General features: G+C 47.0%; 51 protein-coding genes and 3 riboswitches (1 of these 54 only partly in view). Of the genes, 28 read left to right on the forward strand and 23 right to left on the reverse strand.

Annotated features, from left to right (window positions below):
- The first annotated feature begins 167 nt into the window (after positions 1-167).
- Positions 168-1,661, forward strand: coding sequence for a malate:quinone oxidoreductase (locus ABIC15_RS10635; protein ID WP_354020663.1), 1,494 nt, complete (start codon positions 168-170; stop codon positions 1,659-1,661).
- A gap of 62 nt (positions 1,662-1,723) precedes the next feature.
- Here the strand turns inward: ABIC15_RS10635 and ABIC15_RS10640 are convergent, their stop codons facing one another.
- From ABIC15_RS10640 to ABIC15_RS10670, 7 genes are all read right to left on the reverse strand, one after another.
- Positions 1,724-2,266: an ECF transporter S component gene (locus ABIC15_RS10640; RefSeq protein WP_012371862.1), complete on the reverse strand. Its 543-nt coding sequence runs from the start codon at positions 2,264-2,266 to the stop codon at positions 1,724-1,726.
- A 352-nt stretch (positions 2,267-2,618) separates the two neighbouring features.
- A complete protein-coding gene (gene ahpF / locus ABIC15_RS10645; protein ID WP_012371861.1) occupies positions 2,619-4,148 on the reverse strand; it encodes an alkyl hydroperoxide reductase subunit F in 1,530 nt (509 codons plus the stop codon).
- A 14-nt stretch (positions 4,149-4,162) separates the two neighbouring features.
- Positions 4,163-4,726 (reverse strand): alkyl hydroperoxide reductase subunit C, encoded by a 564-nt coding sequence (ahpC, locus tag ABIC15_RS10650; protein ID WP_012371860.1) that lies wholly within the window; start codon positions 4,724-4,726, stop codon positions 4,163-4,165.
- A gap of 220 nt (positions 4,727-4,946) precedes the next feature.
- Complete coding sequence (gene gnd / locus ABIC15_RS10655) at positions 4,947-6,347, reverse strand: decarboxylating NADP(+)-dependent phosphogluconate dehydrogenase (RefSeq protein WP_354020664.1); 1,401 nt, start codon at positions 6,345-6,347, stop codon at positions 4,947-4,949.
- Positions 6,348-6,365: 18 nt separating this feature from the next.
- On the reverse strand, positions 6,366-7,712 hold the full coding sequence (locus tag ABIC15_RS10660; protein ID WP_354020665.1) for a GntP family permease: 1,347 nt from the start codon (positions 7,710-7,712) through the stop codon (positions 6,366-6,368).
- Between the two features lie 23 nt (positions 7,713-7,735).
- Complete coding sequence (gntK, locus tag ABIC15_RS10665) at positions 7,736-9,277, reverse strand: gluconokinase (protein WP_114596741.1); 1,542 nt, start codon at positions 9,275-9,277, stop codon at positions 7,736-7,738.
- Positions 9,270-9,986, reverse strand: a complete 717-nt coding sequence (locus tag ABIC15_RS10670) for a GntR family transcriptional regulator (RefSeq protein ID WP_354020666.1) — start codon at positions 9,984-9,986, stop codon at positions 9,270-9,272. Before ABIC15_RS10670 ends, gntK begins: the two co-directional genes overlap by 8 nt.
- A gap of 182 nt (positions 9,987-10,168) precedes the next feature.
- On the opposite strand from ABIC15_RS10670, the gene ABIC15_RS10675 reads away from it, so the two are divergent.
- The 5 genes from ABIC15_RS10675 to ABIC15_RS10695 all read left to right on the forward strand — a co-directional run bounded on the left by ABIC15_RS10675 (position 10,169) and on the right by ABIC15_RS10695 (position 16,085).
- The gene (locus ABIC15_RS10675) at positions 10,169-11,077 is read left to right on the forward strand and encodes a ketopantoate reductase family protein (RefSeq protein WP_012371855.1); all 909 of its coding nucleotides are present in this window, start codon (positions 10,169-10,171) and stop codon (positions 11,075-11,077) included.
- A 199-nt stretch (positions 11,078-11,276) separates the two neighbouring features.
- Positions 11,277-12,695: a polysaccharide pyruvyl transferase family protein gene (locus tag ABIC15_RS10680; RefSeq protein ID WP_012371854.1), complete on the forward strand. Its 1,419-nt coding sequence runs from the start codon at positions 11,277-11,279 to the stop codon at positions 12,693-12,695.
- Positions 12,696-12,803: 108 nt separating this feature from the next.
- Positions 12,804-12,905, forward strand: a riboswitch (SAM riboswitch).
- Positions 12,906-12,990: 85 nt separating this feature from the next.
- The gene (locus tag ABIC15_RS10685) at positions 12,991-14,391 is read left to right on the forward strand and encodes an amino acid permease (RefSeq protein WP_354020667.1); all 1,401 of its coding nucleotides are present in this window, start codon (positions 12,991-12,993) and stop codon (positions 14,389-14,391) included.
- A complete protein-coding gene (mmuM, locus tag ABIC15_RS10690; RefSeq protein WP_354020668.1) occupies positions 14,366-15,298 on the forward strand; it encodes a homocysteine S-methyltransferase in 933 nt (310 codons plus the stop codon). Before ABIC15_RS10685 ends, mmuM begins: the two co-directional genes overlap by 26 nt.
- Positions 15,299-15,365: 67 nt before the next feature.
- Entirely contained in the window at positions 15,366-16,085 is a 720-nt protein-coding gene (locus ABIC15_RS10695) for a hypothetical protein (protein ID WP_012371851.1), read from the forward strand.
- Between the two features lie 144 nt (positions 16,086-16,229).
- On the opposite strand, the gene ABIC15_RS10700 is transcribed toward ABIC15_RS10695, so the two are convergent.
- Complete coding sequence (locus tag ABIC15_RS10700; RefSeq protein ID WP_354020669.1) at positions 16,230-16,652, reverse strand: MarR family winged helix-turn-helix transcriptional regulator; 423 nt, start codon at positions 16,650-16,652, stop codon at positions 16,230-16,232.
- A gap of 199 nt (positions 16,653-16,851) precedes the next feature.
- Here ABIC15_RS10700 and ABIC15_RS10705 point away from each other — a divergent pair, with 199 nt between their 5' ends.
- Both ABIC15_RS10705 and ABIC15_RS10710 read left to right on the forward strand, forming a co-directional pair.
- A complete protein-coding gene (locus ABIC15_RS10705) occupies positions 16,852-17,307 on the forward strand; it encodes a CBS domain-containing protein (RefSeq protein ID WP_012371849.1) in 456 nt (151 codons plus the stop codon).
- A 15-nt stretch (positions 17,308-17,322) separates the two neighbouring features.
- The gene (locus tag ABIC15_RS10710; RefSeq protein WP_354020670.1) at positions 17,323-18,561 is read left to right on the forward strand and encodes an MFS transporter; all 1,239 of its coding nucleotides are present in this window, start codon (positions 17,323-17,325) and stop codon (positions 18,559-18,561) included.
- A gap of 70 nt (positions 18,562-18,631) precedes the next feature.
- On the opposite strand, the gene ABIC15_RS10715 is transcribed toward ABIC15_RS10710, so the two are convergent.
- Positions 18,632-19,054 (reverse strand): DUF1801 domain-containing protein, encoded by a 423-nt coding sequence (locus ABIC15_RS10715; protein WP_012371847.1) that lies wholly within the window; start codon positions 19,052-19,054, stop codon positions 18,632-18,634.
- Between the two features lie 86 nt (positions 19,055-19,140).
- Here ABIC15_RS10715 and ABIC15_RS10720 point away from each other — a divergent pair, with 86 nt between their 5' ends.
- From ABIC15_RS10720 to ABIC15_RS10740, 5 genes are all read left to right on the forward strand, one after another.
- Positions 19,141-19,506, forward strand: a complete 366-nt coding sequence (locus ABIC15_RS10720) for a WapI family immunity protein (RefSeq protein WP_354020671.1) — start codon at positions 19,141-19,143, stop codon at positions 19,504-19,506.
- Positions 19,507-19,588: 82 nt separating this feature from the next.
- Complete coding sequence (locus ABIC15_RS10725) at positions 19,589-21,061, forward strand: TIGR02677 family protein (RefSeq protein WP_354020672.1); 1,473 nt, start codon at positions 19,589-19,591, stop codon at positions 21,059-21,061.
- Complete coding sequence (locus ABIC15_RS10730) at positions 21,054-22,202, forward strand: TIGR02678 family protein (RefSeq protein ID WP_354020673.1); 1,149 nt, start codon at positions 21,054-21,056, stop codon at positions 22,200-22,202. The genes ABIC15_RS10725 and ABIC15_RS10730 overlap by 8 nt, the downstream gene beginning before the upstream one ends.
- The gene (locus tag ABIC15_RS10735) at positions 22,195-26,259 is read left to right on the forward strand and encodes a TIGR02680 family protein (RefSeq protein ID WP_354020674.1); all 4,065 of its coding nucleotides are present in this window, start codon (positions 22,195-22,197) and stop codon (positions 26,257-26,259) included. Before ABIC15_RS10730 ends, ABIC15_RS10735 begins: the two co-directional genes overlap by 8 nt.
- Entirely contained in the window at positions 26,256-27,533 is a 1,278-nt protein-coding gene (locus ABIC15_RS10740) for a TIGR02679 family protein (RefSeq protein ID WP_354020675.1), read from the forward strand. The genes ABIC15_RS10735 and ABIC15_RS10740 overlap by 4 nt, the downstream gene beginning before the upstream one ends.
- 68 nt (positions 27,534-27,601) lie before the next feature.
- Here the strand turns inward: ABIC15_RS10740 and ABIC15_RS10745 are convergent, their stop codons facing one another.
- Positions 27,602-28,759 (reverse strand): ArgE/DapE family deacylase, encoded by a 1,158-nt coding sequence (locus ABIC15_RS10745; protein ID WP_354020676.1) that lies wholly within the window; start codon positions 28,757-28,759, stop codon positions 27,602-27,604.
- A 168-nt stretch (positions 28,760-28,927) separates the two neighbouring features.
- The gene (locus tag ABIC15_RS10750) at positions 28,928-29,749 is read right to left on the reverse strand and encodes an SDR family oxidoreductase (protein WP_354020677.1); all 822 of its coding nucleotides are present in this window, start codon (positions 29,747-29,749) and stop codon (positions 28,928-28,930) included.
- A 147-nt stretch (positions 29,750-29,896) separates the two neighbouring features.
- Here ABIC15_RS10750 and ABIC15_RS10755 point away from each other — a divergent pair, with 147 nt between their 5' ends.
- The gene (locus ABIC15_RS10755) at positions 29,897-30,769 is read left to right on the forward strand and encodes a hypothetical protein (RefSeq protein WP_354020678.1); all 873 of its coding nucleotides are present in this window, start codon (positions 29,897-29,899) and stop codon (positions 30,767-30,769) included.
- A gap of 83 nt (positions 30,770-30,852) precedes the next feature.
- Positions 30,853-32,718 carry a molecular chaperone HtpG gene (gene htpG, locus ABIC15_RS10760; protein WP_354020679.1) on the forward strand — a complete coding sequence of 622 codons (1,866 nt, stop codon included), beginning with the start codon at positions 30,853-30,855 and terminating at the stop codon, positions 32,716-32,718.
- A gap of 77 nt (positions 32,719-32,795) precedes the next feature.
- On the opposite strand, the gene ABIC15_RS10765 is transcribed toward htpG, so the two are convergent.
- The 3 genes from ABIC15_RS10765 to ABIC15_RS10775 all read right to left on the reverse strand — a co-directional run bounded on the left by ABIC15_RS10765 (position 32,796) and on the right by ABIC15_RS10775 (position 35,950).
- Entirely contained in the window at positions 32,796-34,379 is a 1,584-nt protein-coding gene (locus ABIC15_RS10765) for a Na+/H+ antiporter NhaC family protein (protein ID WP_354020680.1), read from the reverse strand.
- 105 nt (positions 34,380-34,484) lie between these two features.
- Positions 34,485-34,660, reverse strand: a riboswitch (Lysine riboswitch).
- 68 nt (positions 34,661-34,728) lie between these two features.
- Entirely contained in the window at positions 34,729-35,469 is a 741-nt protein-coding gene (locus tag ABIC15_RS10770) for a uracil-DNA glycosylase family protein (RefSeq protein ID WP_354020681.1), read from the reverse strand.
- Between the two features lie 148 nt (positions 35,470-35,617).
- Positions 35,618-35,950 carry a heme oxygenase gene (locus ABIC15_RS10775; RefSeq protein ID WP_012371839.1) on the reverse strand — a complete coding sequence of 111 codons (333 nt, stop codon included), beginning with the start codon at positions 35,948-35,950 and terminating at the stop codon, positions 35,618-35,620.
- Positions 35,951-36,034: 84 nt separating this feature from the next.
- Here ABIC15_RS10775 and ABIC15_RS10780 point away from each other — a divergent pair, with 84 nt between their 5' ends.
- The 5 genes from ABIC15_RS10780 to ABIC15_RS10800 all read left to right on the forward strand — a co-directional run bounded on the left by ABIC15_RS10780 (position 36,035) and on the right by ABIC15_RS10800 (position 41,203).
- Positions 36,035-36,667: a methyltransferase gene (locus ABIC15_RS10780; RefSeq protein WP_012371838.1), complete on the forward strand. Its 633-nt coding sequence runs from the start codon at positions 36,035-36,037 to the stop codon at positions 36,665-36,667.
- Between the two features lie 40 nt (positions 36,668-36,707).
- Positions 36,708-37,589, forward strand: coding sequence for an ABC transporter ATP-binding protein (locus ABIC15_RS10785; RefSeq protein ID WP_012371837.1), 882 nt, complete (start codon positions 36,708-36,710; stop codon positions 37,587-37,589).
- Positions 37,586-38,392 (forward strand): ABC transporter permease subunit, encoded by an 807-nt coding sequence (locus ABIC15_RS10790; RefSeq protein ID WP_354020682.1) that lies wholly within the window; start codon positions 37,586-37,588, stop codon positions 38,390-38,392. The genes ABIC15_RS10785 and ABIC15_RS10790 overlap by 4 nt, the downstream gene beginning before the upstream one ends.
- Positions 38,393-38,536: 144 nt before the next feature.
- Positions 38,537-39,610: a dual-specificity RNA methyltransferase RlmN gene (gene rlmN / locus ABIC15_RS10795; protein ID WP_012371835.1), complete on the forward strand. Its 1,074-nt coding sequence runs from the start codon at positions 38,537-38,539 to the stop codon at positions 39,608-39,610.
- Between the two features lie 147 nt (positions 39,611-39,757).
- Positions 39,758-41,203, forward strand: a complete 1,446-nt coding sequence (locus tag ABIC15_RS10800) for a DEAD/DEAH box helicase (protein ID WP_354020683.1) — start codon at positions 39,758-39,760, stop codon at positions 41,201-41,203.
- 25 nt (positions 41,204-41,228) lie between these two features.
- On the opposite strand, the gene ABIC15_RS10805 is transcribed toward ABIC15_RS10800, so the two are convergent.
- The 5 genes from ABIC15_RS10805 to ABIC15_RS10825 all read right to left on the reverse strand — a co-directional run bounded on the left by ABIC15_RS10805 (position 41,229) and on the right by ABIC15_RS10825 (position 45,239).
- Positions 41,229-42,548 (reverse strand): NAD(P)/FAD-dependent oxidoreductase, encoded by a 1,320-nt coding sequence (locus tag ABIC15_RS10805; RefSeq protein WP_354020684.1) that lies wholly within the window; start codon positions 42,546-42,548, stop codon positions 41,229-41,231.
- Positions 42,549-42,623: 75 nt separating this feature from the next.
- A complete protein-coding gene (locus tag ABIC15_RS10810; RefSeq protein ID WP_026827093.1) occupies positions 42,624-43,259 on the reverse strand; it encodes a nitroreductase family protein in 636 nt (211 codons plus the stop codon).
- A 55-nt stretch (positions 43,260-43,314) separates the two neighbouring features.
- Positions 43,315-43,950: a nitroreductase family protein gene (locus ABIC15_RS10815; protein ID WP_012371831.1), complete on the reverse strand. Its 636-nt coding sequence runs from the start codon at positions 43,948-43,950 to the stop codon at positions 43,315-43,317.
- A 15-nt stretch (positions 43,951-43,965) separates the two neighbouring features.
- On the reverse strand, positions 43,966-44,421 hold the full coding sequence (locus ABIC15_RS10820; RefSeq protein WP_012371830.1) for a MarR family winged helix-turn-helix transcriptional regulator: 456 nt from the start codon (positions 44,419-44,421) through the stop codon (positions 43,966-43,968).
- Positions 44,422-44,570: 149 nt separating this feature from the next.
- Positions 44,571-45,239, reverse strand: a complete 669-nt coding sequence (locus ABIC15_RS10825) for a YczE/YyaS/YitT family protein (protein ID WP_214767266.1) — start codon at positions 45,237-45,239, stop codon at positions 44,571-44,573.
- A gap of 150 nt (positions 45,240-45,389) precedes the next feature.
- Between ABIC15_RS10825 and ABIC15_RS10830 the strand changes: the two genes are divergently transcribed.
- The 6 genes from ABIC15_RS10830 (at position 45,390) to ABIC15_RS10855 (ending at position 51,087) form a co-directional block, all read left to right on the forward strand.
- A complete protein-coding gene (locus tag ABIC15_RS10830) occupies positions 45,390-46,169 on the forward strand; it encodes a DUF817 domain-containing protein (RefSeq protein ID WP_354020685.1) in 780 nt (259 codons plus the stop codon).
- Positions 46,170-46,259: 90 nt separating this feature from the next.
- Entirely contained in the window at positions 46,260-47,477 is a 1,218-nt protein-coding gene (locus ABIC15_RS10835) for a DUF2325 domain-containing protein (protein WP_354020686.1), read from the forward strand.
- 121 nt (positions 47,478-47,598) lie between these two features.
- The gene (locus ABIC15_RS10840; protein ID WP_012371826.1) at positions 47,599-48,237 is read left to right on the forward strand and encodes a DUF975 family protein; all 639 of its coding nucleotides are present in this window, start codon (positions 47,599-47,601) and stop codon (positions 48,235-48,237) included.
- 108 nt (positions 48,238-48,345) lie between these two features.
- A riboswitch (SAM riboswitch) is annotated at positions 48,346-48,451 on the forward strand.
- Between the two features lie 72 nt (positions 48,452-48,523).
- Entirely contained in the window at positions 48,524-49,582 is a 1,059-nt protein-coding gene (locus tag ABIC15_RS10845) for an LLM class flavin-dependent oxidoreductase (protein WP_012371825.1), read from the forward strand.
- The gene (locus tag ABIC15_RS10850; protein ID WP_214850072.1) at positions 49,579-50,526 is read left to right on the forward strand and encodes an ATP-grasp domain-containing protein; all 948 of its coding nucleotides are present in this window, start codon (positions 49,579-49,581) and stop codon (positions 50,524-50,526) included. Before ABIC15_RS10845 ends, ABIC15_RS10850 begins: the two co-directional genes overlap by 4 nt.
- A 102-nt stretch (positions 50,527-50,628) precedes the next feature.
- Positions 50,629-51,087: an SRPBCC family protein gene (locus ABIC15_RS10855; protein WP_354020687.1), complete on the forward strand. Its 459-nt coding sequence runs from the start codon at positions 50,629-50,631 to the stop codon at positions 51,085-51,087.
- 47 nt (positions 51,088-51,134) lie between these two features.
- Here the strand turns inward: ABIC15_RS10855 and ABIC15_RS10860 are convergent, their stop codons facing one another.
- Positions 51,135-51,476 carry an NUDIX hydrolase gene (locus ABIC15_RS10860; protein WP_354020688.1) on the reverse strand — a complete coding sequence of 114 codons (342 nt, stop codon included), beginning with the start codon at positions 51,474-51,476 and terminating at the stop codon, positions 51,135-51,137.
- Between the two features lie 143 nt (positions 51,477-51,619).
- On the reverse strand, positions 51,620-53,245 hold the full coding sequence (locus ABIC15_RS10865; RefSeq protein ID WP_012371821.1) for an ABC-F family ATP-binding cassette domain-containing protein: 1,626 nt from the start codon (positions 53,243-53,245) through the stop codon (positions 51,620-51,622).
- A 301-nt stretch (positions 53,246-53,546) separates the two neighbouring features.
- Between ABIC15_RS10865 and ABIC15_RS10870 the strand changes: the two genes are divergently transcribed.
- Positions 53,547-54,419 carry a prohibitin family protein gene (locus ABIC15_RS10870; RefSeq protein WP_012371819.1) on the forward strand — a complete coding sequence of 291 codons (873 nt, stop codon included), beginning with the start codon at positions 53,547-53,549 and terminating at the stop codon, positions 54,417-54,419.
- Positions 54,420-54,522: 103 nt separating this feature from the next.
- On the opposite strand, the gene pepT is transcribed toward ABIC15_RS10870, so the two are convergent.
- Positions 54,523-55,758 (reverse strand): peptidase T, encoded by a 1,236-nt coding sequence (gene pepT, locus ABIC15_RS10875; RefSeq protein ID WP_354020689.1) that lies wholly within the window; start codon positions 55,756-55,758, stop codon positions 54,523-54,525.
- 107 nt (positions 55,759-55,865) lie between these two features.
- Here pepT and ABIC15_RS10880 point away from each other — a divergent pair, with 107 nt between their 5' ends.
- Positions 55,866-56,861, forward strand: coding sequence for a zinc-binding dehydrogenase (locus ABIC15_RS10880; protein WP_012371817.1), 996 nt, complete (start codon positions 55,866-55,868; stop codon positions 56,859-56,861).
- Between the two features lie 93 nt (positions 56,862-56,954).
- On the opposite strand, the gene ABIC15_RS10885 is transcribed toward ABIC15_RS10880, so the two are convergent.
- Positions 56,955-57,671, reverse strand: the 3' portion of a protein-coding gene (locus ABIC15_RS10885) for a class I SAM-dependent rRNA methyltransferase (protein ID WP_354020690.1). The gene runs 471 nt beyond the window's last position; only the last 717 of its 1,188 coding nucleotides appear in the window; its start codon lies off the right edge, out of view; its stop codon occupies positions 56,955-56,957.

A 57,671-nucleotide genomic window follows, 5' to 3' on the forward strand; every position in this document is an offset into this window, starting at 1 on the left:
GCATTCAATTCAGGGAAAGCAGATTTATTTTTAGTGGGAAACACCCGATATTTTAATTTATGAACGACCTGTGATAGGGTTATACTGGAAAGGTAAGTTGTCGTCATACGAGCGCTTTCAACTGGTATGACAGGTCCATAATATCAAACGGGGATAGGAAGGATATCATGAGCAGTATGCCTAAACAAACAGATGTTATTTTAATTGGTGCCGGAGTCATGAGCGCAACACTAGGGGTCTTATTAAAAGAGCTTGCGCCAGACATGAACATTAAAGTATTCGAGAAGTTAGCGAGTGCTGGGGAAGAAAGTTCAAATGAATGGAACAACGCGGGGACAGGTCACGCAGCACTGTGCGAACTGAACTATACGACGGAAAATGCCGACGGAACGATCGACATCAGCAAGGCCGTTAAGGTCAACGAACAGTTCCAACTGTCGCGCCAATTTTGGTCGCACCTCGTCAAAGAACAAGTCTTGCCGAATCCGAAAGAATTCATCATGCCGATTCCACATATGAGTATGGTCGAAGGCGCGGAAAACGTCACGTTCCTGAAAAAACGATTGGAAGCGCTATCAGCTAATCCGTTGTTTAAAGGGATGGAGTTTTCGGAAGATCCGGAACAGCTGAAGCAGTGGATTCCGTTAATCATGGAAGGCCGGACGTCACCGGAGCCGATTGCAGCAACAAAAATCGATTCGGGAACAGACGTCAATTTCGGAGCACTGACACGGATCCTGTTTGATCACTTGAAACAACTCGATGTCGAAATCAACTACGGTCACGGTGTCGAAGACTTGAAACGGGTCGACGGCGGCTGGGAAATCAAAGTCAAAAACGAACGCGACAACCGGATTGAACATCATACCGCGAAGTTCGTCTTTATCGGCGGTGGTGGCGGCAGTCTGCCATTGCTTCAAAAAACAGGGATTCCGGAGTCGAAACAGATTGGCGGATTCCCGGTTAGCGGCTTATTCCTCGTCTGTAAAAACCCGGAAATCGCCGAGCGTCATCATGCGAAAGTCTACGGGAAAGCGAAAGTCGGCGCACCGCCGATGTCTGTCCCGCACTTGGATACACGTTACATCGACGGTCAAAAATCATTGTTATTCGGACCGTTCGCCGGCTTCTCGCCGAAGTTCCTCAAAACGGGATCGAATCTTGATTTAATCACATCGGTCAAACCAAATAACGTCTTGACGATGCTTGCGGCAGGCGCAAAAGAGATGGGATTGACGAAGTACTTGATCGAACAGGTCTTACTGTCGACGGAGCAGCGGATGAACGAACTGCGTGAGTTCATTCCGAACGCGAAGACGGAAGACTGGGATGTCGTCGTTGCCGGACAACGGGTTCAGGTCATCAAAGATACACCGCAAGGCAAGGGGACACTTCAGTTCGGAACGGAAGTCGTCAGCGCGGCAGACGGTTCGGTTGCAGCGTTGCTCGGTGCGTCACCAGGCGCTTCAACAGCTGTACCGGTCATGCTGGAAGTGCTGGCCAAGTGTTTCCCGGATCAACTGCCTAGCTGGGAAGCGAAAATCAAAGAAATGATTCCGTCGTACGGCACGTCACTCGTCGCGAATCCGGAACTCTTTGATCAAATCCACGCCGAAACAACAAAAACACTCGAATTGACGGAAGCACAGCCGATTCGTTAAACACATTATATAAAATAACAAAACCCCGTTCTCTTGAAGAGAGCGGGGTTGTTTGTGTGAAGTCAGCCTCGTTGACGGAAGAAACGTGTTTTCTTTAGGGCAATCCCGACTGGAATCGCGACAAGAATTCCGACGACGTTTTGTGTGATGTTACCTGGAATCGATAATGCTGGAGCTACCCAGTTACTGTACAAAATCCCTTCGCAGATATAATAGACAGCGAGCATGGCGGGAACCGATGCAATCATAGCAAGCAGATTGACACCGGGCTTTGTTCCGTTACGTCCATATGTCCAAGCAATCCAACCGACGATGAATCCTTGTAAACCGCGACCGACAAAGGAGAAAGGCGCCCAAAGTGCCCAACCAGACATGATATCGAAAAGTCCCATCCCAACTGCACCGGCAATCATTGCTGTCCGAGGTCCGAAGAGAATTGCGATCAGGAACAACATCGCTGTTCCCATGTGGACGAGTCCGCCATTTGCCGCAATCGGCAATTTAATATTAATGAAAAATGTAGCAACAAAAACAAGTGCAATCGACATTGAAGTGATGACGAGTTGCCGGGTACGAGTGCTTGAATACGGTGCTGCTTTTTGCATGTGTCAGACCTTCTTTATGATAGATTTTGAATACTCTCAATCTATCAGATAACTGGTCTAGCTAAAAGTGTCAATTTCGAACAATTTATAGAGGTCAGTTTGAACTTCTCATTCCAATGATGAAAGCACATCGTCAAAAGAGGCTTTCTCGTGACTTCTACGGGAAAAAGCGCGTTTACGCGCTGTCAGAGGCAGGCGAGACCCGGCTTTAAGACCTGCTGGTCGCAAAAGCCGCGGCTTGCGCCTCGCCCGAGAAAAGCACGGGAAAAATCCTCTTTAGTTGACGGAGATTCTGTTTATGTTAGATTTTGCAATCAAAAAAACGCCTTGCCGAAGCAAAGCGTTTCGATAATCAGTTCCGAATCATGTAATCGAAGGCACCGAGTGCAGCGGTAGCACCTGATCCCATCGAGATGATGATCTGTTTGTAAGCACTGTCCGTACAGTCGCCGGCTGCAAAGACACCCGGGATGTTCGTTGCGCCATGACGATCAACAAGGATTTCACCGAACTTGTTGCGTTCGATAGTTTCGCCGAGCCAGTCTGTGTTTGGCACAAGACCAATCTGGACGAAAACACCTTCGAGCTCGACATGGTGCTCAGCACCTGTTTCGCGTTCGACATACGTGATGCCGTTCACTTTATCCGTACCCGTGATTTCCTTCGTCTGGGCGTTGGCCACGACCGTGACGTTTGGAAGACTCGCGAGACGGTCTTGTAAGACCGCGTCTGCCTTCAGTTCCGGTGCAAATTCAAGCACCGTCACATGTTTGACGAGACCGGCCAAATCAATCGCCGCTTCGACACCGGAATTCCCGCCGCCAATGACCGCAACACGTTTTCCTTCGAAGAGTGGACCATCACAGTGAGGACAGTACGCAACCCCTTTGTTCTTGAATTCAAGTTCGCCCGGCACACCGATGTTGCGCCAGCGTGCTCCTGTTGAGAGGATCAGACTCTTTGTTTTCAAGACTGCACCGTTTTCAAGCTCCAACTCAACGAGGTCTTTTTTCTCAAGACGCGTCGCCCGTTGCAGGTTCATGACATCGATGCCGTACTCTTTGACGTGTTCTTCAAGACTCGCGACGAGTTTTGGACCTTCCGTATACTTCATGCTGATGAAGTTCTCGATACTCATCGTATCCATGACTTGACCGCCGAAACGTTCCGCGACGATTCCCGTCCGGATACCTTTACGTGCCGCATAAATCGCAGCACTGGCACCGGCAGGACCGCCACCGACGACAAGAACGTCGTACGGGTCTTTATCCGCGAAGTCTGAAGCATCGACACCTGTGCCGAGTTTCGCAAGAATCTCTTCGAGCGACATCCGACCGTTTCCGAATGCTTCGCCGTTGACGAAGACAGTCGGGACAGCCATGATTTCTTTTGCTTCGACTTCCTGTTTAAAGGCACCGCCGTCAATCATCGTGTGGCTGATGTTCGGGTTCAGGACACTCATGACGTTTAGGGCTTGAACGACATCCGGACAGTTGTGGCAGCTGAGACTGATGTACGATTCGAAATGATACGTTTCTTTGATACCTTTGATCTGTTCGATCAGTGCGGCGTCGATTTTCGGCGCGCGACCGCTGACTTGGAGTAACGCCAAGACGAGGGACGTGAACTCGTGACCGAGTGGAATCCCGGCAAATGTAATGCCGCTCTCTTCACCGACACGATTGACGCTGAAGCTTGGTGTCCGCGGCAAGGCCGCCTGTTCGATGCTGATGCGTGTTGACATGCTCGCGATTTCTTCGACGAGCTCGCTCATCTCAAGAGAAACGGAGTCTGTCCCGGCGCTGACCGCGAGGACAAGATCTCCTTCCAATAAATCGAGGTATTGAGCGAGTTGTGCTTTAATATCTGCTGCTAAAGCCATCTCAAATCCGCTCCTTAAATTTTTCCGACGAGGTCAAGGCTCGGTGTAAGTGTTGCAGAACCTTCTTCCCATTTCGCTGGGCAAACTTCGCCTGGGTTGTTGCGTACATATTGTGCTGCTTTGATTTTGTTGACGAGTGTGCTTGCGTCACGGCCGATTCCGCCTGCATTGATTTCAACCGTTTGGATAACGCCGTCCGGATCGATGATGAACGTTCCGCGGTCTGCCAGTCCGTCTTGCTCGTTTAGGACTTCGAAGTTACGTGAGATAACGTGTGACGGGTCACCAATCATGACGTACTCGATTTTACCGATTGTTTCTGAAGTTTCGTGCCATGCTTTATGTGTAAAGTGCGTGTCTGTTGAAACTGAGTACACTTCAACGTCGAGCGCTTTGAGTGTTGCGTATTGGTTTTGAAGATCTTCGAGCTCAGTCGGGCAAACGAATGTAAAGTCTGCTGGGTAGAAACAAACGACACTCCATTTTCCACGAAGGTTGGCATCTGTAAGATCGACGAACTCTCCGTTGTGGAATGCTGATGCACTAAATGGTTTTACTTCACTTCCGATTAAAGACATGATAAAAATCCTCCTGTTGGGTTCTATTTAAGAATCTGTTCTAGTAGAAAGTAAAAACTGTATCTATCACACTAGAATAATTCTAATCTAATACTAATTTCATATAGACGCTTAGTTTTGTCAAGACATAACCTGCAATTTCCTATTCTGATAAACAAAGTGTGAACAAAAAAAGAACTTCCATTTCCTTAAATGAAACAGGAAATGAAAGCTGTATAAGTTACTGCCAGTCCGTATGGAACGTTCCTTCGCGATCGGTCCGGGCATACGTATGGGCGCCGAAATAATCACGCTGGGCTTGCAAGATGTTCGCATTGGAGTTCGCCGTCCGGTAGCTGTCGTAATAAGTCAGCGATGTGCTGAGACACGGAGCAGCGAGTCCGGATAATGAACTTTCAGCGACCACCTGACGCAGTGCTGTTTGATAATCTTGCACCTTGTCCGCGAAGTACGGTGCAAGCATTAAGTTCGCAAGCGACTCGTCTTTCGCAAACGCCTCACTGATGACATTGAGGAACTCGGCACGGATGATACAGCCGCCTCGGAAAATCAAGGCGATTTCTTCAAGACGCAGGTTCCAGTCGTATAGTTCGGATGACGTCCGGTACTGTGTGAACCCTTGCGCGTAAGCCGCGATTTTCCCCATGTAGAGCGCTTGGCGGATCCGTTCGATCCAGACGTCTTTATCGAGCATCTCACGGGCTTCCGGTCCACCGAGGAAGGAAGCAGCAGCGACACGTTCTTCTTTGACGGCAGAAAGATAGCGGGCGAAGAGGGCTTCCGTAATGATGGACGAAGCAATCCCGTTATCAATCGATTGCATGCTCGTCCATTTGCCTGTCCCTTTTTGACCGGCTTGATCCAGGATGACATCAATCAACGGAAGACCGGTTTCGTCATCTTTTTTGCGGAGAATATCGGCTGTAATCTCGATCAGATAACTTTTCAGCTCGCCTTCATTCCAAGATGCGAAGACATCCGCGATTTCTTCGACGTCGAGTCCGAGACGAACCCGGAGGAAACTGTACGCTTCCGCGATCAGCTGCATGTCGGCATATTCGATCCCGTTGTGAACCATCTTGACGAAGTGGCCGGCCCCTTTTGGTCCGATGTAGACGCAACACGGTTCGCCGTTCACTTGTGCCGCAATCTTCGTCAAAATCGGCGCGACTTGTTCGTAGGCTTCTTTTGTACCGCCCGGCATGATGGCAGGGCCGGTTCGCGCACCGACTTCACCGCCGGAGACGCCGACACCGATGTATTCGATTCCGTGTTGTTGCAACTGATCAAAGCGGCGTTCCGTATCATGGAAATGCGAGTTTCCACCGTCCATGATGATATCGCCTGTTTCGAGGTGTGGAATCAGCGACTCGATGACCGAATCAATGGCACTTCCCGCCGTGACCATGACGAAAATTTTTCGTGGACGGGCTAGGGATTGAACAAAATCAGCCACCTCGTAATAAGGATGCACCGACAATCCTTCGTTATGTGCCATTAAGTCATCTGTCAAATCACGTGTGTAGTTATAGACAGCGACGTCTTCCTGACGGCTTGCCATGTTCAAGGCGATGTTGCGCCCCATGACGCCGAGCCCGATGACTCCGATTGAATGTAGCATAGTGTACCGACTCCTTTTTTAGACGACGAGACTGAGCAGAAGGACGAATCCAAGTCCGAAGACGGAAATGATTGTCTCAAGCAAGGTCCACGTCGCGAAAGTTTCTTTCATGGTTAATCCAAAGTATTCTTTAAACATCCAGAATCCGGCGTCGTTGACGTGTGAAGCGATCAAACTGCCGGCTCCTGTTGCGAGGACGACGAGCGCCAGATTGACATCCGATTGACCGAGCAACGGAATGACGAGACCGGCTGTCGTCAGTGAAGCGACGGTTGCCGAACCAAGTGAAATCCGTAAGATGGCTGCGATGATCCACGCCAGTAAAATCGGTGATAATGTCGTATCTTCGAACAGGTGAGCGACGAATTTACCGACACCACCGTCAATCAGGACCTGCTTGAAGGCACCGCCGCCGCCGATGATCAGTAGCATCATTCCGATTTGTGTGATGGCCGTCGTACAAGAATCCATGACGGTTTTAATGGGAATCTGACGGGCCAGTCCCATCGTGTAGATAGCGAAAAGCAAGGAAATCAGCATCGCCGTCGATGCGTTTCCGATGAATTGAACGGCAGATAAAACAGTGTTGCTTTCCCAACCGAGCGTTTTTTGTAATAACGTTAAAATCGTGGCAATCGACATCAGGAGGACAGGCAGCATCGCTGTGAAGACACTGATACCGAATCCTGGTGTCTCGTCGAGATTAAATTCTTTTTGTTCCCCGAGTGAAGCGATGTTGCCGGTTTTCTTGAATGAATCCGGAACGATTCGTTTCGCGATTTTCGTAAAGATCGGACCGGCGATGATGACGGTCGGTACGGCTACAATAAAGCCGTATAAGAGAACTTGACCAAGGTCAGCTCCGTATTCTCCGGCAATAACGGTCGGGCCCGGGTGAGGCGGAAGAAAGCCGTGTGTGACGGAAAGGGCAGCAACCATCGGAATCCCGAGATACAAGATCGAGACGCGTAACTGACGTGAGATGGCGAAGACGATTGGAATCAACAACACCAAGCCGACTTCAAAGAATAACGCAATCCCGATGATGAATGAGGCGACAACGACAGCCCATTGGATGTTCTTTTCCCCAAACTTCGCGACAAGCGTCATCGCGATCCGTTGCGCACCGCCTGCATCGGCAATCAATTTCCCGAGCATGGCACCGAGTCCGAAGATTAAGGCGAGGTGACCAAGCGTGCCGCCGAGACCGGCTTCAATCGTCGTGACGATTTGATCAAGCGGCATTCCAAGCAGTAAAGCGACGACGAACGAGACGATGATTAAAGAAACGAACGTGTTTAATTTTAACCCCATAATTAAAACGAGTAACAGAATAATCCCGATAGCAACAATGACTAATGGCATGTGACTTCCCCCAAAAACTTAAATTAAATTTCTTTTTGAATCAGACCCCGTTGATACGTAGCGATGCGTCGATAATCCGTTTCCAGGACACGTGCCAAACTGATGAAGATCGGCAGTAACTGACGGTATTCGTGCATTGCTTCCTCATTTGGCACATGGCGATGTGTATCGCCGATCATGTCTGCTGCCACCTCGAACGAATCGACTTCCCCTGTCGCATACAATCCGAGAATACAGGCTCCAAGACATGAACTTTCAAAACTTTCCGGAATGACGACTTCCGACTCGAAGATATCTGCCATCATTTGACGCCACACTTCAGAACGGGCAAACCCCCCGGTTGCCTGAATCCGTGTGACCGGACCATCCATACATTCGATTAACGCCAGGAAGACAGTGTACAAGTTATAAATGACACCTTCCAGGGCGGCCCGAATCATATGTTCTTTTTTATGCGACAGCGTCAATCCGAAGAACGAACCACTGACATCCGGATTCCAAAGCGGAGCCCGTTCACCGGACAAATACGGATGGAACAGTAAACCGTCTGATCCGGGACGGACGCGTTCGGCAATCTTCGTCAGGACGGCATATGGATCAATACCAAGACGTTTCGCGGTCTCGACTTCCGCCGAGGCCAGTTCGTCACGAATCCAGCGTAAGACCATGCCGCCGTTATTGACCGGTCCACCGATGACCCAATGGTTCTCGGTTAAGGCGTAACAGAAGATCCGGCCTTTTTCATCCGTTTGCGGACGGTCGATGATTGTCCGGATTGCGCCGCTCGTTCCAATCGTAATGGCGATTTCGCCTTTCCGGATCGCGTTAACCCCGAGATTCGACAGGACGCCGTCGCTTGCCCCGATCAGGAACGGTGTAGAAGGATCTAGGCCAATTTGTTTGGCGTATTCCGGTGCTAAATCGGTAAAGGACGTTGTCGTCGAAACCGGTCGCGACAATTTGGTTGCATCGATGCCTGCGACCTGTAACGCTTCCGCATCCCAGTCGAGATCATGGATGTTGAATAAACCGGTCGCTGAAGCGAGTGAATGGTCGATGACGTATTGTCCAAACAGACGCTGGAAAACAAATTCCTTGATCCCGATATATTTTTTCGTCCGTGCCGCAATGTCCGGATGCTCTTCGACGAGCCAACAAATCTTGCTGAGCGGCGACATCGGGTGAACCGGAGTTCCGGTGCGGTGATAAATCGAGTAACCGTACTGTTCCTTGATCCGGTTCGACCAGACTTCGCTCCGGCTGTCGGCCCACGTGATGCAGGCGGTCAACGGTTGATCGTGTTCATCTATCGCAATCAAGCTGTGCATCGCACTGCTGAAGGCGACGAACTTCGGTTGCTCGGTCGGATGTTGTTTCGTCATCAACCGGATGCTTTCGAGCACGGCATGGAAGATCTCTTCCGGATCCTGCTCCGCCGTCGAGCGATTCGGCGTGTGGAGCGGATAGCCGACGTTCGTTTGTCCGACGACTTCTCCTTTTGTCGTAAAGAGTACGGCTTTGGTGCTCGTCGTCCCAATATCAATCCCTAACATGTGTTCAGTCATGTGGTTCGACTCCTTTCGTCATCAGTTGTTGCGATTTCCATAAATCCTCAACCTCTTGCACATCATCAAAGTTCTGATGCAGCGAAGCAATCATTCGTTTGCGGTCGCCGGTCTCAATCGCTTCGATGTAGAGGGCATGGTTCTCGAGAATCCGGTCAAAATCTTCGATATCGTCTTCGATTCGTTGACGCATCGACAGCAGGATGAAGCTTTCCATGACAGGTTTGAGATTCTGCCACATCATGCTGACATATCCGTGATTAATCGACCGGATGATCGTTTCGTGAAACAGGACGTCTTGATACGAAAATTCATCCGCATCCTTATACTTGATGGCAATCTTCATCATCTCGAGAACTTTGCTCAGTTCACGGACCAGATCTTGACGATCCATCTTAACGATCCGCTCAAAAACGAATGTTTCGATTAACAGACGGACATCGTAAATTTCCTGGATGTCTTGTTTGGACAGTCCGACGACGACGGCGCCCATGCGTTCCAACCGGATGATGCGTTCTGACGCCAATACCTTCAGGGCATCCCGGACAGGAGACCGGCTGACGGAAAAATCAGCAGCCAGTTTGTTTTCGGATAGGACGGTACCGCTCTCGATCTTGCCGGAAATGATCCGCATCCGCAGTTCATGGGCGACACGATCACCGGCGGATGCTTTTGATAACCATTTAATCGGGTATAAAAGATCAGACATAAAAAACACCCTCTTTGTCGAATAAGTATACTTGTATACAAGTAGTATAAACGAGGAAAACTAAAATGCAAGCGCTTTAATTAAATTGTCATCTTTATCAAAATTACGGCTTTTCGATGTGATAGGCTAGAGAACGAAAGCGTAGAACAGATCGGAAGACATCAGTCAGATGGAGGGATAAAATGAAAATTTTAGTAGTCGGTGCCGGTGCCGTCGGTGGTTATTTCGGGGCACGATTGGCGGAAAAAGGGGAAGACGTCACATTTTTAGTCCGTGAACGCCGGTTTGAGGAATTGCGTGCGGGACTTCAGGTCAAGAGTCTGCATGGAGATATTACCTGTTCTCCGCGTCTGATCCGGACCGGAGAAAAAGGAACGTTTGATGTCATTCTTTTATCGACCAAGGCCTATCATCTGGAGCAGGTGTTAGAGGACATCGAACCGTTCGTCGCAACCGATACATATATTTTGCCGTTGCTAAACGGAATGGCCCATTTAAAGCAACTGGAGCAACACTTCGGAGCGGAACGTGTGCTGGGCGGACTCTGTTTCATCGAGTCAACGCTTGATGGAAAAGGACACATCGTACAGACGAGTCCGTCCCACCATCTGTTATTTGGTCCATTGCCGGGAACGCGGACAGACCGCTTGGAAGAATTGAAACAGCATTTGACCGGAACAGCGGCTCCGATCAACTATTCAGATACGATTACCCGCGATATGTGGAATAAGTATCTGTTCATCACGACGTTTTCCGGTGTGACGTCGCTTTTCCGTTCAGCAATCGGTCCGATTCGTTCGCAGGAAGAAGGAATGATGATGATCCGCCGCCTGGCAACGGAAGCCAAAGAAGCGATGGAACGCCAAGGTGCTGTGTTCAGTGATGGGATTGAACAGATTCAACAGCAACAGATCGCACAAATGGATGAAACGATGAAGTCGTCCTTACAACGTGACATGGAGAAAGGTAATGAAGTCGAGTCAGCTCATTTGTTCGGCACACTTCTTTCGAAAGATGAAGCGACGCAAGTGATGTTGCCGGCGATTTATGCAAATCTCAAAATTTATCGTATGTCGAGAAAAGATGTTTAACTAGTTGTTATATAGGGAACATTTGTTAGTTTGTATTGAGCCTATATTTTTCATAATCCACAATAATGTGTAATTTTCAGCTATTCGTTGACTTGCTGAATTGCATTCAACTATCCTTGAAAAGACAAGATGGTTAAAAAAGCAAAATATATTTTATATTTTTTAAATGAAAACAGAAGTGAGAGGGGAATTATTTTACATGAAACGTATTATTATCCGTGCGGGTATGACACCGTTTGAACAGTTCGACGCAGAATATTTGATGAAGCATAACTCAATCGGAGGGAACGTCGGAAACCTGATTTATCAATACAGTATTTTCCGCACCCTGATGACAGAGGGCACGACGATCACACCGGATTACTACTACTATGAAGAAGAGCGTGCAGATGAAATCAATGCGAACTTCGATTTATATGTCATTCCACTCGCTGATGCATTCCGTAAAGAATTCGTCCCGACACTTCGTAAATATACAAAATTGATTAAAAAACTAAAGATTCCGGTCGTCGTCATCGGTGTCGGTTTACGCGCACCGTTTGAAGCGAATTTAAACGACGGTTTTTCATTTGATGAAGACGTTAAAGCGTTTGTCAGCGCAGTTCTTGAGCGCTCAAGCATGCTTGGACTTCGCGGCGAAATCACATCAAAATATTTGACGCGTCTTGGTTTCCGCGAAGGAATCGATCACAAAGTCATCGGTTGCCCATCGATGTATGCGTTTGGTCGTGATTTGAAAATTCGTGAAACGAATATCACAAAAGATTCAATGATCGGTGTCAACTCGTCACGTCTTGCACCGCAAAACGTCCTTAACTTCATCACACGCGGAATGGAAGAGTACCCGAACCACTACTTCATCCCGCAATGGATGAAAGAGTTGCGTTTGACGTACACAGGAACACATCCGATTGCTGACTTATCCGTCACGAACTATCCGGTCAAGATGTCGGATCCGACTTACATGAACGACCGTGTCCGCTTCTTCTTGAACGCGCAGACATGGATCAACTTCTTGAAAGAAGCTGACTTCAGCTTCGGAGCACGTCTTCACGGTAACATCACGGCAACACTTGCCGGAACGCCAAGTATCCTGATTCCGAAAGATGCACGGATGCGCGAATTAACGGATTATCACCAATTGACACACATTTGGGCAAATGACATCACAGACAGCACACGCTTGTCGGATGTGATTGAGTCGGCTGACTTCCAAAGTCCGACACGTGTTCAAGCACGTAACTTTGATAACTTCGTGGAATTCCTGAATACAAATGATCTAGAACACATCTACAAAGAAACGAACTATCCGGAGAACGTTCCGTTTGATCGTGAAATGGCCAAAGCAGAGTTGCTTCCGGTCGTTAAACCGATCACAGGAATCAGTATCGAAGAAGCCGTTTCACGTTTTGAATCATATTTCCCAGCCGAAGAACAAAAAATCGTGGCAGCTCAAAAACGCGATAAAGCGAAAATGGCTGAAAAAGATAAGAAAATCAAATCACTTCAAGGCAAGTTGAACAGTCAAACAAAAGAAATGAAGCATCAACAAGGCACATTGAACCGGAAAGCGGTTCGGATGGCATTGAAGACAGCTGATTTGTTTGCGAAGAAATAAGCGACAGACGTCTTATACCGTTTTGGTGTAAGGCGTTTTTTTTACATGATAAATTCTGAATTGTGTTGACAATTCAGAACAGGGTTGGTACTGTTATGAAAAATTACATTCTTATCCAGAGAGGTGGAGGGACTGGCCCTTTGAAGCCTCAGCAACAGGTCGAAAGATACTGTGCTAATTCCTGCGGGTGTTGTACCCGATCGATAAGCTTCCTTTGATTGTCGACCGACGCACCCATGCATGTGGGTGCGTTTTTTTTTTAGTTTAACGAGAAAAAGAGGAGTGTGGAGGAGTAATGAAAGAAGGAACGTTTCGGCGGAAAATGGAATCCCGGCATATCGTCATGTTGTCACTCGGCGGTGTCATCGGGACCGGATTATTTTTAAGTACAGGCTATACGCTCGAGCAGGCCGGTCGGGTCGGCACGATTTTATCTTACCTGGTCGGAGCGCTGGCGATTTATCTGGTAATGCTTTGTCTAGGGGAGCTGGCGGTACATATGCCGGAGACGGGTGCCTTTCACAGCTACGCGACGAAATATATTGGATCCGGAACAGGCTATACCGTCGCCTGGCTTTACTGGCTGACTTGGACGGTCGCGCTCGGTTCGGAATTTACGGCAGCCGGTTTATTGATGCAACGCTGGTTTCCGGATGTTCCGGTCTGGCTGTTCAGTGCTTTATTCGTCGTCATGATTTTAGGCATCAATGTCTTGACGGTCCGCTTGTTCGCGGAAGTTGAATTTTGGTTTTCTGCCGTCAAGGTGCTGACGATTTTAGTGTTCATCGTCTTAGGAACAGCAGCAATCGTCGGATTCTTGCCCCTCGCGGACGGCTCACAAGCACCGCTTCTCGCTCCGTTGACGGAGGGGGGCCTGTTTCCGAACGGAGCGTTCGCGATCTTGATGACGATGCTTGCCGTTAACTTTGCCTATTCCGGAACAGAGTTAATCGGGATTGCAGCAGGTGAGGCGGTCGATCCGAAACGGACGGTTCCTCTCGCCATTCGAACAACAGTCTTCCGGCTCGTCTTATTTTTTGTCGGGACGATCATTGTTCTTGCGATTCTGTTACCAAATGATTCAAAAGGAGTGCTTGAAAGTCCATTCGTTGCTGTGTTTGAACGGATCGGTCTTCCGTTTGCAGCAGACATCATGAACTTCGTCATTCTGACCGCGATTTTGTCAGCAGCGAACTCGGGTCTGTACGCCGCATCACGGATGTTGTGGTCTTTATCCGATCAACGGATGATTACGCCGTACTTTTCTAAATTAAATGCGAGCGAAGTGCCGACACGTGCCGTTCTCTTCAGTATGCTCGGTGGTCTGCTTGCCCTGTTCTCCAGCGTCTATGCACCGGGTTCCGTCTACATTGCGCTTGTCTCGATCTCGGGACTGGCAGTCGTCGTTGTCTGGATGAGTATCAGCGCCTCACAGTTCATGTTCCGCAAGCGCTATCTGCAAGAGGGGCATGATCTAAACGATTTGGTTTACCGGACGCCCTGGTATCCGTTTGTACCGATTCTGTCGTTTTTAATGTGTTTGGCTTCATTGATCGGAATCGCCTTTGATCCGACGCAACAGGTCGCCCTCTATTTCGGGGTTCCGTTTATCGCGGTCTGTTACATCGTTCATCATCTGACAAAAACATCATGGAAACGGAGTGTGGAAGATGTCAAAGAACAACAATCCAGTTGAACAACTGTTAAAAGAAAAACCCTATATTTTATTGGACGGAGCACTGGCGACGGAACTTGAACGCCATGGGAGAAATCTCGATGATCCGCTTTGGTCGGCCCGGGTACTGCTTGAAGAACCGGAACAGATTCACCGCGTCCATGCGGATTATTTTAAAATCGGGGCGGATTGCGCCATCACGTCCAGCTACCAAGCGAGTGTCGCCGGCTTCAGCAGCCGGGGGATTAAAGAAGAGGAAGCGATCGAGCTGATGAAACAAACGGTCTATCTGGCACAGCAGGCACGTGCGGAAACCGGACCGGCAGCGGATCACGCTTTGATTGCGGGATCGATTGGTCCTTACGGTGCCTATCTCTCGGACGGATCCGAATACATCGGTCATTACGGAGTCGACAATGCGCAACTTGAAGCTTTCCACCGTCCTCGTCTGGAAGCGTTAATCGCGGCAGGGGCGGACGTGTTGGCATTTGAGACGATTCCCTCCTTGCAGGAAGCGAAAATGCTGTTCCGGCTGCTCGAGGAGTTTCCGGAACAATCGGCCTGGCTTGCCTTTTCCCTGCGTGACGCAACACACATCAGTGAAGGAACACCGTTGAGTGAATGTATCGAAGCGTTAGGAGATCATCCGCAACTGGCGGCGATCGGCGCGAACTGTTTTCCGGCATCGATTGCGACGGAGTTCATCACGACATTAAAACAACTGACGGATGTCCCGATTATCGTTTATGCGAATTCCGGTGAACAGTATGATCCGGTCAGCAAGACCTGGTCCGGTGCAGCAGTGTGTACAGCGTTTGAAGACATTGCCCCGGAATGGTATGCAGCAGGTGCCCGGTTGATTGGCGGGTGTTGCCGGACGACACCGGAGCAGATCGGAAAAATTAGGAAGATAGTACATGCACAATAATGAATAGAGAAGGAAAACTTGCTGACTAGCTAGAATGTCTAGACTGGTAAAGTGAGGGGAAGAAAAAGTGAATCAGCGAGTTAAACAAATTGAAAAACTGTTACAAGGTGTCGCGCCTCATAGAGTTGACACACGAAATGTATTTTATCGACCGTTTACACCACGACCCAAAAGTGAAAGGAACTTTGATATTTATTTAATGGGTATCAATCCTGCAACACCAATCTCAGTTCAACAATATCCATTGGATTGTTATATGGAGGCCTTAAGTTGTCCTGAGAAATATATAGAAATGTATTCATATGTCAGGAGTAAGGGAGGAAATCCTTCAAGAACACGTTTAGGAATTACGAGTTTTTCCGAAGAACTTCGTAATAGGAGCGGGTTGAATGTTTTAGAAACAAACGTTATTCCATATCCGACGCGTAACTTAAAAGAATTAAAGTATTACGAGCGAAAATTTCCACAAGTCATTCAACAAGCCGAATCGTTATTTTATGAATTACTACTGATTGATCGCCCTAAAGTACTTATTGTTTATAGTAAAGCGAGTCTTCTGTACTTGTTGAATATTTTGCTGGGGAAAAATATTGTAATTTCTAATTCTGAGCTCAGTGCTCTTAAGAAAAAATCCATTCGCTTATTAGAAAAAGAAAGCACTATAAAATTTGTATATCCAACTGGAGAAGAAGCGGAGATATTTAGTTGCCGACACCTTATGTACTACGGGTATCATGGAAATAGTTTTATTAATTTTAAATCGAGAATATTTAAATCCTTACTTTAATTAAGATTGGAGTTCTATTAGGCAGAAATCTTAAAAGACGGATATTAAATAGTTCGCATTTTAAAAATTTGTATCACAAAAGATAGAGAGAAGGATCTTAGCGTCCCTCTCTCTATCTTTTTTATAGGTATGATGATCAGAAACTCACCGTTCCCGTAATGCCTGATTAAACTGTTTCAGCAGTCGGCCAAATGACTCGGTATCCTCATCCGGCCAGTTGGTTAACAACCGTTCGATGCTCGTCAGACGGGCTGTCCGGTAAATCTCGAGCTCCTGTTGACCGTAATCGGTGATGTTGTAAAAGAAGGCACGGCCGTCTGTCGGGTCTTTTATTTTTTCGACTAATTTTTTCTGATCGAGCGCAGCAGCTTGCCGGCTGACGGTCGAGACGTCAAGTTGTAACTCACGGGCAAGGGTTTTGACACCGACTTGGCCAGAATGTAATAACTGGCGCAAAAGCAGGTAGGAAGCACGGTCCAAGTTCCGATTATCCGCCGTTGCCGTCGTTAAACGGCGAATGAGAATCGCCAGTTCCAGTTCGATTGTTTCCAGGGATTGATTCGACATGTTGTCACCTCTCATTAGCATTCATTGCCCTCATCATTACGCACGAGCTGTCCTCTGTCAATCAAAGGCAGGCTTCTTGACAAGGTTATAGTTGTATTATACAATCATAAATGTTATTTAATTGTATCGTGAAACTTATTGTTATGAACTTATTTTAATTACATCTTTTAATTACAGCATCTGATGAAGGAGAATTCCGATGAAAGCTTATCAATCGATGAAAGAAACAGTCATTACCGTCAACGAACAGGATACGATCCGCACGGTGGTTGAACGTTTTATCACGTCCGGTATCAGTGGGGTTCCGGTCGTCAACGGAGAGCAGGAAGTCGTCGGCTATATCAGCGACGGCGATATCATGCGGGCCATCGGCAAACATAAAGACATCATTGTCGATACGTTTTTGTACGTCGATGTCATCAAAGGTGATGACGAAAATTACGAAGAACGGGTCCGTCACATCTTGACGCGACCGGTCATGGAGATGGCACGCCGGAAAGTCGTGACGGCTACGACAGAAACGGAAATGGAAGAAATTGCGGCGACACTCGGCGCAAAACGAATTAAAAAATTACCGATTCTCAAAGACGGAAAGCTCGTCGGAATCATCAGTCGCGGTGACGTCATCCGTCACTCCTTTAAACAGTTTATTTAAGAAAGAAGGATTTATATGGCTCTTGCTGAAAAAACAACAACACTTGCGCCTGAAACAGTCTTAGCGGAAAGTAAACACGGTTTGCTGCATCAACCGATTGCTGTTTGGGCCGTATTTTTTGCCAGTATCACGGCATTCATGGGAATGGGGCTCGTCAATCCGGTTTTACCGACGATTGCTGAAAACCTCGAAGCTTCCAAAAGTGAAGTCACACTCTTATTTACAAGCTATAACGCCGTCATGGCGTTTGCGATGCTGATCACCGGTGCGATTTCTTCGCGGATCGGTCAAAAAGGAACACTGATGCTCGGGATTGCCGTCATCGCTACGGTTGCCGGTTTTGCATCACAAGCCGACAGCATCTGGACACTCGTCGCGTTACGCGGTGGTTGGGGACTCGGGAATGCACTGTTCGTTGCAACAGCACTTGCAGCAATCGTCTCGCTGTCATCCGGTGGAACAGCGAAAGCAATCATCTTATATGAAGCGGCAGTCGGTCTCGGGATTTCAATCGGTCCATTGCTCGGTGGAACACTTGGTTCGATCACATGGCGTGCACCTTTCATGGGTGTTGCGACGATCATGGTCATCGCGTTTCTCGTGTTATTATTCCTGATGCCGAAACCGGTCGCAACCGCAACACCGGCGAAAAAGATTTCGTTGATTGCGCCGTTCCAGGCAATGAAACACCGGTCTTTACTGACGCTCGGTATCGTCGCCGCCTTGTATAATGTCGGATTCTTCACGATCATGGCCTATGCGCCGTTCGTCATGAAGCTCCCGGCAAAAGGACTCGGTTTCGTCTTCCTCGGTTGGGGAATGTTGCTTGCGTTGACATCCGTGTTAACCGCACCAAAATTAAAACAATGGCTCGGAACAATCAAAGCAATGGTACTGATGCTTCTCTTGTTCGCCGTCCTGTTGTTGTTAATGGGGATCTTTACGGAAACACCAGCTGTCGTCATCGTCTGTGTCATTCTTGCCGGGGCAGTTCTCGGGAATAACAACACCTTGATTACGACAGCCGTCATGGATGCAGCACCGGTCGAACGTTCGACAGCATCCGCTGCATACAGTTTCTTACGTTTTCTCGGGGCAGCCATCGCGCCATTCATGGCCGGTAAATTGGCTGAAATCTACAATGCTAACCTGCCGTTTTATGTCGGCAGTGCGTTCGTCTTACTGTCTGTTGTCATCATCTGGGTTAATCTCAAACATATTCGTCATATCGACACAGCAGATAGCGGGCATTAAATTGAAACAGTAAACGAAACGTCCTTTCTTTCGCCAAATCAGCGGAAGCAGGGACGTTTTTTTGGGGAGCTTAGTATTTCGGATAGGTTGTTTCGAGAAAAGCGACCGAATGGACAATCAGTTCTCTTAAGACAAGCAGGTCGACATCTGCTAATTTAGTGATAGAGATGCAGCTTTTACCGCTCGTGTGTTTGCCGAGGCGCGCGAGGTACTGGTCCCGCTCAATACCAGTCGCAAGATAAAGGCTGATATTCGTCTTGCGCGGCGAAAACCCGACGAGAAACGATTCGCCTTCGTGACCGGACGCATAATGGTAATGGTAATGTCCGCATCCGACGATGTTTTCTCCCCACATGACGGCCGGTTGCCCCGTCATTTCTTCGAAAATCTGGCGTAACTGTTCGCAGTCCGTTCGTTTCGTGACAGGTGTAATCTGACTTAAAAAGGCATCAACACTCTGATCTGTCGGCAACGTCTTTTGTGATGTACTCATCGGAAGTCTCCTTTCGTAAGAGGACAAACTATACCGGATTCGATATAAAACCATTCCCTGTCTGGCAGGCATTCATTCAAAAAGAGGTGATTTCGTTGAAACATATTATCCCGTTTACAGGATATGAGGAAACGCTGGCGTGGCACATCATGGAAGTGAATCGATCGTCGGCTGTATTAAAAATCGAAGTTTGGCATCAGGCTAAAAAAATTCATCAGATGACGTTGTCGTTTGAAGAGTATGACCGGTTTGCCGGTGAGTTCCGGATGGTACACGAACGGTTTCCGGGAAGCGTTTCTTTTAAAAATAGTGAGTTTGTCTTTGAATTGATTTACGACCGGCTTGGGCACGTCCGGATTGAATGGAGCTTTTCCGGTGAATCGAAACACGTACTGCCGTCCGATCAAAGTTACATCGGACAAGCCCTTGCTTTGATTGGTGTCTACCTGTGAAAATATTGGACCACGTCCAAACTTAAAAATATGCGACACTGTTAAGTAAGACTAGTTCATGTCAGAAGGAGTGAGTCAAGTAATGGATCGGATTTCAGAAGCAACATATATGACAGTAGATAAAAGTCCGCATTACCGGAGGATATTACGATTTTTTTATATCCAACATGAGCATTTACTGGAGTTTTTAGTCCCGGAAATGATATTAGAAGCGTTACAAGAAGATGAACTTTTTTGTGAGTATGATTTAGAACGCTTACATATGGATTTATCCCAACTCGTAAAGTGGGGGAATTTAACGGCGCAACAGGAAACAGGTCGGGTTCGTACGATTGAGGAATTCAAGAAACGTCGTTTTCGTTATCAGATTACGCCTTTTACAGTTGAATTTGAAAGAATGCTCATTCAATTCGAAGAAAAGGGTGATTATTTTAGCGGATCACTCGAGAAAACACAGTTTCAACGATTTCGTCATGTGTTGGAACAAATTCAAAACGTGGGGAAGTTATCAAACGAAGACTGTTCTCAATTGTGGAACGATTTAATCATGTATTTTAAAGCAATCAAACAAAATACATCCGATTATTTCGGATATTTACGAAGTGAGCAAACGGTCGAACAGATGCAGTCAGAAGCGTTCTTGATGTATAAAGATCGATTCACCCAGTATCTGAGTGACTTCATCATCACCCTCCAACGAACGTCATCGAGTATTCAGTTTTTATTTGAAAATCTGTCAGATGAGTATTTGCAGGAGTATCTTCAACGTGTAGAGGACCATCAATCTAAAAAAATCATTGGTCAATCCGTCGAAGGTAGTTTAGATGAATTGCTGATGACGTTTGCGAATATTAAACGTTGGTTCATTGGTAAGGAAGGTGAGATTAGTCAATATGATCTCATTCAACAACAAACAAACGAAGCAATCCGTCGTATGACGAGAATCGTGCAACGTTTTGGTGAACGACATCAATCGCGCCGTAGTCGTCAAGCGGACTACATGTACATCGCCAATTGGTTTTTAGAAAAGGATTCCTTAGAAGAAGCACATCGATTATCGGCGGTGCTGTTCGGAATGCGCGAAACGCGTCATCTGCACGCAGATTCCATTGCAACTGATCAAATGTACGCAGATATTTGGACCGAATCACCGGCTGTCCATGAACGTGTACCACTCGTCCGCGATTACCGTGAGCGGACACGGGCGAGTGCAGCGATTGATTATACAGAAGAGAAAGAGCGAGTGCGTGCTGAACATCTGGCGCGGCAACTCCATCAACAAGAAATCATGCATCGTCACCTCGATCAAGATACAATTCATCTTTCAGAAATGAGCGAAGTGGAACCGTTTGTCCGAAAAATTTTCCTGGCTTGGGTGGCAAAGGCGATGATGCAGGAGAATCGAACCATCAAAACAGCATACGGTGATGTGATTCGTATTGAAATCGATGAAACGAAACAAATTGAATTGACTTCGACAGATGGAACTTTACGCATGCCGGATATGACGATTCACTTCATAGAGAGAAAGGAGCGTATTGGAACGAATGGATGAAATTGCAACGAACGCACTGAATGTATTGTTTGAGAAGTTTTGGATTATTCGCGATCAAGAACCAGACATGTACCGAACGATTCGCGATCGCGAGATGGTATTAAAACGACATCTGCAAGATAAATATGGGTTGGAACTTATCGTTCATCGATACTTCGCAAAGTTGGAAAAAATCCCTGTCGAACCACAACCTTGGATGGGCATTCAAACATTTGAGAAGACGACGGATTATGTGTTGTTTTGTTGTATCTTAGCGTTTCTTGAACGAAAGCGCGTCGATGAGCAGTTCTTGTTATCCGATTTGACCGAGTACGTGGCGGAAACCTATCCTGGATTTGAAAAAATCGAATGGTCTGTCTATACGATTCGACAATCATTGATTCGGGCAATGCGTGAAGTGATTGGTTTTAGTCTCATTCGAACGATTGACGGATATCTAGAAGGGTACCAATCGGATACGACGGAAGACGTGTTGTACGAAGTGACGATTTATGCAAAATACTTTATGCGTGCCTATCCTGATGATTTGACACGTTTTCATGATGAACATGAGTTGTTGGAGCAAGAGTGGAAACGTCGTCCTGAAGACATGACACGTCGACGTGTCTATCGGGCACTTCGGATGACACCTTTTGTCCGTCGGAAAGGTGAAGACGACTTAGACTTTCAGTATATCAGACGTTATCGTGATCGATTACAAGATGATTTCTTAGAAACCACGCCTTTTCGGTTAGAGGTATACCGTGACGTCGCGTTCTTGAACCTGCCGGAGCCGAAAACGATGTATACCTATTATCCGGGAAGAGGGTCAATCCATGATGTATCGCTTCATGTCACCGCAATGTTGATGGAAACACTTGATAACCAAGAACTCGTTTTAGGTCATCTTGATTTGCCCTTCAGTCGTTTTAAACGACTGTTGTATCAAACAAAAGAACGATACGGGCATGGATGGTCTAAAGACTATAGAGAAGGCTCAATCGCACATATCATGAAAGAAGTACTACGATTGTGGAAAAACTGGGAGTTGGCATCTGTCGATGAAGCAGAGGAAATGATTCATGTATTTCCAGGAATCTCACGTGTCATTGCCCGTTATCCGAAAGATTATGAAGAAAAGAGGGAGAGTCGGAATGAATAAATGGGAACTGAATCGAGCGGGGTTATTCAATTTTTGGTATTATGACGACGAAATTTTACATTTCAAAGACGGAAAATTATTATTGCGCGGAACAAACGGTTCAGGTAAGTCTGTCACGATGCAAAGTCTATTACCGGTTCTTTTGGATGGACGCTATACGGCAAAACGACTTGATCCATTTGGATCACATTCTCGAAAGATGATTGATTATCTGCTCGGTGAAAAAGAAGTATCTAAAATCGAAGAGCGTACAGGTTATCTTTTTTTAGAATACAAACGTAAAAATACGAATCAATACATCACGACGGGAATCCGTCTGCAGGCGAAACGCGGAAAGGATATCCATTTCACAGGGTTCGTCATTACGGATGGACGGCGGATTCGTGAAGATTTTCAACTCTATGAAACCGTCCGGAGTGCAAATGGTACGGATAAGAGACCACTCTCACGAATCGAATTGAAAAATCGAATCGGTGACGGCGGTGTGGTCGTCACGACACAAAAAGAATACAAAGAACTCGTCAATCGATATGTCTTCGGGTTTGATGACATCGTTGCTTATGACGATCTAATCAAGTTACTCATTGAATTAAGAAGTCCGAAACTCTCTAAAGATTTTAAGCCGACTGTTATTTATGACATTCTAGAAGCAGCTTTGCCTGCCTTGTCGGAAGACGATCTCGTTTCACTTTCGGATTCTCTTGAGCAAATGGATCAGACCGAACAACAGATGGAACAGTTGGAACGTGAAGTCACGGCCATCCAAAAAATCAAGACCGCTTATCAGGAATATGAAGAAAGGTTAATGTTCGATCAAGTGGAACAATGGGAAGAAATCATCAAAGAACGTAAAAAAGAAGAAAACGATTTGGAACACGAATTAAGTGAAATCAAGAATTTGTCTGAGTCTTTAATCACGCATACGAATGAACACGATCAGCTTACGCTTAAATATCAGGTTGCCCAAAACAGTCAGATGGAGTTGGCACGTCACGAAGTGTTTCATTGGCAACAGGATAAGTTAAGAAAAACGGAAACCCTTGACCGGCTGATCGAAAAACAGACGGGACGAGAGCGGGATAAAGAACGTGAAGAAGACAAACGACGACAATTGGTGAAAGATAAGAACGAGAAAGTCTTTTTACTCCAACAACTGATCGAAGCACAAACGGATCAAATCGATGAAATCGAGTATGAAGCGCAAGAAAGTGACTTCTCGTTACATGAAACTTACCGTAAAGCATATGCTCAAAAAGAAGAGGACTTTTCATTTGAAACATGGAAAGGGATGGCTCGGCAGCACGAGGAACGTTTAGGAACATTGTACGAAGCCTTACGAGAACTGGCCACCCTTCAGTCGCGTTACGCAGAACAGACGCGACAAGCCTCTGAAGTGGAAGAAGTCGTTGACCGATCGAGAAATGATGCGGCTAAATGGAAAGAGATGCAACATACAGAACGGCAACGGATCGTCGAACAGTTATACGACTGGTCCGATCAAGTTTCCTTTGATTTGGCAGAGGAAACAAGCCGCCGGTTTATTCGTTCACTAGAAGATGTGCCGCAGACGGTGTCTTATGAAAAAGTGAGAGAGCCGTTTTTTGAACAAATCCAGCAAGAAAAACTGGAACTCAAAGCGGAGCAGTATAAGGCGTTACAAGTATATGAAGCGTTGTCTGTAGAAAAACAAATTCTCGAGGAAAAACGTGATCGGTTGGTCAACGAGGAGGAGGATCCAGAACCTGTTCGGGATGCACAACGCCAAGAAGCACGCCTTGCGTTAAGACGTTCGAAACAGCCACATGCTCCGTTATACGAAGTGACATCGTTTCGACATCACGTCTCACCGGATACAGCTCTGCGCATTGAACGGGTCTTGATGGCGAGTGGTTTATTGGACGCCTTGATTTTAGAAGTCGATGAACAGGTAGAACATGATTGTGTGTTACATCCACGTGCTGTTCTGACCGGTGAAACATTATTTGATTATTTAGAAGTAGACGCAGAACAGACGACGTTACCGCGAGGACGAATTGAGCATATCTTACAAAGTATTTCGATTCATACAGAGGGCGACATCATGCTTGATTTTGATGAAGTAAGATATCGTTTCGGTTCTCTTCAAGGTCATGCACCTGATCAAGAGCGTATCTGTTATATCGGAAAAGAAGCGAGACAACGGCATCGTGCGCAGCTCGTTACCGATTTGAACGCAGAGATTCGTGTCTATGAGGAACGGCTGACAGAACAAAACAGCCGTTTGACGGAGATACAGACAAAAATGACTCAAATCGATCAATGGTGGAAGGCATTTCCGAAAGAGGATGACTTACAGGAAGCAACACGTCAGCTTGAGGAGACAACACGTTTCCTGTTACGTCATGAAGATGTGTTGGAACGTCTTGAAACCGAACGGACCCTCTTAAATCAAACGCTTCGTCAAAACAAGGCAAAGCTTAAAGAAGAGACCAGTGAACTCTCGATTAAAATGACGGTGGATGCCTATCAACAGGCGCAACGACTCATGCGTACCTACATCGACGCTATTGAAACGTGCATGAGACGCCATGGGGAGATTTGTCAACTCGAAGAACGGATCGTCGAGCGGACGGAACGCATCGAAGATCAAGAACATGTCATTCAGATTGCGCACGAGGAATGGATCGATGTGACTCAGGAACGAGAAAGAGTCGAATATGAAATCGAAGCACTTGAAGAACAGTTGAAACTGCTTGGAGCTGAAGAAATCGAACAAAAAATCAAAGAACTTGTCGAAGTAATTCGTCAATCCGAAGAGCGGATGAAAGTCATCTCAAAAGAGATCGGGACGTTTACAGAACGTGAAAAAAATCTTGTCCTACAAAGTGAATCGCGTCAAAAACAACTCGATTTCTTACGGAAGTTAGAGCAACTGTGGGAAGGAAACATGAGAGCTGCCTGGAGAAATGTTCAATTGGATGACAAAGAAAACCTTGAAACTTGGAAAGAACATCTGAAAACATTCGCACTAAAAGAACGTTCTCGTTTAGAAGAACGTTTGACTAAATTATTTAACGAGACTCAATCAGATTTGATTGAATATCGGATGCGTCAATCTAGCCCCCGCCGTGACTTGCCGGAATGGGAGGAAGACGTGATGGAAGTCGGAAATCGAAGTCTTTTGCATGAGTGGCAACGTGCCTTCAGCCGGATTCTTTTTCAGTTCGAGCTTCATGGTAATCAAGTGTTGCCTCACGAACTCTTTGATGAGATTCATTCAGAATATACGCTTCAACAAGACCGTCTAAGCGCATTGGATCGTCAATTGTATGAAGACATCCTATTAGACTCCGTCGGGAAGATGCTGCGTGCGAAAATTCATAATGCCAAACAATGGACAAAAAATATGAAAGACTTGATGGAAAATCAAGATACATCATCCGGATTGAAATTTTCAATCAAGTGGGTTCCAAAGACGGCGGATTCTGAACAGGAAATGGACACAAAGGCGTTAGTCGATTTGTTAGAGCAAGATGCAAGATTGCTGAAGGATGATGATTTCGATCGGATTACCGCACATTTTCGTTCGCGGATTCAGTTTGCAAAACAGATGATGTTAGAGTCTGGAGAAGGACAGACTCTACTCCAAGTGCTTCAAAACGTGTTGGATTACCGAAAATGGTTTTCCTTTGAATTATGGTATGTACGACCAAATGAGCCGAAACGTGAATTAAAAAATGATGCCTTCTTCAAGTTCAGTGGGGGAGAGAAGGCGATGGCGATGTATGTGCCATTGTTCACTGCCTGTTATTCGAGGTATCAGAAGGCGAAACAAGATGCACCTTACATCATCTCGTTGGATGAGGCATTTGCTGGAGTTGACGAAAATAATATCAGCGAAATGTTTGAAGTAGTGGAAGCGTTAGGCTTTAATTACATCATGAATTCCCAAGTGTTATGGGGCGATTATACGACGGTTTCGTCACTGGCGATAACCGAGTTACTTCGACCTAAAAATGCAAATTTCGTCACAGTCATGCGTTATGAATGGGACGGGAAATCTAGGATAGAGCAATGAGTAACCGTGCTGAAGAAGCGGTAAATTACTTTACTCAGTATCCTGTTTATGAAAAACTGTTTCAACTGTTTCGAAAAAAGTACGAATCATTAGGAAAAGTAAGCGGAACGGTCAAAATTGAACAATTCACAAAGGAAGAGCTGAATCATCTCAGCGGTTTTTTAAAACGGTCGGTTCATCACCTACAAGAGAACCCAACGGTTTCGTTACGACTTTTCGAACGTCGCCTTCAGGAAACACGTTTTCAAGTTGCCGATTTACATGAACTATTGGAACTGTACTTTCAAGAGCCGATTTTGTGGAAGCAACAACTCCGAATGGATGAACAAGAACTGAGACGACAGAAATTCGAGCAACGAAAGATCAGGTATCCTCAATTATCAGACTGGTTATCATTGCTTGAAGCAAAAAATGAGAAACATCGCTGGATACTGAAACAGCTAGATGAAAATGAGACAATTTTAAAGACACTTCATCTTGCGATTACCGAAAAACCATCTGATTTGGAGCGGATTTCGGTCTATGCGCAACGCATAGCGGGTGATCCCCATGCCTTCGACGGATCAACTGTTTTAGGAAGATGTCTCATTCATTATCTGTATCATTTGTCTAATCAACAAGAAGGTTATCCGACTTCGAGTGAAGCCATCAATGCATTGTTACTCACGTTCGGTGTCTTACGCGATGATATTTCAAATTTCATCTCAATTGCGAATATCCAAGCGACGTATAACGGGGGTATCCATCCGGTGTTCGCAGCAGCCAGTCAGCAACAAAGTGTTTTAAACGTCCCATTGCGAGAAATCTTACGGTTGGACGGTTGTCATTTGAGTCGGGGAAAAGATGTATTTGTCGTTGAAAATTCGGGTGTGTTCTCTGCCATCCTGGATGATGTTCCGACAATGAACTTGATTTGTACACATGGTCAAATTCGAATTGCCGGCTGGAAAATGCTTGATTTGCTGGCATTAGCCGGTTGCAGGATTCATTACAGTGGTGATTTTGATCCGGAAGGACTTCAAATGGCGCAACGGATTTTAGAACGTTATCCAAAGCAGGCTGTTTTATGGAGAATGTCTCCTGGCGACTATGCTCTATCCTCACCGTCTGTCCGATTGAATCAAGAGCGCCTAAGTAAGTTGAATAGCATCCGACATGTCCAATTAGTTGATTTAGCAAAACACATAAAGGACAAGAAAGTGGCTGGTTATCAAGAAGGGCTGCTCACACATTTAATAAAAGATAGTGAGCAATATAACGAATGCCAAGAATGAGCACGATTAAAAACACTTGTCGCAGATCTTAAAGGTTTGTCTGCAACAAGTGTTTTTGTATCGTATTTTTAAACGAAGTCGTGTAGCGCAAGACGCTTACACAATTCGATCGTTTCCGCATATTCCGACAGCGGAATCGACTCATCAATTTGATGCGCCAACCGGAAATCGTGGAACGAAGCCACTGCAATCGGGAAGTTCCGGGCCGCCTGGCTGAACATCGCACCGTCCGTCCCGCCAGGAATTGCGACGCGTGTTGTCGGCTGCTTCCGGATGGATTCTATCGTATCCGCGACGATCTGTAAGAACGGATCGTCACGGTCCGTCTCGCAGGAAGGAATGTCTTTGATGACCGTCACCTCCATAGAGAAGGTCTCATCTTGTTGAGACAGCCGTTGGTTGACGGCTTCGAGCGCCTGCAGGACCTGCTCCCGTCCAAAGCCCGGTATCGTTCGAATGTCCATATAAAAGGAAGCCCGACTCGGAATGACGTTCGGTCCTTCGCCGCCTGTGATCGACGTAATGGAAGCGACGACCGGACCGAGCTCCGGATGGCTGTGATCGGTGATCGTAAACCGGTCGGATTTGATTTCTCGAATCACACGATACAAATCAGCGATGGCGTTTTGACCGAGCTGTGGCGAAGAGCTGTGAGCGCTTTTACCCGTACACGATATTTCGACGCCGACAACCCCTTTTTGCGTATAGCCGAGATAACCGCTTGTCGGTTCCGTAATCAACAGAGCGTCCAAATCATCGGCGTCACCACGGTCTGTTAAATGACGGGCACCGGTCATACCGTTTTCTTCATCCGATGTAATCAGCAATTTCAGATGGTTCGGCAAGTCATCGTGTTGATTTAATTCGATGATCATACTGACCATCGCCATGACACCGGATTTCATGTCGGAAGCACCGCGTCCGTAGATGCGTCCGTCTTCGATTGCACCGCCGAACGGATCTTTTGTCCATTCACTGATTTTAACCGGTACCGTATCGAGGTGACCCGAGAAACCGATCGTTTTCGGGTGAACGGCAGTAGCACCGGCCTCAATCGTGGCGACAAGACAAATCCGTTTCGGAGAGACTTCAATCCAGTCGGTTTTGACTCCGTGTGACGTCAGTAAATCATAGACGTACGCGGCCACGTTCTCTTCCCCGTCGAGTGGATTTGTGCTTGGAATTTGTAAACAACGCTGTAAATAAGTAATCGGTTCTGTAAGCATAGATTCTCCCCCTTTGTTTTACTTTTCCCGTTCAAAAGTAGTTCAGTGAGGTAAACTAATGACCAAAACATTTAAGCGTACCGAATTTCTTAGGCTCAAACCGTTCAAAAATGAACAAAAAAAGCACGGCTCCACAAGTAGGAACCGTACTGAACGAAAACCCGTCACTTATTCCGCGTCTGTTTTCCATTTATCGTCGATTAACATTTCGCCCGGCCATGTGTACGCCATGATACCGCCGTCGGCCGTAATGTCTTCGCCGGTGACGTAAGAGCTGTCATCTGACGCAAGGAACAGGGCAACCGTCGCCATCTCACGCGGTTTTCCGAGACGGCCGAGTGGAGTAATCCAGGCGTTGGCGTCGCGGAACTGTTTGCCTTGTTGTTCTTCTTTTCCACCGACGAGTGTATCGATGAGCGGTGTTTCAATCGTCCCTGGAGAAAGCGAGTTGACGCGGATGCCGTCACGGGCATAATCAATCGCCATCGCCCGTGTGAAGTTGGCAATGCCGCCTTTTGCTGCATTGTAGCCGGAACGATTCAAGTCGGCTGCACGTCCTGACATCGATGACGTATTGATGATTGATCCGCCGTTCTTCAGCATCAATGGAATGACGAATTTACTCGTTAAGAATGTTCCGCGTAAATCGACGGCGATGATTTGATCAAACAGTTCGATCGGATATTCATGGACTTTCCCGCCTTGGTGGTCGATCCCGGCATTGTTGAACAGGACGTCGACCGTTCCATATGTAGACTCTAGATGGTTGGCAAGTTGTTTGACGCTGTCGACTTGTGAGACATCGACATGAACGGCTTCGGCGTTTCCGCCGGCTTCCTTGATTTTCTCTACCGTCGCTTGTGCTTTTTCAAGCTCGACGTCCGCGCAGACGACTGTCGCTCCCTGCTCGGCAAAGACAAGTGCCGTTGCCTGCCCGATTCCTGTCGCTGAGCCGGTAATGACGGCTACTTTGTTTTCAAGTCGTTTCATAAAAAATCTCCTCCTAAAAAAATAATGTCCGTTGTTGTGCTTCACCTTATGAAACATTCCCTGCGTCCATCGTGCTAAACCCATCAAACTGTCTAACGTTTTGGAGGAAAGGGAACAACTCAAACAGGAAAGCGCAACAGGAAGGGAATGAGAACGCTGACATCAGAACAACGGAGAGCAGCAAAAAAACTCTTAACCGAAGCTGTTCAGCATCAGATCGAGTTAAAGGATGGACGGATGAAAGAGGAACTGATTGAGGGAACGACGCCGGTCTTATGGTTTGGTGATGCGGCGAAAAAAAGCTGGCTGACGGTCGCGACGAATCCGTCCGCCGGACAGTTTTTAACCAAAGACGGTACTTTGCGTTTTGATTCGACGGGACCGTTCTTTTTACTTGAGCCGGACATGTCTTTAGAGACATATCTGACTGACGACAACCTGGAACAAAGCATCGGTAAGTTTAATGACTACTTTAAACAAAAAGATGTTTACAAAACCTGGTTCGGGAAGGAGCAGGGTGGAAAACTGGAAGGATTCTTAAACGGACTGGGGGCGTCGCTGTACGATTCCTCTCTCCAGTCCGTCATCCATACCGATTTCTTTCCGCTCCCGACGAAACGGTATATGGGAACGATTTCGATGCGGCAGGAACTGGAGCAATCCGTTTTTGGACAAACCTTTTTCATGAAACTACTGCCGTTGTTTTCTCTGCACGGCATCATTTTACTCGGTCGGGAACATACGGACCGGTTTCAGAAACTGGATTCAAGTACCGTCTGGGAAGATCCCGTTCCTTTACCCGATTATCCGGATGCCGTCGTTGAATTCGGGTATTCGGTTGGACTTGATTTGCCTGTCATCGGACTTCATTTTAAACCGGGCGAACAATTCCTTGGTCTCGGTAGCCGTGTCGATGAAAATGGGCGGAGTCATGGGTCGTACGGCTCGACGAACGGGCTGCGGGAGATCGGACAACATGTCCGCGAAAAACTCGAGGCATTCTATGAGGCAGATGATTGACAGTCGTTTTCGTATCCGTAATAATGGAAATGAATTAGCACTCTTGTTGATAGAGTGCTAAAAACAAACAGGAGGTATCGAAAATGGAAACGAAACAATTTAAAGCCGAATCGAAACGATTGCTCGAAATGATGATTCATTCCATCTACACGCATAAGGAAATTTTTTTACGTGAGTTGATTTCGAATGCCAGTGACGCCATGGATAAGATTTATTATAAAGCGTTGACGGACGAGACGATCACGTTCGACAAGGATGCCTATAAAATTACGATTGAACCGAATAAAGAAACACGTCAGCTGATTTTGCGCGATACGGGAATCGGGATGACAAAAGACGAGCTCGAAGAAAACCTCGGAACGATTGCCAAAAGCGGATCGCTCGCTTTTAAAGCGGAAAATGAGTCAAAAGACGGCCATGACATCATCGGGCAGTTCGGTGTCGGTTTTTATTCCGCCTTTATGGTCGCAGATACGGTGACGGTCGTGACGAAACCGTTCGGCAGTGATGTCGCCTACAAATGGGAGTCGCATGGTGTCGACGGCTATACGATTGAAGAGGTCGAAAAAGAGATGGTCGGAACCGACATCACCCTTCACATCAAAGCAAACGAAGAGGACGAGAACTACGATGAATACTTAGAACCGTACCGTCTCCGGAGCATCATCAAGAAATACTCCGACTTCATCCGCTATCCGATTGAGATGGAGGAGACGGAACAGCGTCCGGTCGAAGGATCGGATGAAACAGAGTCAGTGACAGTCATGAAGACGGTCAACAGTATGGTCCCGATCTGGCGCAAGAACAAACGGGAGCTGACGGATGAAGATTACCGCAACTTCTACCAGGAAAAACGCTACGGATTTGACGCACCGATTAAACACATTCATATCAGTGCCGACGGAGCCGTCCGTTATCAGTCCATTTTATTTATTCCGGAGCAACCGTCATTTGATTATTATTCAAAAGAGTTCGAGAAAGGACTCGAACTGTATGCGAACGGCGTCTTGATCATGGAAAAATGCAGCGATCTCTTACCGGATCACTTCAGCTTCGTCAAAGGAATGGTCGATTCGGAAGACTTATCGCTCAATATTTCGCGTGAAATGTTGCAACACGACCGGCAGTTGAAATTGATTGCGAAGAACATCCAAAGCAAAATCAAGACACAACTCGAAGCGTTGCTGCGTGATGACCGTGAAAAATACGAGACGTTTTATCAAGCGTTCGGTCGTCAGCTGAAGTTTGGTATCTACAACGACTACGGCATGCAAAAAGATACGGTGAAAGATCTTGTTCTGTTCCATTCAGCGAAGGAGAAAAAGCTGGTGACGCTCGCTGAATACGTCGCCGCGATGCCGGAAGAACAGAAGTATATCTATTACGCATCGGGCGAAAGCACGGACCGGTTGGATAAACTGCCGCAATCCGAGCTTGTCAAAGACAAAGGATTTGATATCCTGTACTTCACGGAAGAAATCGATGAGTTTGCGATTCAAATGCTCCTCAACTATGACGGAAAAGAATTTAAGTCCGTCACGAGCAGTGATCTCGGAATCGAACAGACAGAGCAGGCAGAAACGACAGAGACACAAGCCGAGATGTTTAAAGCGATGCAGGAAGTACTCGCGGGGCATGTTAAAGAAGTCAAAGCCTCGACCCGCTTAAAGTCGCATCCGGTCTGCTTTGCGACGGATGGGGCGGTATCGATCGAAATGGAAAAAATCCTGAAGGCGATGCCGAATAATCAGGATGTCGCAGCGGTCAAAATCCTGGAGTTGAACACGTCGCATGGTGTCTTCCGGGCGATTGAGACAGCGTATGCGGAAGACCGTCCGAAATTTGAACGGTACACGAAGCTGATGTATCAACAGGCGTTGTTGATGGAAGGATTACCGATTGAAGATCCGGTTGCCTTTGCCAACGAAGTCTGCGCCTTGATGGTCTGATTTAACAAAAAAAGCCGGTCCCGATACAATCATCGGGACCGGCTTTTAGCATATCGTAACGGTTTAAAACATCTGACTTATTCCGAGCGAAGTTGCGACGGCACTTCACCGCGTCGTGACAAGATGTTTAACATCACAACGAAAATCACGAAAGCGACCAGCGCACCGATGAAGCCGAATACAGACGAACCGGTGACACCGAGTACGAGATATCCGACAGCAGATACGACGGCGCCAATCAAGGCATACGGCAACTGGGTCGTCACGTGATCAATATGGTGTGAACCGGCACCGGTCGAACTGAGGATCGTCGTATCGGAAATCGGTGAACAGTGATCGCCGAAGACAGATCCGGCGAGGACGGCAGCGAGTGTCGGCAACAACAGACTTGGATCGACTGCCATGATCAGATCGGCTCCAATCGGTAACATGATGCCGAACGTTCCCCAACTCGTTCCGGTTGAGAACGCCATGATGCTGGCAATCAAGAATAATAAGAACGGCAGATAAGAAGCAGGAATCGATTTGCTGACGAAACTGGCTAAATAATCCCCGGTTTTCATATCGCCGATAACTGCGATGATCGTCCAGGCAAATAACAGAATGACGACAGCGGGCCACATCGATTTTAGCCCTGCCCAGATGCTGATACGGTAATCGCGTGCCGGAATTTTTCGACCGATCAGCATCAGGAACGCAACGATTAAACTGATGACGACACCGGAAACAAGAGAACGTGTCACGTCCGTCGCTTCAAAAGCGCCAATCAATGTAAAGGGACGGTCGTCAGCCGCAAGTGCCTGAGCACCTGTCCAAAGGAGTGCTGTGACAGTCGCGATGACTAGGACGATAATCGGAACAACCAGGTCGCGGACTTTCCCGCCATCGTGCTCCTTGACTTCTTCCGCCATTCCCATCGGTGTCCCTTTGTTGGAATCAAACAATTCGCCTTGTAAAGCCCGCAACTCGTGCGTCCGCATCGGTCCGACAGCAATTCCCGTATAGGCAATGTAGAGCGTCAGTAACAAAGCAAAGATAGCATAAAAGTTCAATGGCACAATCATCATGAAGGCACTGAACGCCGAGTAATCCGTAATCGAATGCGTCGTTAAAATACCGGCAATGATTGAGATGATGAAGGCACCCCAACTTGACAACGGACTGATGACACAGACCGGTGCAGCGGTCGAGTCGATGATATACGCCAGCTTCGCACGTGAGACGCCACGACGGTCCGTTAACGGACGACTGACGTTTCCGACAGCAAGACTGTTGAAGTAATCATCGATGAAGATCAAAATCCCTAACCCGAAAGCAGCGAGCCTTGCGCCACGCGCCGTTTTGACGTGTGTCGTCGCCCATTCTCCGAAAGCATGAGCACCTCCGGACGTTTGAATCAGCGTCGACAAGACACCGAGTAATAGTAAGAAAACAAGTAATAAGACATTCCATTCATTTAACGCACCGTCTGCCCAAAACAGGCTGAAGATGTTTTTTCCGAGATAAACCGCGGTATCAATTGGATTGAAGCGATGAAGCAGTAAGGCGCCGATTAAAATCCCGACACCAAGTGAGATGACGACTTTGCGTGTAACGATCGCTAAAACGATCGCGACAAGCGCTGGTACGAGTGCGACGATAGAATCTGAATAATTGACCATAGTTGTGGTTTCTCCTCCTTTTTTAGAAGATGAGACCCGTTGCACAGAAAAAAGCAAGGGCACCGGCAACAAAGCCGACACCCTTGCTGGATGCGTCTTTCTTAGCCGAATTGGAGTGCTCCATACAATACGCGTATGGCAATCGAACGGGTCTTTCCCGGTTCGACCAGCATCGTCATGTCTGACACGTGACGATACTTCGGCAGTCTCACCTTTCTTTGATCGTCTTTGTTGTCATCCTCAGACCAAATACTCATTAACACCGCGCCTCTACCTCATCGATAGAATAGTCATATTCTTTTCATATCAAAATTTTATCGTATTCCCCCAAAAAAATTAAGGATGTTGGTTAAGTATTGAAGTAAGAATTCAATTGCTTCATCAGATAATCTTTATTTTCTTCAAACTGTCGCTTCCGATGTCCGTTGGCACCGGAAGGATGGGGGAAACCGAACAACACGGTATGTTTTTTGATCCGTCCCTGATGAAGCAATGTCCGGACCGTCGATTCGACGACGCGTCCAAACGGTACGAGAATGACGGGGTGGGGTAACTGATTTAATTCCGCCGCAAAGTGCTCATAGGCATAATGTTGTAAAAGCGGTGTCCGGTCAATCTTCGGTTGATGTCCCGTATAATTTTTATCACGGTAAAAAACGGGATGTCTCAAAATCGAAGTCGTGTGTAACAGTTCCTGATTTGTATGAAATAACGTGGCGGTTGAAGCAATATTCAGCAGACGATGTAGTTCAAGTTCATCTAACATCGCTGTCAAATTACGCCGCATGGGACCGGCGAAACTGGCACTGTATTTGACGAGTTTTGATGTTTCTTCGATTGTGGCACCATGGTGGAAGGCATCAGCCGCTTCTTCATAAGCAAGCCGCATCTGTTCAAATCCTGGTGTGATACCAATGAAGACTATTTTGGCAGAGCGATTGATATATTCTCCGATCGGTGAATAGTAAACGGATAATTCCTGCTCCTGTTGTAATAGGAAACCGTCTATGAACAAGTCCTGGCGCGTCAAGGATCGATCAATCGGTAAGACCCGGATGGCCTGTTCAAAAATCGATAATGAATTCAGCATGATAAGTCCTCTCTCTTTCTGTATTGGACCTATGATAACAAATAATGGTATTATATACAATTTCAACCCATATCAATATAGTAAGGGGTCTCTTAAGGTTTAAAAAAACCTTGCGACCAAATTGGAGGCAAGGCTGTTCTAAAATGAGTTATGAAGAAGTGCGTTCTTTGACAGAAGCTACTTCATACGTGATGATTTCACTGCCGAGCATCGGTGATTCCTCTTGTTTACCGTCTTTTTGTTCCGGACGTTTGTGAGAAGCTTTAAAGTCATCGCTGTTGCGCCAAGCTTCAAAATGCTTCATGTCTTCCCAGTACATGTTGACGTTCATTTCATCATGTTCGTCGAGTCCTTGCGTCAAGAGAACCTCGACACGGACAAACCCCTCCATCGTATCAAGACCACTTGGACGAGTGAAACGTGGTGCGAGTGCTGCTGCCATTCCTTTTTTGACTTTAATCCGATTCGTAACGACGATCATTGGATAGTCCCCCTTTAGAATGAAATGCGTACATCCATAGTATAGTACGATGAAACCAACAATGCTTGAAAGAAGGAATCAAATATGAATGAAAAAGAGTACGAAGAACGGTTACGCATCGAGACGATTGATATTCAGCACCTTTACAATGCGTTCAGCCATTACAACCGGTATGAACCGACACCTTATGCGGCGCTAGAGGAATTGTGTGCTGTCTATCCATTCGATTATACGGATACGGTAATTGATTTTGGATGCGGAAAAGGCCGGTTGAACTTTTATCTGCATGACCGGTTTGATTGTTCCGTCATCGGTGTTGAGATGAACGGACAATTTTATGAAGATGCCCTTATGAATCAAGTCACCTACATGAAAAAGATGAAGAGACGGCGGGGAAGTATCCGTTTTGAACATACGTATGCGGAAGCCTATCCGATTCCAGATGATGTCACGAAATGTTACTTTTTTAATCCGTTTTCCGTCCAGATCTTTATGAAGGTCGTTGATCAAATCTTAGCATCCGTTGAACGGCATCCGCGTCCGGTGGATTTGATTCTCTATTACCCGGCAGACGAATACCGATATTATTTAGAGAATCAAACGATTTTTGAACAGGTGGAAGAAGTCCGTCTGAAAGAACTTTTTGAAAAAAATCATGACGAACGATTCGTGATTTATCGGGTGAATCTGTCCCAAGAAGTACCAAAACGGGTATAAGGTACTAACGGCAAGCACCCCAAAAAGTGAGGCGATTCGGATGATTCATTTACAGCACGTGACGAAAGAATTTGCGCCGAAACGAGGTTTATTTGATGTCAGTTTCACGGTCGAACCGGGTATGGTGTTTGGTTTTATCGGACCGAACGGAGCCGGGAAATCAACGGCAATCCGTCAATTGATGGGCCTGATTCAAGCAGATTCCGGTCATGCGACCATCGGTGGATATGACTGTTGGAACCAATCACAGGATGTAAAACGAATTGTCGGCTATTTACCGGGGGAGATTAATTTGCCGGGTGATTTTACAGGCGAACAGGTCCTGCATTTGATGCAACAACTCCATCAAAGCAAACCGGAACGTCAGTCGGAGTTACTCGAGCAGTTTCCTTTTGAAACGAAAACGAAAATCCGGAAGATGTCGAAAGGGATGAAGCAAAAATTGGCATTGGTCGGCTGTTTCATGAAGGATGCTCCCGTTTATCTGCTCGATGAACCGACGAGCGGACTTGATCCGTTGATGCAGGAACGCTTTTTAAGTCTGGTCGACAAGGAACGGCAGCGCGGAAAAGCGATTTTAATGAGTTCACACCATTTTCCGGAGATGGAAAAATCGTGTGACCGGGCAGCGCTGATTAAAGAAGGACGGATCATCATCGAAGCAGACATTCATGAATTGGTCCGGTCGAGCCGAAAACAGTACACGATTGAATTTGGGCTCGAAGCACAAGCTGAACAGTTTGCGCTTCAGATCGGAAGTCAACGGTTTCAGAATCATGTTTCCTTTTTTACGAGCAACGAACGGACATTAAATCAAATCATTCGTCTGTTGACCGAATACGATGTCCGGGCGATTCAAACTTCAGCAGATGATTTGGAACACGTCTTCTTACATTATTATAGTGAGGAGGAACCATCATGATGACGATCGTTTGGTCTTTGCTCAAGCATAACGGCAAACCGATCACAGCTTATGCGGTCGGGACAAGTCTGTATCTCTTGATGCTTGCGGCACTTTATCCGTCGATGATGAAGACGGGGTTACTCGAAGCGAAACTGCAGGCACTGCCGCCGGAAGTCTTGAAAGCTTTCCAGTACGATAAGATCACCGGTTTTGATAATGTGCTTGATTTACTGGGCGGCAATTATTATGGGCTGATTTTTCAAATCATCGCGTCTTTATTTTTATTGTCACTTGCTACGCGTTTACTGGCACGGCCGATTGATAACGGTGAACTGATTTTATACTTGGCAGCTCCGATTACGCGTCATCAATATACAGCATCGGCGATGATTGTCATGTTTCTTGCCAGTACATGCCTGGTAGTATGTAATACCTTCGTTTTATTGATGGCCGACTGGTTTGTTTCCGGAGTTTCGATTGACGGGATGACGCTCGTCCGCTTTCAAGTAAACGCGCTGTTCTTGCTGTATGCGATCGGTGGATTTACCTTATGCATTGCGACGCTATTTGATGATGAACGACGCGCCTTTTCGATTGCCGGCGGTGTGCTTGTGCTGTCAATCGTCCTGACGATCGGCTCCGGTCTCAGCGAAAAAACGGAATGGATGCGTTACGGATCGATTTTCAGTTTGTTCAACACCCAACAACTATTGGAAGGAACCCACCACTTCTTTTTGCATCTCCTGCTGCTGGCGAGTATCAGTTTGTTATTCCATCTCGGTGCCTTTGTCAGTTTCCGTAAGCGCAGTTTGTCGATTTGACACGACTAGACCAAAAAACAAGCCAAAGTGGACATGAAAATTTACAGAAAGTGAACATTTAGGATTTGAACGTTGCGTAAGCGGCTGATTTTTACTAAGATAAAGGAATGTTATAGTTCTGGAAAAAGAAATGAGGTCTCACTAATGAATAAACCATCCATTTATGGATTAACACTTGAGCAGATGACTGAATGGTTATCGCATCAAGGTCACAAACCGTTCCGAGCAAAACAAGTCTGGGATTGGTTGTATCGTAAACGTGTCACTACTTTCGCAGAAATGACGAATGTCAACAAGGATTGCCTTGAGTTGTTAGATCAGAGTTTTGCGATTGATTCAATGACGCAAGCCGTTAAACAAGAATCAGCAGACGGAACGATCAAGTTCCTCTTCAAATTATATGACGGCAGCCTGATCGAAACGGTTCTGATGCGTCATAAGTACGGTCTGTCTGTCTGTGTCACGACGCAAGTCGGATGTAACATCGGCTGTAGCTTCTGCGCAAGTGGCTTGATTAAGAAGAGCCGTGATCTCTCTGCTGGAGAAATCGTCGAGCAAATCATGAACGTTCAGCATCACCTCGATGCTGTCGGTAAAGAAGAGCGTGTCAGCCACGTCGTCGTCATGGGTATCGGTGAGCCGTTTGATAACTTCGACAACATGGTCGATTTCCTGAACGTCATCAAGGATCATAACGGTCTTGCAATCGGTGCGCGTCACATCACGGTATCGACAAGTGGACTCGCAGACAAAATCTACAAATTCGCAGATTTAAAACTCCAAGTTAACTTGGCGATTTCATTACACGCGCCAAACAACGAACTCCGGACACAAATCATGAAAATCAACCGTGCGATTCCGCTCGAGAAATTGATGCCTGCCATCGATTACTACGTCAAGACGACGAACCGGAAAATCACGATCGAGTACATTCTCTTGCGTGGCGTCAACGACCAAAAAGCCCAAGCGATCGAGCTTGCGAAATTGTTCGAAGACAAACGTCATTTGACGTACGTCAACTTGATTCCGTACAACCCGGTCGACGAGCACGGTCAATACCAACGCAGTACGTCGGAAGACATTTCAACGTTCTACGACACATTGAAAAAGAACGGTCTGAACTGTGGTGTCCGTCTTGAGCACGGTACGGATATCGATGCTGCATGTGGTCAGCTCCGCAGTAAACAAATCAAAAAAGATACAGTCGCAGCAAAATAAGCAAGTGGAGCTTCCTGTCACTCTGACGGGAAGCTCTTTTGACGTCCTGCTGAAAGTAGCGCATAATGAGAGGTCACGTCTGATCCATTCATCGAACCAACACATAAACTATAAAAATAAAACTATAAAAATAAATGAGGTATTCTTATGTCCAAAAAACCATTCACTGATTTTCAACTCAGTACACCGATTCTAGAAGCAATCGAACAGCTCGGTTATCATACACCGACCGATGTCCAGCAAGCCGTCATTCCGGTCGCCTTGTCGGAAAAAGACATCATCGTTAAATCACGGACCGGCAGCGGAAAGACAGCATCATTCGGGATCCCCCTTTGCGAACTCGTCGAGTGGGAAGAAAACAAACCCCAGGCGTTAATTTTAACACCAACGCGTGAGCTGGCCCTGCAAGTCACGGAAGATGTCATGAACATCGGCCGTTATAAACGGATTAAAGCAACAGCTGTCTTCGGGAAACAACCGTTCCGCGGACAGATCGCAGAACTGAAACAGAAGACACACATCGTCGTCGGAACTCCGGGACGAGTGCTCGATCACTTGGAGCGGGGCACGTTATCGCTTGAAAAAGTGAAATATCTGGTCCTTGACGAGGCGGACGAAATGCTGAACATGGGCTTCCTCGATCAAGTGGATATGATTTTAAAACAATTGCCGAAACAACGGACGACGATGCTGTTCTCAGCGACGTTCCCGCAAGATATTCATCAGTTGAGCGACCGTTACATGCAGTCACCGAAACAAGTTGAAATCACGACGAAGGCAACGGAAATCGCAGAAATCGAACACAGCTATATCAAGGTCACGGATAAAACGAAGTTTGCTGTCCTCAAAGACGTTACTGTCGTTGAAAACCCGGACCGGTGCATGATTTTCTGCCGGACAAAAGAACATGTTGATTTCGTCGCCCAAGGACTGGCATCGATGGATTATCCGGTTGAAAAAATTCACGGTGGAATGGAACAGGACGAGCGTCTCGCCGTCATGAAAGCCTTCCGGGCCGGTGAGTTCCGTTATCTCGTCGCGACGGACGTCGCAGCCCGCGGGATTGATATTGAAAACATCACACACGTCATCCAATACGATATGCCGGTTGAAAAAGAAAGTTACGTCCACCGGACAGGTCGGACAGGACGTGCCGGAGCACTCGGAAAAGCTATCAGTTTGGTGACGGAGTCGGATATGCGTCGTCTCCGTGAAGTCGAACAGTACCGCGGTGAGGCGATCGAAAGACGCCAAGCACCGACTGAACGGGAACTGATCCGGACAGCCGATGCATTTGAAGAAAAAATCACGACAGCTGATGTCCGGGCTTCAAAAACGGAGCAGCTCAACGCCGATATCATGAAACTGTACTTTAACGGCGGGAAGAAAAAGAAACTGCGTGCCGTTGATTTCGTCGGAACGATTGCGAAAATCGAAGGTATGACCGCGCAAGATATCGGAATCATCACGATTCAGGATACGGTCACGTACGTGGAAATCCTGAACGGAAAAGGTCCGCTCGTCCTGCGGGCGATGAAGACGACGAAAGTCAAAGGGAAACAATTAAAAGTATACGAAGCATTTAAAAAATAAGCGCAAGCAGCCGTCTTAAGAGATCTTATTCTCTTAAGACGGCTGTTTTTTGTGTCAGGTGTTGTCCGAGATAAAGTCCGCTCGCAGCTGCTTGCGACAATGAGTGGGTCACGCCGGAGCAATCGCCGATGGCATAGAGCCCATTGATATCTGTTTCGAAGACTCGGGACGTCGACAGCACCGGAGCGTAAAATTTTCCATCCATCCCGTACAGCAGCGTATCGGGAGAAAGCGGTGTTTCGAGAAGGAGCTCGAGCCGATTGAGGAATTCCAACAGAACGGTAATATCGGTTTCCGGTACTTCCTCCATCAGGTGGCCGGCAGTCGCTTCCAAAGTCGGTCTGACTTCATTTTCAGCAAGATCAGCCGAGGAAGTCGGACGGGCAGCACGCAAATCCCCCAGTCGTTGCACGACAATCCGGTCTGTTCCCTGATTAATCCGTCCGATGACGGAAGCAGCATAATGATTCGCTTCTGCAAGTGTTGCAAAATAACGGGGTAAAAACAGCGTAAAGTTCAAGTTGGTCGTTCCGGACGCCTGTTCCCGGAAATTCTGACCGTCCGGCATCACAAGACCTTCCTGATGCTTGCGGATGATTCGTCCTTTCGGATTCATACAGTACGTGACTGCCGTTCCGGCGGTTGAGGCATAGGCGAGCTTCGTTTCAAACGTGTCCTGTAACAACGTTCGAAAGGCGGTTTCCTTCAGCTCAATCCGGATCCCGAGATCAAGGCAGGTTTTGTCTTGAGTGAGTCCAAGCATTCGCAGTTGTGTCTGCATCCAGTCCGTACCGGAACGTCCAGTTGCGAAGACGACGCGCTGACTTAAAAATGTTTCGCGGGCCGTTGTCAGCTGAAATCCGTGTGGCTGTTTTTCAATCCGTTCAATGAGCGTCTCGTAACGAAAGGTGACCTCTTTCTGAAGAGCGGCTTCGAAGCGCTGTAAGATACGTTCTGATAATCCGGTGCCCAGATGACGGACCGTCGTTTCGATCGTATCAAGACCGGCAGCGCGCGCCCGGGCTGCGAGCTCTGGATTGGAGGTTGAATAGGTATCAACCTCGTCCGCGCCGTAACGGCAAAGGACATCGTCCACTTGTTGCATCAGACGAAGCGTCGTCTCTGTTCCCAGCTTCTCAGCGAGTTCACCACCGAATCCGGCAGAATAGTTGTATTTTCCTTCCGATTTTCCGAGCCCGCCAAAGCCGAGATAGGCTTCCTTTGTTGTCCGTTGTTCAAGCGACTTTCCGGCGTCAATCAACAGGACCGTCTGACCTTGTGCCATCAGTTCGTGTGCCAGAAAGATTCCGGCGACACCGGCACCGATAATCGTCACATCATACATCGTTGGATCAGCTCCTTTTTGTCAGTATACAAAAAAACCGGATTCCTGAAGTAGGAATCCGGAGCTTTCAAACGATTATTTCCAGTCTGTGATGTCGTTGATCGGCAGACGAACAGATGGGTACCCGGCGTCAACTGCTTTTCCGATTGAAAGGAGCATGACAGGAAGGTAACGGTCTTTATCCATACCGAAAGCTTCAGCGATTTGATCTTTTTCGTAGCCGCCGATCGGGTTTGTATCGTAACCGTGTGCACGGGCGACGAGCATTAATTGCATCGAGACGAGACCTGAGTCAATCAGGATGCTGTCACGAAGCGTATCTGTATCTTCCGGGCTGTAGAAGCCTTTGATGGCAGGTACTTGGCGATCGCGGACTTCTTGCGGCATCAAGCCTTTTTCAACAGCCATATCGTAGATGGTATCGATGCTGTCGACTGCATTCATATCTCCGAAGACGGCGATGACAGCAGATGATGTCTCGACTTGAACCTGGTTGAATTTAGCAAGTGGAGCAAGCGTCGCTTTTCCTTCTGCACTGTCGATGACGAGGAAACGCCATGGTTGCATGTTGACCGAAGATGGAGCAAGTGTTGCTTCTTCAAGAATTTGTGTCATTTCTTCTTTTGAGATTTTAACGTTTGTGTCATAGTTGCGGATCGAGCGGCGTCCTTTAACGATTTCCATAAAGTCTGTAGTTGTTTGAGTTGTCATAGTAATAATCTCCCTTTTCTTTGTTCTCTATTTTTTGGATGGATACGGGTACTGCTTATTTCCAGTCTGCGATATCGTTGATCGGCAGACGAACTGACGGATAACCAGCGTCGACGGCTTTCCCGATTGAAAGAAGCATAACCGGTACGTAACGATCTTTTTCCATGCCGAACGCTTCAGCGATTTGGTCTTTTTCATAACCGCCAATCGGATTTGTATCGTAACCGTGTGCACGAGCAACGAGCATCAATTGCATCGAGACGAGACCTGAGTCGATCAAAATGCTGTCTTTCAGTGCACTTGCCGGTACATTTTCATACATTCCTTGAATAGCAGGTACTTGACGATCGCGGACTTCTTGCGGCATCAGTCCTTTTTCAACGGCTGTATCATAGATGTTTTCAAGTTGATCGATTGCTTTCATGTCACCAAAGACAGCGATGACAGCAGATGATGTCTCGACTTGCACCTGGTTGAATTTAGCGAGCGGGGCGAGTGTTGCTTTTCCTTCTTCGCTGTCGATGACGAGGAAACGCCACGGTTGCATGTTGACAGAAGACGGAGCAAGCGTCGCTTCTTCAAGAATTTGTGTCATTTCTTCTTTTGAGATTTTGACGTTTGTGTCGTAGTTGCGGATCGAGCGGCGTCCTTTAACGATCTCCATAAAATCAGTTGCAGTTTGTGTAGTCATTTGAAAGTCTCCTTTTTAAGTAACAGTTGTTTTAGGTAAGGTAAGGGCATTTGTTTCTATCCGTTGAATCATTTGTGTCAGCTGGTGCTGTTCGTCTGCCGTGAATCCTTCAAGCAGTTGTTCAAGGAATTCATCTTTTTGCTGACGTAACCGGGTGATTCGTGTGGCGCCCTCTGCCGTCAACGAAACGAGAATGACACGGTTATCGGTTGCGGAACGGACACGTTCAATCATGCCCTTCGTTTCCAGGTGTTTTAAATGTCGTGTCACGGCTGCATTATCAACATTGACGCGTTGTTGCAACTCTTTTTGACTGATGGTCGTGTCGACCTCAAGTTGCGCTAATAAGTCCATCCGGGTTTGGCTGAAGCCGTCCGTACAGAGATCGAATTTTTGAGCAATCGTCTTATTGACGGAGACGAGCGCATAAATCAGTCGTCCTTTTTCAGTACAGGAAATACTCAAGTTCATCACATCCTTCCCTTCGTTCGAAAAATCCTTGACGTATCAAAGATTGATATGTAAACGAATATAACGTGTCTGCTTTCATGCCGCAACTAATATGCTTCATCCACAAAAAAAGATACCATTTCAGGTGAAATGGTATCGAGTCAGACGACTTAACTAATTTTTTGTTGCTTGCGGGGAATCGTACCGGCATCAATCGCTGCAATCATCCGGCGGAAATGCCCTAACCAAAACTGCAGGAACGGACCAATCAGGAAAATCGATAAAATCGTGCCGAAGAACACGGGTCCCCCGAGCAACCAACCGATTCCGCAAGCGGTGATCTCCATAAACGTCCGCATCATCCGGATGGATGTACCGAACCGCTCGGCGAGCGTCAGGGTCAATCCGTCCCGCGGTCCGGCTCCGTAGCCGACAGCGACGTACAGTCCCGCGCCCATCCCGATGATGAAGATGCCAGCAATCAACCATAGTGTATTCTGCCAAAGCGAGGAGAAAGAGGGCAGGAGGCCTGAACCGAGAACGAGATTCATGAACACGCCGACAAAAATCGCGTTGACGAGTGTGCCGACCTGCGGTGTAATCTGGTCGAGCAAGTATTTGACGAACACCAACAACAGACCGACGAGAAGGATAATCGTCCCGACGGAAAACGGCGTTTTATTTTGCAGACCAAGGTGAAGAACGTCCCAAGTCGAGACGCCGAGTTGTGCCGTGATCATCATTGATGAACCGACAGCGAGTAAAAAAAGACCGAATAAGAATAATGCCCATTTCAGAACGGAACGGAACAGCCAAGACGTTTGAATGGTCTGCTTCATGGATGAGAGACACCTCGTTTCAAAATAAAATTGATTCATTAACTGTACCATGTTTGAGGAAAGAAACTAAAGCAAATCCGATATTTTCCATCTTGAGATGGAGGGAATCTGTTCTTCTGATCCGTATACTAATGAAAAGGAGGTCCGTCCATGCAAAAAATCCGTCATTTTTTCCGTTTTACATACCTTGAGGCCATCTGTTGTGTGTTTCCGGTCGCGATTTTCCTGGCACTTGCTGCATCCCGTTATCTGCCGGCAGAACCGATTGCCCGTTACGATTTGCTCCTGATCTGGTGCCTCGTCGTTCAAATCGTCTTACTCGTCACGCGTTATGAAACGAAAGAAGAGTTTAAATTGATTTTAATTTTTCATGCGATTGGACTCGGACTGGAGTTATTTAAAGTCCAATTCGGATCCTGGAGTTATCCGGAAGATGCCTTCAGCAAGGTGTTGGGTGTACCGCTTTATGCCGGCTTCATGTACGCGAGCGTCGCCAGTTATATCTGTCAGGCCTTCCGCCGGTTTGACCTCCGTATCACACAGTTTCCCCGGCCTCTGTTTGCTCTAGCGACCGGTCTGCTTGTATACGTCAATTTCTTTACCCATCATTGGTTGTTTGATTTCCGTTGGATTTTGATGGGACTTGTTGCTCTCGTCTTTTATAAGTCCTGGGTCTATTTCCGTCTGGATGAAACGGTCTACCGAATGCCGCTCACCTTCTCGTTTGGGTTGATTGCCTGGTTCATCTGGCTGGCGGAAAACATCGTGACCTTTTTTAAAGGATGGGTGTATCCGAATCAGCAGGATGGATGGGAACTGGTCGACTTCGGGAAGTTATCGTCCTGGTTTTTACTTGTCATCATCACGATTCTGATTGTCTCCGTCGAAAAATACCGGCTCGGTGATCCTTCAATCGAAATAAAATCCTAACCATATACAAAAAATAACCTGGTCTTTTTTTGAGCAACCTAACCGACAGCCCCTTGCTATATTGGAAAAAAAGCAAAGGGGTTGTCGAAGATGATGCAACAAATCGTAGAGCAGGCGAAAACATTGATTGCCGGTAAAATGAATATTGTCGAAACGGTGGAGGAATGGGATTTACTGCTCGAAGAAATTCGGGGAATTGACGAATGGGTTCAACTATCGCGTTATTATACGCCGGCTGTAAAGCCCGATATCGTCCGGAGCGAACCGGACGAAGACGTGACCGTCGACCAACCGATTGTTCCTCCGGTACAGATCAGCTCTGTCCTCAAACCGCGTTACGCGTATACGTTTGTCCGTGAGCTGAAGGGTGGTTCCGTACGGGAATGGACGAACAGCCATATTTCTGAAAGTGAAATCCGGCAATGGAACCTTGAACATGGAATGGAAATCCGTGTTCAAATCATGCATCAGGATACCCGCCGGACGACACTCGAAGTACTGGCTGTTGTTGCGACTGACCGGATGAAGCCTTTGGCGGAACGAATCGTTTTTGAAAAATGTATCGTCAAGAACCATGGCATCATCGAATCGACAATCGAGGGTCCGTTAACGGATGAGACAGGGAAACCCTTTTACTATGCAACACCGGTTGACGATATGCGCTTTTTCCATTTGAAAGAAGGCCAGCTCGTTGATCTCGTCATGTGGAAAGGGCATCCGGAAACACTGACGATTGCCTGGAAATATCCGTTTCAATACGAAGAGCCGGCGGTACAGCTGTTGGATGTTTCAAACGATGCGTCAAAACCGGTGACGTCGGCAGTTCAAACGACTGAAGGGGCAACCGTCAAGAAAAGGCCGGAACGCTATCTGAAACAAATGAAACGCAAGGCAAAAATCAAACAGGAACGGAAAATACGCCGGATTCGTGAAAAGAAATCCGAATCGTTGACACCGCTTGTAACTACGTCGGTACCGGGACAACCGATCGACTTCGTTGATAAGGAACCGCTCGATTTTGCATCGTTCGAAGGCATGCGGCTCGTCATTGTCGGAAATGAAAAGCAAGCTCCGGTCTACCGGACGTTTTTCGAAAAAACTGGAATCGAACTGATTCATCTGTCGGGTGACGCTCAATCTGCGAAGAAAATCGCCAGTCTTGCCAAAGAGACCGATGCGATCGTCGTCGTGACAATCCGGGTATCCCATGCGGCTTCTGCACACGTCATCGCCCAGGCGAAAAAACATGACATCCCGTTTGCGATGGAACGACTGGATGGGCGGCGTTCTTTGTATACGGCATGCTAGCGCCAACTTGAAAAAGCCCGCTTAAATCAGTTGAAAACAGGAAAATCCTGAAAAAAGATGAAACTCCTCTCCTAATTAGCCGTAAATAGAGATAGAACTTATTTTGAGGAGGATCTTATTTATGTCATCACAATTAAAAAAATCAGCAAAGGAAGCATTAAGCGGTCGTTGGGGCTTTACGGTCTTGATGTTTTTATTATTCGCAATTCTGCAAGTCATTCCGGAACTGCTGTCGTCTGATTATGACGAACCTTTCCAAACGATTGACTTCCTCGGATTGATTGCAACGGTCTTATTAATCCCACTTAGTGCAGGATGGGTCTGGTTCTCACTTTCTATCGCACGGGGAGAACAAACAAAAATCAGTGATTTATTTGAGCCCTATAAATATTTCATAAAAGTCGTCCTGCTTTCAATCGTCCAATTTATATTCTTGTTCCTATGGGCATTGTTATTGGTTGTACCGGCCATTATCAAATCATTTTCGTATATGTTGACTTACTACATTTTGCGGGATGAACCTTCGATTGGTGTATTGGAAGCAATCACCCGGTCACGTCAAATGATGGATGGACATAAGATGGAAGCCTTCATGCTTGTTCTTTCATTCATCGGCTGGTTCCTGCTTGGTTTAATTACAATCGGAATCGCCTTCTTATGGGTCGGACCTTATTTCAGCGTCACGCTTGCGAAATTCTACGACCGGATCCGCGGAGAAGAAGCACCTGGTGAACAATCAACGTTTGTAGCACCATATTAATGTGAGAAGAGGATGGGAGCCATGCTCTCGTCCTTTTTTAATTCCGATTGGAAAACAAGGTTTAATGGTTGCTTTACTCTGCTAAAAAGTGTACGATAATTCCAATAATTCTTATCAAGAGAAGTCGAGGGAATGGCCCGAAGACACTTCAGCAACCCCGCGTGCAGCGGAAGGTGCTACTTCCTAAAAGGAATTTTTCCTTTGAAGATAAGAGCAGACATGATTAATCCGTCGCTCTTTTCGATTTTCGAGAAGAGCGACTTTTTTTATAAGGGGGACATAACGGATGGAGTATGGATTTTGGTTACCGATTTTTGGCGGATGGTTACGGAATGTCGAGGACGAACAGATGCCGGCGACGTTCGACTATGCCAAACAGGTCGCACAAACGGCTGAACGAATCGGGTTTTCAACGACCTTGATTGCCGAATTGAACTTAAATGACATCAAAGGGCTCGAAGCACCGAGTCTTGAAGCCTGGACGACGGCAGCGGCGATTGCCGCGACGACGGAACGACTGGAAATCATGACAGCGGTCCGTCCGGGGTTCCATAATCCGGCGACGACCGCGAAGATGGCAGCAAACATCGATCAGCTCAGCAACGGACGCTTTACGTTAAACGTCGTCTCGGCCTGGTGGGAAGAAGAAGCCCGGCAGTACAACGGGATCTTCACGGCTCACGACGAACGTTACGCCCGAACGGAAGAGTTTGTCACGATCATGAAAGGGTTATGGGCAGATGCTTCCCCGTACAGCTTTGACGGCAACTACTATACGCTTGAGAAGACACAACTGCATCCAAAACCGGTGCAACGCCCGGGTATCAAATTGTATGCAGGTGGAGAAAGTGAAGCCGGCAAACAAACCATCGTCAATCATTGTGACGCTTATGTCATGCACGGCGGAACAGTGGAAGAAGTGTCCGTTAAGATTGAGGATATGAAGGCGCGCCGACAAGCGACAGGGCAACCGCCGCTTGAAAGTTTTGGACTGGCTGCTTATATCATCTGCCGCGATACGGAAGAAGAGGCGGTGCAAGAGTGGCAACGGATTACGGACGTCAAGGAAGATGGTGCCGGGTACGCCGGATACGACGATTTCGTCAGCAAATCACAACTCGAACAACAGGTAAAGCGGAATGACTATTCGGTCTCAAACCGCGGACTTCGTCCTGATTTAATTGGGACACCGGAACAGATTGCCGAACGGATTCTTGCCTTTGAAGACGTCGGCGTTACTCTGTTGCTCCTTCAATTCTCACCGCAACTGGAAGAAATGGAACGCTTCGCGCGCGACGTCATGCCGCTTGTCGAAGAAAAACGAAAGGTAGGTCAAACCAAATGACAAAAATTCATATCTTACACGAAAACCAGGAATGGACGGACCATTTAATTAAACGACTCGAGGAACTGGAGTTGCCGTATGAACAGTGGCATCTCGATGAAGGACAGGTACCGCTTGATGAAATCCCGCCAGAAGGCGTCTTCTACAGCCGGATGAGTGCGTCTTCGCATACGCGCGGGCACCGCTATGCGCCGGAACTGACGGAAGGGGTGCTCGCGTGGCTCGAGGAACACGACCGGACGGTCTTCAACGGAACACGTGCGTTGCGACTGGAAGTCAGTAAAATCAATCAGTATACGGCTCTTCGAAAAGCCGGTATCCGGGTTCCGAAAACGACGGCTGCCGTCGGACGTGATCAGATTGTTGAAGCGGCGAAAAATATCGGCGTATCTTCGTTCATCACAAAACACAACCGTGCCGGAAAAGGGCTCGGCGTCCAGTTGTTCCACTCGATTGAAGCACTCGAGACGTATCTTGACGGTCCGACGTTTGACGAACCGGTCGACGGAATCACGCTGATTCAAGAATATATCCAGGCACCGGAGCCATACATCACACGCTGTGAATTCGTCGGTGGAAAATTCGTTTACGCTGTCCAAGTTGATACATCAGAAGGCTTTGAACTGTGCCCGGCGGATGCGTGTGTGATCGATGACTTATTCTGCCCGGTCGGGGAAGAAGCACCGCAAACACCGATGAAATTTAAAGTCGTTGACGGATTTGATGATCCAATCATTCAAAAGTACGAAGCATTCCTGCAAGCGAATCAGATTGCCGTCGCCGGCATCGAGTTCATCAAGGATGCGGATGGAACGATTTATACGTATGACGTCAACACGAATACGAACTACAACTCGGATGCGGAAGCGGCCGCCGGTAAGTTCGGAATGCTCGAACTGGCGAAGTTCCTTGGTGCGGCCCTCGAACGTCAGACCGTAAAATAATCATCACGGACCGATTAAAATAGGCCAAATACCCTGCATGTGTGCAGTCTGAAGTTAGAACTGCACGCATCAGGGTATTTTTCAGTAAAGGGAGGTGTTCGGATGGTAACGTGGCATGAAGAAAAGCGACTGGATGTTCCAATCGAGGAAGCCTGGCATATCTTTGATCACGATCGGTTACAACGCCTGATTCCAGGTGTCGTCCAGCACGAGGTGATCGAACGGAAACCGGGTGTCGTCGGTTCGACATACCGGCAAACGTATATGCAAGGGAATCGCCTCGAGACATATATCGTGACGGATCTTGCGTATACAAATCAACCGGATTTCAAACAAAATACGATTGGTTTTACGCTTGCCAAAATCTTTAAACTCGAGATGACCTTTACGTTGAAGCGGCTCGACGAAAAAAGTTGTCAGCTGATTTATACGGGGAAAAACGAAGGGGCGAATTTCGTCGGACGAAGCCTGCTGTCACTCGGAGGCGAACGGGAAACGGAAAAAATCGTGCAAGAATTACTCCGACGTGTGGAAGAAGAGGCAAGTCAACTGCGTACATGATCAATAATGGCATCTACTCGACTGGAGCAGATGCCTTTCGTTTGGTTTTACAAAAAGAGTATGTCATATCCCGAAGCCGTTAAAATTTTTGCGACTTGTCGATCGGCGGTCATCTCCGAAAGTGGCGTCCATCTCACTCCGGTCAGAACTTGATTTCCCTCTAAACGTTCTGGATCATATCCTAAAATCGGTTCGCGTGAATCAATCTGTCTGACTAAAAAGCAGATCTCTTGTCCGTTTGCGTGAGTTTCTGAGTAAAGAGGTTTGATGATGCGGATGGCGAGATTCACTTCCTCTTGCACCTCCCGAATGACCGCTTGTTCGAAGGTTTCATTTTCCTCGAGCCCCCCCTCCGGGTAATGTCCAGAAACTTCGATCGTTTGTCTCAAGACGGACCATCAAAATCTGATTGTTCTTAATCAAAGCTGCGCAGGCACGGTGACGCACATGATTTCCTCCTCTGTTCCAATTCATACCTTCAGTGTACAAAAAAGAGACCCAATCCGTTAGGACAGGTCTCTTGTAGACTGCATTAGTTTGTTGCGTACAACGTAGACAATTGTTGTTGAACAGACTCGTTGTTGAGGTATTCATCGTATGTCGTTTCTTTATCGACGATACCGTTTGGTGTCAATTCGATGATCCGGTTTGCAATCGTTTCAACGAACTGATGGTCATGCGAACTGAAGAGCATCGCGCCTTTGTAAGCGATCAAACCATCGTTGAGTGCCGTGATCGATTCGAGATCCAAGTGGTTCGTCGGATCGTCGAGGACAAGAACGTTTGAGCCGCTGAGCATCGCTTTTGATAACATGCAACGGACTTTTTCTCCCCCGGATAAGACAGACGCTTTTTTCATGACTTCTTCACCGGAGAAGAGCATCCGGCCGAGGAAACCACGGAGGAACGTATCGCTCTCGTCAGCCGGCGAATACTGGCGCAACCAATCGAGAATCGTTTTGTCCGAACCTTCGAAGAAAGCGGAGTTATCTTTTGGCAGATAAGATTGTGACGTCGTGACGCCCCATTTGAATGTTCCGCTGTCCGCTTCCATCTCACCCATCAGAATTTTGAAGAGTGTCGTGATCGCGATGTCATTTTGGCTGATAAAGACGGCTTTATCCGTTTTGTTTAACGAGAAACGGACATTATCAAGGACTTTGACACCATCGATTGTTTTCGAAATGCCGTCGACGATCAACAGATCGTTTCCGATTTCACGTTCCGGTGTGAAGCCGACGAACGGATAACGGCGTGACGACGGACGGATGTCGTCGAGTGTAATTTTATCAAGCAACTTTTTCCGTGATGTCGCCTGTTTCGCTTTGGAAGCGTTCGAGCTGAAACGGGCGATGAAGGCTTGAAGTTCTTTGATTTTTTCTTCTTTTTTCTTGTTTTGATCGCCTGCCATACGTGAAGCGAGCTGACTTGACTCATACCAGAAATCATAGTTTCCGATATACAGTTGGATTTTCCCGTAATCGAGATCGGCCATATGCGTACACACGTTGTTGAGGAAGTGACGGTCGTGGGAAATGACGATGACCGTATTTTCAAACCCGATCAAGAACTCTTCAAGCCATTTAACGGCTTTCAGATCAAGACCATTGGTAGGCTCATCGAGCAACAGAATGTCTGGTTTACCGAACAAGGCTTGGGCAAGCAATACTTTAACTTTCTCTCCGCCTGTCAATTCAGCCATTGTTTTCGTATGCAGGTTTTCTTTAATACCAAGACCTTGTAAAAGCATTGCCGCTTCCGACTCTGCTTCCCATCCGTTCATTTCTGCGAACTCACCTTCGAGCTCGGCAGCACGCATGCCGTCTTCGTCCGAGAAGTTTTCTTTCATATAGATAGCATCTTTTTCTTTCATGACTTCATAAAGGCGCTTATGACCCATCATGACAGTTTCGATGACTTGGAACTCTTCATATTCATAGTGGTTTTGGCGAAGGACACCAAGGCGTTCGCCCGGCGTGATGATGACGTCTCCTTGTTGGGCTTCGATATCACCGGCAAGAATTTTAAGGAATGTTGATTTACCGGCACCGTTTGCACCGATGAGACCGTAGCAGTTGCCCGGTGTGAACTTGATGTTGACGTCTTCGAATAATTTACGGTCCGCAAAGCGGAGACCGACGTTTTGTACTGTAATCATATAGAGATGAACCCTCGTTTCTAGTGTGTGATGTGCTGTTACGAGTGTACCACAAAATGATACGCTTCGTTTCAAGGACAAAGTTCTTTACATCTTAGACCGGATTGCACAATTTAGCAACCGTGGTTTTAAACAAAATGAAACATTTTCCAATCTGAAGCGTAAGAGTAGGTACAACATTCATGAAGGAGGAGGACGGCGTGGCAACACTTTTTACGTTGTTATTTTTTTCACTGATCGTCTTGCTGGCCATTGAACTGTATAAGTATATCCAAGATAAAATTGATAAAGGAGACTCAAAATGAGAGAAATCAAACCGAAAAAACGTATCAGGCCGTCGATGATCATCGCAGGTGTGATCGTCGTCGCCCTGCTTGCGATGACACCATTCATCGTCGAACAAATTGAACCCGGACAGGTCGGGGTCGTCTATAAACCGTCAAGCGGTGTCCAGGACGAGACCCTGTCGCAAGGCTGGCATATCGTTTCGCCGATCACACGTGTCACTGAATATCCGATCCGGACACAGACGAAATCGCTCGACAACATGACACTCGCAACAAAGGACGGGAAAAACATCGTCGTCGACTTTACGTACAGTTTTTCGGTTTCACCGGATCAGGTGACAGAAGTCTTTAATAAGTTTGGTCCGATTGAAATTGATGAGATTGCAGCCGGTTACTTAAAACAACGCCTTTATGATGCGTCCCGTGAACAGATTTCGAAAGTCACCGTCCTTGAGTTATTCGGGGAACAGTCTGGAAATGTCTCGACGAGTATTCAGACACAGTTTGCCGAAGATGTGAAAAAGATTGGTTTCATCATCGAAGACGTGGCACTTGGAGCACCGAAACCGGATGCGAAAACCCAGGAAGCGATTGATGCGCGTGTCAAAGCGTCACAAGAGCTGGATAAAAAGAAGACAGATCTTGCGATTGCGAAAGCAGAAGCAGAACGATTGCGCGTAGAAGCAAAGGGAGCAGCGGATGCCCGACTCATTGAAGCGCAGGGTCTCGCGAAAGCGCAAAAAGAACTACAAAAAACGTTGACGGAAGAGATGATTCAGTACGAAGCCGTCAAGAAGTGGGATGGAAAATCACCACTCGTCAGCGGATCCGGCAGCATGGTTCAACTACCGATTCCGGATCAGCAAACAACAACAGAAGAAAAGTAAATCCATTTGGTTTCAGAACGCGTATCTATCGTCTAGAGAAACCATATAGACCATGAAAAAAAAGCAGATTCTCATGTCGAGAATCTGCTTTCGTTATACCGTCTTATTTAGCTGACTGAGCGAATCGTTCAGCAATTGCCACAACGACTTCCGTTGCCTTCACCATATTATCAACAGAGATGAACTCAAACTTTCCGTGGTAATTTTCGCCACCGGTGAAGATATTCGGTGTCGGGAGTCCCATGTACGACAGTTGCGAACCGTCCGTCCCGCCACGAATTGGTTTGATGATTGGTGTGACACCACGTGATTCCATCGCCGCATGGGCGATATCAACGATTTCCATGTGTGGTTCGATTTTTTCACGCATGTTGTAGTATTGATCATTTAGTTTGATTTCGACACTGCCTGCCCCGTATTTCTTGTTCCATTCTTCGACCAAAGCTGTCAGGAAGTGTTTCCGGGCTTCGAATTTAGAACGGTCAAAATCACGGATGATGTACTGGACCGTCGTTTTTTCGACCGAACCTTCAAACGAAATCAAGTGGTAGAATCCTTCGAATCCATCCGTGAATTCAGGGGCTCCGTCGCCCGGCAACCGGTTCTGGAAAGCCATCGCGTGTTTTTGCGAATTGACCATCTTATCTTTTGCCGTACCCGGGTGGACGTTCGTGCCATGGAAAATGATTTCGGCAGCAGCGGCATTAAAACTCTCATACTCGAGTTCACCGAGCGGACCTCCATCGACCGTATAGGCGAATTTTGCATCAAAAGCAGCGACGTCAAAATGATGCGGGCCGCGCCCGATTTCTTCATCCGGTGTGAAGGCGACACGAATCCGGCCGTGTTTGATTTCCGGATGGGTGATAAGGTGATGCATCGCTGTCATGATTTCAGCGATGCCGGCCTTATTATCTGCACCGAGTAATGTCGTACCATCTGTTGTCATCAACGTATGTCCGACGTAGTTTTTAAGTGCTGGGAAATCCTTTGGTGACAGGATGACAGGAAGTGTCGCATTGAGGACCAAGTCTTCTCCATCATAAGCTTCGACGATTTGCGGAATGACGTTTGTTCCCGTGAAATCAGTTGCCGTATCCAAGTGGGCTAAAAATCCGATTGTCGGAATATCCGCATCGGTATTGGCAGGAAGAGTCGCCATGACATATCCGTTTGCATCAACGGTCACATCACTCATGCCAATTTCCTTCAGTTCGTCAACAAGCAGACGAGCGAGCGTCCATTGTCCGTCTGTTGTCGGAACGGTCGTACTTGCGTAGTCAGACTGTGTATCGATTTTCGCATATGTAGTCAAACGACGAATCAAATCATGTTTCAAAGAAAAAACGTCCTTTCTGAGTTAAGGTAGCTTCATCATAGCATGAAGTACGAATGTTAGAGTATTCTGAAACAGGATAAACTGATTTGAAAAAAGGGGGATTTTTTATGAAAGCTTATGTCGTCGAACAGTACGGAAAAGACGCTGCACTAACAGAAAGAGACGTCACACTTAATCAAACGGGGAACTACGATTTAAAGATTAAAGTGGAGGGTACGAGCCTAAATCCACTGGACACAAAAATGTTTTTTGGTCATGTGGCAGCAGCTCCGTCAACTGGAATTCTCCAGGGCGATGTTACGGGGAAAATCATTGAAATCGGAGAGAGTGTGACGTCTTTTTCCGTCGGCGATCACGTCATCGCATTTGGCGGTGGACTCGGCAACCGGTCCGGCGCACTAGCGGAGGAAATGCTGGTTCCTGAACAGATGGCTGTACTCAGACCGGAGAATCTAGATATTGCTGCAGCAGGTTGTCTGCCGGTCATCAGTCTGACAGCGATGGAAGTGTTGAAGGAACGGGCAGCTGTTCAATCCGGTATGCGATTATATGTAGCAGGTGGAACGGGTGGAGTCGGACACCTTGTCGGACAACTGGCTAAACATTATGGATGTGACGTGACAGCGAGTGCTTCAAATGATGAGAAAGCAACGTGGTTAGAACAACACGGTATTCGTCCGCACCGGTACCGGGATGAATCAGCCGAACAATTATTAGCGCGTCTCGGTCATGATGGATTCGATGTCATCGTTGATACCGTCGGCGGAGATCATTTGCAGGAGTCGTTCATCCTTGCGAAGGAACGCGGGAAAATTATTTCAATCGCCACCCGGACGACACAGGATTTGACACCGATGCACAGTAAAGCACTGACGCTCGAAGCCGTCTTTGTTGCTCTTCCATTACTGAAAGGGAAAAAGGAAGAAATGGTACGTCAACAGCAGCATCTGGCGGAAGTCGCACAACTCGTCGCGGATGGAGTCATCGATCTTGTCATCGAAGAGCAGGTGCCGCGTCAGCTTGATGCATTGAATGCGGCCTATCAAACCTTTGATCAGCGGTCACATTTTGGAAAAATCAGCATCGTAACTGATTTTTCCTAAGAATAATGATTCGATATTCATTTTACTTTTCCTTTTAATCCAAAAAAAATTCTGCTGATGGTTTTTTCATCAGCAGAATCATGAATCATATGCTTATTTACGACGGACTAAGACGGATTTTGAAGCTGTTTCTTTTAAAGAAGTATGTTCCGGGAAGTCTTCTAAAGGAGTACTTTCCCAAACGATTTCATACGTTTGACGTAGCTTTTTAAATGCTTGATCGACCATCTTCATAAAGCGGGCTTGGGCGAATGAGGGACAGTCTGTCGTAATCAGCAATAAACCGCCGCGATGTGTCATGTGGATCGTTTGTTGAATCAAAGCAGGTAAATCGACTTCCGCCCGGAAATGACGGGCTTGTGTTTTGACGAATGTCGGCGGATGCACGATGACGAAATCAAAGCGTGTTTTCTTATCGGCTTGATCGATATAGTCAAACGCGTCCTGTACAAGAATCGTCTGTGTCGTTGCATCCAGCTGATGCAATTCAAGTTGTTCGATCGTTTTGTTGCGGCTTCGTGTCGAGAAATCGACGCTTGTCGTCTCGGTTGCACCACCGAGCAGGGCAGCCGCTGTTAACGTACCGGTGTCAGAAAACAGATTCAGGACACGCCGGTCTGCAGCATGTTCTTTGACGACGGAACGGAGTTCACGCTGCTGAATATCAAGACCGGTGCGCATGCCGGCATCGAGATGATACAGCAGAGGGATTCCGTTTTCCTGCAAGACTTCCGGGAAATCACCGCGTTCACCGGCTAAGAAATCGTCACCTTTGACCGGTTGTCCATCGATCTGGAAAGCCCGTTTTTC

This window comes from Exiguobacterium sp. PvP048, from assembly GCF_040549175.1.
GTDB classification, from domain to species: Bacteria; Bacillota; Bacilli; order Exiguobacteriales; family Exiguobacteriaceae; genus Exiguobacterium_A; species Exiguobacterium_A artemiae.

Excerpts from the sequence above, each read along its gene's own strand:
- ABIC15_RS10635 (WP_354020663.1), top strand. The coding sequence starts at position 168 with ATGAGCAGTATGCCTAAACAAACAGATGTTATTTTAATTGGTGCCGGA.
- ABIC15_RS10640 (WP_012371862.1), bottom strand. The coding sequence starts at position 2,266 with ATGCAAAAAGCAGCACCGTATTCAAGCACTCGTACCCGGCAACTCGTC.
- ahpF (WP_012371861.1), bottom strand. The coding sequence starts at position 4,148 with ATGGCTTTAGCAGCAGATATTAAAGCACAACTCGCTCAATACCTCGAT.
- ahpC (WP_012371860.1), bottom strand. The coding sequence starts at position 4,726 with ATGTCTTTAATCGGAAGTGAAGTAAAACCATTTAGTGCATCAGCATTC.
- gnd (WP_354020664.1), bottom strand. The coding sequence starts at position 6,347 with ATGCTACATTCAATCGGAGTCATCGGGCTCGGCGTCATGGGGCGCAAC.
- ABIC15_RS10660 (WP_354020665.1), bottom strand. The coding sequence starts at position 7,712 with ATGCCATTAGTCATTGTTGCTATCGGGATTATTCTGTTACTCGTTTTA.
- gntK (WP_114596741.1), bottom strand. The coding sequence starts at position 9,277 with ATGACTGAACACATGTTAGGGATTGATATTGGGACGACGAGCACCAAA.
- ABIC15_RS10670 (WP_354020666.1), bottom strand. The coding sequence starts at position 9,986 with ATGTCTGATCTTTTATACCCGATTAAATGGTTATCAAAAGCATCCGCC.
- ABIC15_RS10675 (WP_012371855.1), top strand. The coding sequence starts at position 10,169 with ATGAAAATTTTAGTAGTCGGTGCCGGTGCCGTCGGTGGTTATTTCGGG.
- ABIC15_RS10680 (WP_012371854.1), top strand. The coding sequence starts at position 11,277 with ATGAAACGTATTATTATCCGTGCGGGTATGACACCGTTTGAACAGTTC.
- ABIC15_RS10685 (WP_354020667.1), top strand. The coding sequence starts at position 12,991 with ATGAAAGAAGGAACGTTTCGGCGGAAAATGGAATCCCGGCATATCGTC.
- mmuM (WP_354020668.1), top strand. The coding sequence starts at position 14,366 with ATGTCAAAGAACAACAATCCAGTTGAACAACTGTTAAAAGAAAAACCC.
- ABIC15_RS10700 (WP_354020669.1), bottom strand. The coding sequence starts at position 16,652 with ATGTCGAATCAATCCCTGGAAACAATCGAACTGGAACTGGCGATTCTC.
- ABIC15_RS10705 (WP_012371849.1), top strand. The coding sequence starts at position 16,852 with ATGAAAGCTTATCAATCGATGAAAGAAACAGTCATTACCGTCAACGAA.
- ABIC15_RS10710 (WP_354020670.1), top strand. The coding sequence starts at position 17,323 with ATGGCTCTTGCTGAAAAAACAACAACACTTGCGCCTGAAACAGTCTTA.
- ABIC15_RS10715 (WP_012371847.1), bottom strand. The coding sequence starts at position 19,054 with ATGAGTACATCACAAAAGACGTTGCCGACAGATCAGAGTGTTGATGCC.
- ABIC15_RS10725 (WP_354020672.1), top strand. The coding sequence starts at position 19,589 with ATGGATCGGATTTCAGAAGCAACATATATGACAGTAGATAAAAGTCCG.
- ABIC15_RS10730 (WP_354020673.1), top strand. The coding sequence starts at position 21,054 with ATGGATGAAATTGCAACGAACGCACTGAATGTATTGTTTGAGAAGTTT.
- ABIC15_RS10735 (WP_354020674.1), top strand. The coding sequence starts at position 22,195 with ATGAATAAATGGGAACTGAATCGAGCGGGGTTATTCAATTTTTGGTAT.
- ABIC15_RS10740 (WP_354020675.1), top strand. The coding sequence starts at position 26,256 with ATGAGTAACCGTGCTGAAGAAGCGGTAAATTACTTTACTCAGTATCCT.
- ABIC15_RS10745 (WP_354020676.1), bottom strand. The coding sequence starts at position 28,759 with ATGCTTACAGAACCGATTACTTATTTACAGCGTTGTTTACAAATTCCA.
- ABIC15_RS10750 (WP_354020677.1), bottom strand. The coding sequence starts at position 29,749 with ATGAAACGACTTGAAAACAAAGTAGCCGTCATTACCGGCTCAGCGACA.
- ABIC15_RS10755 (WP_354020678.1), top strand. The coding sequence starts at position 29,897 with ATGAGAACGCTGACATCAGAACAACGGAGAGCAGCAAAAAAACTCTTA.
- htpG (WP_354020679.1), top strand. The coding sequence starts at position 30,853 with ATGGAAACGAAACAATTTAAAGCCGAATCGAAACGATTGCTCGAAATG.
- ABIC15_RS10765 (WP_354020680.1), bottom strand. The coding sequence starts at position 34,379 with ATGGTCAATTATTCAGATTCTATCGTCGCACTCGTACCAGCGCTTGTC.
- ABIC15_RS10770 (WP_354020681.1), bottom strand. The coding sequence starts at position 35,469 with ATGCTGAATTCATTATCGATTTTTGAACAGGCCATCCGGGTCTTACCG.
- ABIC15_RS10775 (WP_012371839.1), bottom strand. The coding sequence starts at position 35,950 with ATGATCGTCGTTACGAATCGGATTAAAGTCAAAAAAGGAATGGCAGCA.
- ABIC15_RS10780 (WP_012371838.1), top strand. The coding sequence starts at position 36,035 with ATGAATGAAAAAGAGTACGAAGAACGGTTACGCATCGAGACGATTGAT.
- ABIC15_RS10785 (WP_012371837.1), top strand. The coding sequence starts at position 36,708 with ATGATTCATTTACAGCACGTGACGAAAGAATTTGCGCCGAAACGAGGT.
- ABIC15_RS10790 (WP_354020682.1), top strand. The coding sequence starts at position 37,586 with ATGATGACGATCGTTTGGTCTTTGCTCAAGCATAACGGCAAACCGATC.
- rlmN (WP_012371835.1), top strand. The coding sequence starts at position 38,537 with ATGAATAAACCATCCATTTATGGATTAACACTTGAGCAGATGACTGAA.
- ABIC15_RS10800 (WP_354020683.1), top strand. The coding sequence starts at position 39,758 with ATGTCCAAAAAACCATTCACTGATTTTCAACTCAGTACACCGATTCTA.
- ABIC15_RS10805 (WP_354020684.1), bottom strand. The coding sequence starts at position 42,548 with ATGTATGATGTGACGATTATCGGTGCCGGTGTCGCCGGAATCTTTCTG.
- ABIC15_RS10810 (WP_026827093.1), bottom strand. The coding sequence starts at position 43,259 with ATGACAACTCAAACAACTACAGACTTTATGGAAATCGTTAAAGGACGC.
- ABIC15_RS10815 (WP_012371831.1), bottom strand. The coding sequence starts at position 43,950 with ATGACTACACAAACTGCAACTGATTTTATGGAGATCGTTAAAGGACGC.
- ABIC15_RS10820 (WP_012371830.1), bottom strand. The coding sequence starts at position 44,421 with ATGAACTTGAGTATTTCCTGTACTGAAAAAGGACGACTGATTTATGCG.
- ABIC15_RS10825 (WP_214767266.1), bottom strand. The coding sequence starts at position 45,239 with ATGAAGCAGACCATTCAAACGTCTTGGCTGTTCCGTTCCGTTCTGAAA.
- ABIC15_RS10830 (WP_354020685.1), top strand. The coding sequence starts at position 45,390 with ATGCAAAAAATCCGTCATTTTTTCCGTTTTACATACCTTGAGGCCATC.
- ABIC15_RS10835 (WP_354020686.1), top strand. The coding sequence starts at position 46,260 with ATGATGCAACAAATCGTAGAGCAGGCGAAAACATTGATTGCCGGTAAA.
- ABIC15_RS10840 (WP_012371826.1), top strand. The coding sequence starts at position 47,599 with ATGTCATCACAATTAAAAAAATCAGCAAAGGAAGCATTAAGCGGTCGT.
- ABIC15_RS10845 (WP_012371825.1), top strand. The coding sequence starts at position 48,524 with ATGGAGTATGGATTTTGGTTACCGATTTTTGGCGGATGGTTACGGAAT.
- ABIC15_RS10850 (WP_214850072.1), top strand. The coding sequence starts at position 49,579 with ATGACAAAAATTCATATCTTACACGAAAACCAGGAATGGACGGACCAT.
- ABIC15_RS10855 (WP_354020687.1), top strand. The coding sequence starts at position 50,629 with ATGGTAACGTGGCATGAAGAAAAGCGACTGGATGTTCCAATCGAGGAA.
- ABIC15_RS10865 (WP_012371821.1), bottom strand. The coding sequence starts at position 53,245 with ATGATTACAGTACAAAACGTCGGTCTCCGCTTTGCGGACCGTAAATTA.
- ABIC15_RS10870 (WP_012371819.1), top strand. The coding sequence starts at position 53,547 with ATGAGAGAAATCAAACCGAAAAAACGTATCAGGCCGTCGATGATCATC.
- ABIC15_RS10880 (WP_012371817.1), top strand. The coding sequence starts at position 55,866 with ATGAAAGCTTATGTCGTCGAACAGTACGGAAAAGACGCTGCACTAACA.